Genomic DNA, 57,671 nt, shown 5'->3' on the forward strand with positions numbered 1-57,671 from the left:
CGGTCACTCGCCAGCTTAGATAGAGCACGCCACCTGGGACAAGGATGGCCAGAAGCCTCGCGACCGCTGGCGCAATGGCTTCGGGCTCGAGATGCATGATGACGGTCTCGCAGAGAACGTTGGTGAAGCTTGCCTCCGGAATCCCATCAAGAGCCGGAAGGACTGCCCGTTTGAACTCGATCTGCGGATGGCGGCTTCGCGCTTCGGCCAGAAGTCCTTCAGACGCATCGAAGCCCACGGTCGGATAGCCTCGAGCTCCGAGCCAGGCGGCGTCACGACCGCTGCCGCAACCGACATCCGCAGTAGGACCGGGGATGAAAAACCGATCCACCACGTTGTGCATATCGATCGGTGCCGGCTGGGCGGCCCAATCGTCGGCGAAAGCCTTGGCATCCCGATTATAGGCGCTCAGTGTCGTGTCGTCCATTTTTGGCGGTCTCCTTCGTCGCCGGCCGTCGAACCTCACCTCGACTCGCCACCGGCGTTTGCCGGCACATCAAGCAACCTTCGCAGTAGATCAGTACACAGCAGCAGGTCCTCCTCGCTCCAGGATTCTACCCTCGTCCGGAACGCAGCGCCCTTGGCCTGCGTCGCGAGTTCCATCCGCCGACGGCCATCGGCGGTCAACGACAGGACGATGCTTCTACGATCGGAGGGGGCGGTCAACGTCGCAACCAACCCCAAGCGCACCAACTCGCGAGTGAGGCGGCTTGCCGCGCTGCGGTCCATGCCCATTGCCTCCGCTACGGCACTCGGCTTGGCGGGGCCGTACGACTTGAGCCAGAGCGCGATATGGAACGCGGCCGGTTGCAGCCCGGCGGAAAATGTTTCCGACGCCTGTGCCGTCAGAGCACGGGACTGGCTTACCAGCGCGTTCAGTACGGCACCCAGCCCCCGAATGCGCGCTTCTCGCCTGCCTCCATCTCGCGGAGCTTTGCTCGAATGCGAAATCATGATTCCACGCCTGCCTATGGGTTCTCTGCCAGATTAGTTGACAAATAGCCACTATCTTATATAGTAGATATATATCCACTAAAATAAGGAACGCCCATGTCGCCGCCTCGTCTCACCGCCGTGCTGACCGGCGGAACCAGCGGCATCGGCCAACGCACCGCGGTTGCGCTTGCGCAGAAAGGTGCAGATCTGGTTCTCACTGCCCGCAGCAAAACCAGGGCCGACTCCACAATAGAGATCATCGAACGCGCCGCCCCCGGAACAAAGGTCGATATACACTACGGTGATTTCCGCGATCTGGCCTCGGTTGCCGCACTCGGACGCGAGATCGCCTCACGCCATCCCCGGATCGACGCCCTGATCAACAATGCCGGGATTCATGCGTTCAAATCCCGCGTCACCAAGGACGGCTATCCGGAGATGGTCGCGGTCAATTATCTGGGGCCCTGGCTTTTCACGAATATCCTGCTTGAGACAGTTGTCAGGTCAGCGCCCTCACGCATCGTGACAGTCGCATCGGAAGCCTCCCGGCAAGGCGCCGGCTTTGACCCACTCGCCGCCCTCGTCGACAAACGCCAGTTCTCCGCTCAAGGCTCCTCGGTGATCTACGGTCAGACCAAGTTGTTGAATATCATGTTCTCGATGGAACTGGCGCACAGGCTGACGGGGACCGGAGTGGCGGTAAACTGCCTCTGTCCCGGATTCAACGTGACGGGTCTCGGGCGCGAACTTTGGTTCGCAGCACCCCTCGAGCGTTTATTGACCTGGCTGAAGGTCGGCAATCCCGAACGCGGCGCGGGCATCATCGTCAGCCTCGCCAGCGATCCCGCCTTCGCCGATATGACGGGCGGCTACTTTTCCGTCAGTGACGCGTCACGGCTCGCCCCTGTGGCGCCAGGCGACGATCCCCAAGCGCTGCGAGCACTTTGGCAGGCAACGGCGGAACGAGTTGCAGCGTTCTACCGGGATGAGGTCGTCGAGAGACGATCCCATCCAATGGCAACCAGCGAACCGTCACCGCCCGGTCCGATATCTTCATCTGCGATGTAAAACTTGTGGTTCCTGTAATCGATGACATGTAGTAAATGCCTTCAAATCTATTGCGCGAGTATTGACGCAGTAACTGACTTTCCGGACTCATATGCGCAGGCTTCGGATTCTCTGCCTTCACGGATATCACGGGCATGCCAAAATGCTTCAGTCGCAGATGGCACCCCTTACGAAAGGATTGGAGCTGTTTGCCGAGTTCGTCTGCGTAGACGCGCCGTCCCTCTCGACCGGGGGCTTCGGCTGGTGGCACGCTGTTTCGACCGAGGATCGTAATCGGAAGCACGTCGGCGTTGCCGGGTCGGCGAGGCAATACGAAGGGTGGACCAAAACGAAAGATTGGATGATTTCGCTGTTTGAGCAAAGCGCTCCGTTCGACGGCGTGTTCGGTTTTAGCCAGGGAGCTACGCTCACGTCGCTTCTTGTCGGTTTAAGAAATCACCGTTCGGAAAGCCGGATCTCGTTCGATTTCGCAATCATGGTCGGCGGGTTTGCCAGCAATGACGGCAGTCACGCGGATCTATATCAACGGAAATCGCAATACGATTTGCCCTCGGTTCACATCATCGGCAAATCGGACTTGATAGTCCCCAGCAACCGTTCCGAACATCTTGCGGGCTTCTTCAAGGCCCCCCTTATGCTGAGGCATTCTGGCGGGCATGTTATTCCCAGCGATCCGATAGTGCGAAACGGCGTCACTACCTTCCTGCAAGAAAGAGCGCGCGACTTCGGCCTGGCACATTGAAGCGCAAATCGAAATGTCTGATCAGAAGAACTTGATGACGCTAACATGGAAAGGTCTGAGCACTTACACAAACGACGAACCCCGGACAAACCAGGTTCGAGCCTCCGCGCAGTCTCACTGCGCAATTCGGAAGGCGAGCATCAGAACGCGTAAAGCAGCCCGTTTGCCGACAAGCGTCTGTTCCTTTCTTCCATCGACGCCATCTCTTATGCTCCTTCCTCTCGACGGTTAACTTATCTCGTCGACCCGGTCCGGGTAGAAGGCGACATAATCCTTGATCTGCGCCATCGCTTCAAATGGAGTCTCATAAGTCCACACCGCGTTGCGTGAACGATCACCGCCAGCAGGAATGCTGTAGTAGGAAGCGTCGCCTTTGTAGGGGCAATACGAAGTGTGTTCGCTGCGCATAAGCGCGGCCATATCGACGTCCCGACGGGGGATATACTGAACGGGCGGATACGACGTCTCGCGAAGTGTCAACGCAGCGCTTGTGTCGGCGATGATTATTCCGCCGACCTTGACCACGATGCGAGACGGGTTCGCTTCGATCAAAATCGGGTGGTCCGGCCCCGGAATCTTCACTGGCTTGTCAGTCATGACTCGTCTCCGTGTTGGCAGGTGCAGGTGGTCGCTATCGCGCTCTCCGAAGGTGTGCTCATTGCGCTTGTTCTTTTGGACGGCTGTGAATCATCATGATCTGAGCTCCTATTATTCAGCTCGCATCGCATCGGGCACGAGCGCAAGGGCTGCTTTCGCGCAATCGACGTCGTGCTGCACCGTGGGAGCCCCGCTCACCCCGATTGCCCCGACGACTTCTCCGCCCACCTTGATAGGAAAACCTCCTCCGTACGCCGCCACACGCGCAAGCGTGGGGATCCCAGCCAGAAGCGACGGGTCGCGCTGGATAAAGTCGAAAAAGTCCTGGGTGGAGACGCCGAACAGAGCTGTGTACGCCTTGTTCTGCGCAATCTCGATGGAAAGGATCGGGGCCCCATCCATCCGGCTGAAGGCCTTGAGATTGCCGCCGTCATCGAGAATCGCGATGTTCTCGGCGACCCCCATTTGTCTGGCTTTTGCCACCGCCTGGTCGATCATCTTCTGTGCCAGCTCGGAAGAAATGCTATGCTTCGTCACTACGTTGCCCATCGGGCTCCTCCCACCGTTTGAAATGCGTTGCGCGCCAATCGGGTTTGGTCTCAACAATCGACTGCCATGACCACGCCCGATCGATGAAGCGTGAACGAGAAAACCCTCAGAGTCAGTGGCTCTTGCCGCCATCGACGTGGAGGACATGGCCGGTGATGTAGGAGGCTCCCTCCGACGCGATGAAGACGATCGCGTTGGCGATTTCTTCCGAGAGGCCGAGACGCGCCATCGGAACGGTCGCCGTCAGCGCCGCCTTGTTCTCCGGCGTGCCCGTGAAGCGGGTCAACATGCCGGTGTCGATCGGGCCAGGCGCCACCGCATTGACACGTATCCCTGACTTCGCGAGCTCGAGCGCCACCGACTTGGTGATGCCTTCGACCGCGTGCTTGCTGCCGACATAGATCGGGGCCCCCGCCGCGCCCTCGTGCCCATAGGTCGAGGAGATGTTGATAATGGTCCCGCTGCGCTGTCCCTGCATGACACGCGCTTCGTGCTTCATGCTCAGGAGTACGCCGAGAACATTGGTGTCGAACGTCGCGGAATAGCTTTCCGCGGTCTGCTCCGTGATCGGGCCGGGTTTGCCTTCGGTGCCGGCATTATTGACCGCGATATCAAGACGCCCGAAGCGCTCAACGGTGCGGTCGACGAGACGACGGACATCGTCTTCCTTGCGCACATCGGCCTGGACGAATTCGGCTTCGGCACCGAGCGAACGGAGTTCGCGAACCAGCGCCTCACCGGCATCCGGCTTGCGCCCAGAAACAACAACGCGATTGCCGGCTTTCGCGAACGAGACTGCCGCAGCGCGGCCGATGCCCGTGAGGGCCCCGGTAATGAGAACGACTGATGATGGCATGATTATCTCCTTGATAAGAAAAGGTTTCTGTGGCGGCGGTCTCCGACCGGGTGCTGTGAGAGGGGTCGGTTGGGGCGTTGGCCCCAAGATGAGCGTTCTCGACCAATTGAAAAACAGGCCATAATTCCAAACATATCGGACATGGGTGTCCGATATGGAGGTTCGCGGATGGACAGTTTGGGATCGCTCAATGCGTTCGTTCGGGCCGCCGAAACCCGAAGCTTCACGGTTGCGGGACGGCAGCTTGGCGTGTCGTCATCGGCGATCGGCAAGTCAGTGGCTCGGATGGAGGAACGGCTCGGCGTGCGCCTCTTCCATCGCAGCACGCGCAGCATCACACTCACCGCGGAAGGCGCGCTGTTCCTCGATCGGTGCCGGCGCATCTTTTCTGAAATCGAAGCAGCCGAGCTTGAGCTGTCGCAGACACACGGGGCCCCACGCGGCACGCTGCGTGTCGGTCTGCCATTGGTCGGCATGCTGATGATACCGACGCTCGCGGCGTTCATGCGGACCTATCCCGAGATCATGCTGGATCTCGATTTCAGCGATCGGATCATCGATGTGATCGAGGAGGGTTTCGACGCCGTGGTGCGCTTCGCCGACGCCGGCGACACGCGCTTGATGTCGCGGGCCTTGGGCACCTATCGCCGGCGCCTGGTGGCGGCCCCGGCTTATCTCGCGGCCAAAGGTGTTCCCAAAACCCCTGATGACCTCAAGGCTCATGCCTGTCTGCACCACAGGTTTCCGACCAGCAGAAGGTTCGAGCAATGGCCCTTGCCGCCTGAGCAGGCCGGCGTCGAGATTGAACTGCCGAAAACGGCGGTCGCAAGCACGCTTGAGCCGCTGATCTATATGGCCGAACAAGGCCTGGGCATCGCCTATTTGCCGGACTTCGCTATCGGCCGGCAACTTCGTGAAGGCCTGCTCGTCACCGTGCTCGACGACTACACCGACCGCTCCGGACCGCTTCGGGTGTTGTGGCCGTCGAGCCGGCATCTCGCTCCCAAGCTCAGAGCTTTCGTGGACTTTCTCGCCGCGAACCTTATCCCCGCCGTGGAAGGCGAAGCAGACAGCGGGATAGGTTTCTAGGAGAGGTTGATCTCAATCGGCGCGCCGGATGGGCGAGGAGACGCGCGCAAAAATGCGTGCCAAATCGCATTAGATCGTGATGCCGGCCCAGCCCAAGACAATCGCAGACAAGATAAACGGCGCCCTGATCACGGGGCCCTTGGCAACGTCAGGGCCTTCACGGACCTCGCCGGAGTAAAGGGCGGCAAGATCGCACGCGCAGATGTTGCTCGATTCGTGGTCGATCAACTGACGACCAACACCTGGTTGCGGCGGACACCGGTCATCCTGTGGTGAAGCTTGGTCCCACAGATCCCTTTTTCAAGGCCGTAACGGCGTGAACCGCGACGTTCACACCAATGACGATCGAGATCGAACATGAAGGTTCTTGTTTGGTTGCAACGGGCGGAACCGGACGGCTGATCGTCTGCGACGCCTTGGCGAAAAGCCATTCCGTCGTTGCCCGGGTTCGCTCGAAGGCCCGCGCCCTGGATTTCCGCGGGAGCAGACATGATCGAGGGCGCCCCCGTGACGAGGGTGCCCTCATTCGCGTCCTGAAGGTCTCCTCCGCAACGGGCGGCAGGGCGGCATCGAGATAATCCGAAGGGACGCGAACCAGTTCGTCGAAACCGAAGAACGAAACCCGCTTTCGGTGATGGCATTCAAGTCGCTGCACGACTTCAATCTCGAAACCTTTGGAACTGACGTCCTGCTCACCCTCGCAAGCGTCACTACCGGCTAATCGTTTGGCTATTTCATCTGCGTAAATTTCGCGCGCGTCATATTTCGTCTATCCTGTTTTTACGCCATCGCCGCCGATCGCCGCACGCGCGTTCAACACCCTCTTCCCCAAGACCAAAATCTTCGGTTTTGATGAACTCGCAACTGTCTGAAAACAGCGGTGTGCGAATATGCGAGATACGAAAAACAGTCAGTCGAAAAGCGAGCAACAGAAAATGTAAAGCAGCCTTTGTCAGAATGAGATCATCAAAAAACGAGCCGACCCTCTCGCTAAGTCTTTGAAAAGGCTGGAGCGGGTGAAGGGAATCGAACCCTCGCATTCAGCTTGGAAGTCGGGAAATCTTGTAGTGTCTTCAAAGCTCGTTCTGACATTTCAGACGTTTTTGGCCCATTGAGATCATTACAGAATTTGTTGTTGTCAGAATGGCGGCGCAAACCCGACGATCGCAGTTGCCCCGTTTTGCGCGTCATGGAAATCCGTGAAGTAACGGTGGGAGCGCCTGTATCAGCAACACTGTGCTTCCGCCTAACATGCTGGCACCCACGACGAGCACAGACAAGACCCGTTCCCAAAGCATCTCGTTGCTGGCGGCGTCAGTCGAGTCCATCATGGCCAGCTTGAGCCGATTATGTCCAAGACCAAATAAGCTGACCGAACGTTGTACCATTGCGCACTGAGAGCATCGGCTAGCCTTTGGCTTAGCTTCAAAACTCGGTAGTTACCTGCATCGCGCAGGGAACCGTAGACTAAGAAATGGCTTTCCCTGAAACCTTGTCGAAAAGGTGTGTTCGCTCTAGATCAATGGCGACGTCTATAAAACGGTCCGGCGCCGCAGCGACGCCGACCTGCATCTGCGCCGTGAACGGAAATCCGCCTACGGTTCCAATCACGAGCGTATGCGGCCCGAGCGGCTCCACGTCTTTCACCATCAAGCGGACGGATGAGCCCATCGGTGCATCCTGCCGGAGCACATGGTCGGGCCGTACGCCGAGCACAACGGGCTTGCCGACGCTCCCTGCATAGGCCGCCTCGCGGGACTTCGGCAAATTCAACGTCGTCCCCGACGGCTCGGTAAAGACCAGCGCGCCGTCGCGAGCGACAATCTCACCATGGATAAAATTCATGCTGGGTGCGCCCATGAAACCCGCAACGAAGAGATTGCTGGGCTTCTCGTAGATCGTGATCGGATCAGCCGCCTGCTCGATCCGGCCGCGATTCATCACCACGACGCGATCCGCCATGGTCATCGCCTCGACCTGATCGTGCGTGACATAGACGATCGTCTTGGCGAGACGGCGATGCAGCGCCTTGATCTCGGTCCGCATCTCGATGCGGAGCTTGGCGTCGAGGTTTGACAATGGCTCGTCGAACAGAAACACGTCCGGGCTGCGCACGATGGCACGGCCGATCGCCACGCGCTGACGCTGCCCACCGGAGAGCTGTTTGGGCCTCCGGTCCAAGTATTGCTCAAGCTCGAGAACACGTGCCACGTCTTGGACTGCTTTCGCGATGCTGGCGCGTGAATCGCCCCGCACCTTCATGCCGTAACCGATGTTCTCCCCGACCGTCATATGCGGATAAAGCGCGTAGTTCTGGAACACCATTGCGCAATTGCGCAAGCCCGGGCGCAGCTTCGTCACGTCGCGGTTGCCGATGCGGATGTTTCCGCTGGTGGCGGCCTCCAGCCCTGCAATCATGCGTAACGTCGTGGTCTTGCCGCAGCCGGACGGGCCGACAAGCACGACGAATTCCTCGTCGGCGACGTTCAGATCGAGCCCCTCGATGATCTTGTAGGGCCCATATGCCTTGCTGACGTTTTCGATCTCGACGTGCGCCATGGATTCCCTTTTCCGTCCCTCATATCGACGGCCAACAAAGCCCGGATGATGCTTACGCATCATCCGGGGCAGTCTCCGCAGGAAGCTAGTTCTTGGGCGGAAGACCCATCGCTGCGCGATAGGCCGCCAATTGCTTCGCGCGGCCGAACTCGTCCGTCAGGCGATTCCATTCCTTCGCGACCGCGTCCAGCGCGGCCTGCGGCGTGGTCTGGCCAGCCAGCGCCTTGCCAAGCTCGATCTCCACAACCTCGGTGTAGGAGAAATAGCCGGGCAGACGCATGTCGAGCGCAACGTTCTTGCCGTTGATGGAGTCGGCCTGGGCGCCGAGATATTCCTTGGCTTCCGTCGGCGAGAATATCTTGCTCCACAACTCCAGATTCGTGGTGTGCGACTTGCGGTATGGGTTGACACCCGTGCCACCGGTAATCGCGGCCTGACCAGAGACTTCAGGGCTTGTCAGCGTCTTGACGAAATCCCATGCCGCCTGCTGGTTCTTGCCCACCTTTGGCACGGCAATCTGCCAGCCTCCGAACGCCATGAAGGGTGCCGGCAGCACTGCCGGAAACATGTCCCACTTCTTGGTCTTGGCGTTCCAGATCTCGTCAGAGCCGGGCAGCTGCGGAGCCCACCTTGCCGGAAATCTTCGACTGTTTGGGATCGGCAGCGATCACGCCAGTGTCGCCCCAGCCGATCGATTCCGCCACCTGGCCACCGGCCACGGCGGCATTGACCTCGCCGAACGAGAAGTTCAGCGCATTGGGTGGGCCAAGCTTGGAAGCGCGAATGTATTCTTCCAATCCCTTCACCCAGCCCGGATTGTTGATCTGGGCATCCATCGTTTCGGGATCGAAGAACATCGCGCCCGGATAGTTCGGGTTGTTGGTATAGGCCGCCGCGTGGCTGAAGAAGAACCAGAATTGCTGACCACCGCGACGGAAGGCTTCCGCCGTGCCCCAAAGTCCCTTGTCGGGGCGCTGGAAGAACTCCGCGATGTCGAGATATTGCTTCCAGGTCTTCGGCGGCGCGAGATCGTAACCGTATTTGGCCTTGAAAGCGTCAGGCAAAGCCCCGCCGATGCTCACCCAGGCTTATCCAATTCGTCTGCTTAACGACCGTTCCTGACACAGCCTGCGGCTTCGCTGTGTGCACTTTTGTGCTCGCAAAAGTGGTGCGGCGAAACAGTGTGATCGTTCGCGATACTAGCTGGGTCATTGATAAGGATGGTTGCCAGCCAGGCGCCGTTCGATCCCATGAAACAAAATCGATCTTCCAGCCATACATGTTTGGGAGAGTTCGATGCCAGCCGTGATAGCGCTTATAACTGGGATAATAATTTTTGCCGTTTTTCTCGTCGGCGTCGTTTGGGCTTTGTTTATTTTGGTTCCGTTTTACGCCTACGTAGGGGTGTCGGTGTTCCTGATATGGAGGAGCGCGCAAAAGCAAGCTGAGTTGGTGGCGGCGATACAGCGGGAAGCTCGAATACAACGATCCTTCAAGGATCAGGGAATGCGAGCTTGGACTGCGTCGATTGAAAAACGATAAGCGCAACGCTGATGAGCGGGAATAAAGTTTTTGATGTGCTTCTGGTCTCGCAAAATGCGGCGCGCGTCCCTTAAGGAAGTCCTGCAGCTCCCTGATTAGGTGCTCGGCGTTGTCAGAATTGATGATGACAACGAACGTTGTGTAGGTCGTGGATACCTCAAGGAAACCCATATCCTTTGGCCCGGACATCACGCGGGCGTCCTGGAAGACAACGTTGTTGTAGACATCCCGGTCTTCGTCGGCCTGCTTCTGTCGTTCTAACTTTGAGGGTAGCTTGGCCATGTGTCCCTCCTTGGGGAGTCACCTGAGGCGATCGACAGTCCGACTGCGATCAAGACGGCAGCTAAGGTCAAAACCTTAAGAAGCCGATACCAGAAAGGCGCAGTCATACAGCTGCAACGAGATTGGGTTCGCTTCGTTGCGACCCGCAGCCACCGGGGAGGCTGCTGATCTGACCAAGGGGCCTACAGTTGCCGGAAGACCGGGCGCGCAGGCCGCGTCAAAGAATAAAATGAATCCAAGAGCAAAATGTAATTACGGGCGGCTCGTGCCAGGCGGCATCAAGTCAAAGGGCCCTCAGCGTCGAACCGAGGGCCCTGCAATCGCGAGGGGTACATCCGCCCTCGGTCATATCACTCAGACAATTCGGGAAGCAAAGAGCGGTTCCTATAAGGTATCGGCTCCGAGAGTTGAGGATTGAACTCCGGCCCAGGTCGCCTATGATTGAGGCAGGTTGGCCAGTAGCAACCGACCGCCTGTCTTGTTCGTTCTTATGGGAATGAGGTCACACACGTCGAGGTACTACATGGGCAAAATCCGCTCAAACCAGACGATTTCCCCGTGGAAGTCGAAGACGAAAAGTTGAAAACACAGAAGGGCGAGCCGGTCGCCACCGCCGAAACAGAAGAGATTGCCGATCAGATCGCCGAAAAGCTCAACTAGCAAGCTGACCAAGAAGAACAGGACCGCTGGTCGGCTAAAAATTGTTAGCGATTGGTTGCCTGAAGGCCCGCCAGCGTGAACCGGCCGCCTTTGATTTCATGATCTATCAACTCTCGCGGCCCGGCGCGGCTTTGTCCGGTGAGGCACGCCAGGCCTAACCATTCCCCGCTTCCCCCGTGAGGTTTGGCTAAGCCAGCCTACGCGTTATACGTGATACGTGTCAGCGGAGTGCTCCGTCGCCGCGCGGCAAAAGGCCCATTTTTCGCGCCACACGTTTGACGGACGCGATATACCTTTCAAGCTGGACAGCGATTTCGGCCGCCGTTGAGTCGAGCGTCTGCACCTCGGCTTCGGTCCATTGCTTAGGTTTGTGGTTTCGCACGCGCCCAGCTCCGATTCGCGCGCTTCGATCCCGCCCCGCTGGGGTAAATGGCCAGTCAGTGCAATATTAAACAAAAAAGCCCCGGACGATGCCGGGGCTTTGATGTCTCAGATCGAGATCAGATCAGTACTTCGCGACCAGCGGGGCGCCGCCCCAGTTGAAGCGATAGACCAGCTCGCTGCGCACGCTGTGCTCGCGGAACTTCTGGGTCTCCGTGACGCCAGTCGGCAAGCCAGCGGGAAGCGTGTTGATCGAAACGTTCGACCGGTCGAACTCCGAATAACGATATTCGGTCTTCCAGAACAGGCCGGGGAGGAAGGTCGTCAGGGCATATTCGTCACCGGTCCCGATGAACCAGCCACCCTTGGTCGTTCCAGGCAACGTGGCAACGCCAACGCCCGGGGCAAAGAAGCTGGACAAAGTCGTCGACTTCCAGTGGGCCTGCGTATAGCCGCCCGAGACGTAGGTCAGCAACGCGGGCGTAATCAGGTAACCGACGCGGGCACCCGCGGACCACTGCCAATCCTGCTTCTGCGATCCAACAAGTGACGGGCCAAAGGTGCCGCCGGTCGAAATGTCGCCCCTCACATCCATGTAGTCGTAGTCAGCGAAGCCGCCAATGACCCAGTTCGTACCCGCGAACTGATAATCACAACCGCCTTGGACCGTTGCGAGCCAGCCGTCTGCGCCCGTCGACAGATTGGGGCCGAGGGAAGTGCCGGGAGCAAAACCGGTAAGCGCAAGGCTGTTGGAGATATCGTTGTGATCGTTCTTCGTCATGGCAGCGCCGCCACCGGCACCGACGTAGCAGCCGGTCCAGTTGACGGCCGGAGCCATGGCCACCGGAGCCTTGGTGTAGGGACGGGCGCCCAGGTCAGCGGCCGAAGCCGTGCCGGTCATCGCGGCGACTGCCGTCAGAGCCATCAAAAACTTATTCATTTCAAATCCCCAAGCTGAGTGCGTCGATGTCTCAAGTAATCTAACTGGAAAGGCCAAAAATGCTGTAACCCGAGGGCCACAGTCCCGGGCAATCGATGGGCGATGCTGGCTAGCAACAAGGCAATCCTGGCTGAATTATTCCGCGACAACCCAGCGGCAATAGCTACCTATCTTACTGAAAAAATGAGAAAAAATGACTTCGATTCCGCTCGGATGAGTCTCAGCCTCGTTATTCAGGCTCAAAACGTGCAGATGTTAGCGCGCGACGCCGGTCTAAGGCGGGACACCCTATACAAAACGTTTGGAGGCCGAACCGACCCTCAGCTCAGCCGAGTCCTTAGGCTCTTCGATGCGCTCAACGTACAAGCCTGCGTGGTGCCGGCGGGTTCTTCTGACGTGCAGAGGGGGTCCAGCTGGATCACCCTCGATGCACCCAAAACGTTCGCAAAGCGACTAACTCAGGCCTTCGCCGGCAACGGTTTCGACGAGGCAGTCCTTGCATTGCGAGAAGCCGCGTTGTCTCAAAATGTCTCCGCGCTGGCGCGCGCCTCAGGCATTCCGCGAAGAACAATCTACAGGACATTCGGCGGGACCGTGGATCCTCAGCTGAGTCGAATTTTGAAGCTCCTCGCGGGGATGCAACTTCGGTTCGACGTCGTTGCCCTTCCGCACAGACCGAGGCCAACGCGTCCCAAACTCGGTCGACCGTCAAAATCAAAGCTCTTTGACTAGCCAGTCGCGCAGGGTTGTTGCAAAGGATTCGCAGGGTGCGCGTTCGAATACGAAGTGATAGGCCCGCCAGCGTAAACGACGCTGTTTCTCTTGCAGGAACGCACGACCGCACTGCGTTCTGGCAACTAGAAACACTTAGCAACACATGCGCCAATGCGTAGTTCTGCAACCCGTGCTTCAATAGGTTAGTGGTCCTGCCAGCCCCGGACCGCTGAGGCTTCTTCGGAAGCAAAAACGCCGCCCGCTTAAATGTATCGCGGGCGGCGGCCTTCCAGCCCCGGAGGGGATGATGCAAAACCCCGGCGATCATTAGTCTGAATAGACTAGGCGAAGGTTCAACCGCAGAAGGACCCTCATCAACGGGCCGCCCGCCAGCACGAACCGGCGGGCATCCTGTGATCTGTACAGTACTATACGGTCACCCGTGAAATCCGCTGTCACAGATCGTTGCGGAGGTTGAGCTCACGACCACAAGTTCTCCGAAACAATCTCGGCGCGCGACATGGTCCCGTCGAGATAAGCTGGCGCGTCGAGAGGCAGCGGCGTGCGAATGTCGCCGTATGCCTTTATCGGATTTTCTTTGTTGTAGGCGGCGACGATGCGCTTCGCACAAGCCGGGACGCCGGCACGATCGACGCGGCGCTCGGAAAGTTCGATCCAAAGATCACCTACAATATCTTCGCGGGCGCTTTTAGCGCGGCGTGAGTGTCAATCGGCTTGCAAAATTTTGGACGCCGATCCCCCGGCTTAGGGGGTCAATATTGGGCTCTGACTCACTTTTGATGAAGTTCGAGCGCCGGCTCGCGTTGGTTTCACAAAGGAATCAACATAATGCAGCGAGCCCTACGTCCGTCGGCCCTGGTCCCTCGCGGGTTTGACGTGGAGAGTGCCTTGTGTGACGGCGCCACGACGGTGATCACCGTGCGTCCCACGAGTGGCACGAGCCTCTGTCCCGGATGCGAAGTTAGTTCAAGGCGAATCCATAGCCGATATCAGCGCCGCTTAACCGATCTGCCGCTGGCGGGGCGGCGGGTTCGGCTTATCGTTGTGGCGCGCCGCTTCCGCTGTGACACTGTTCTGTGTGATCGACGTATTTTCACCGAGCGCTTCGATGGCCACGTCCTGGCGCCGTGGGCGCGGCGAACGGCGCGGCTCGATCTGGTCGTCCATCACCTTGGCCTTGCCTTGGGTGGCCGTCCAGCGGCGAGTTTTGCCCGTCGCCTTATGCTGCCCGTGAGTAATGACACGTTGCTCCGGGTCGTTCGAAGACGCGGGTGTCCGCCCTTTGCTGCACCGAGCGTTATCGGTATCGATGACTGGGCTTGGCGGCGCAATCAGCGGTACGGAACAATCATCTGTGACCTTGAGCGGCGACGACCAATCGCTCTGTTACCGGACAGAGAGCCAGCTACTGCGCAGTCGTGGCTCGTGGGGCAACCGCAAATTGCTGTGGTCGCGCGCGACCGCGGCGGCAGTTACGCCCTTGCTGTAGGGCAGGCACTCCCGCACGCCACCCAAGTCGCGGACCGTTGGCATCTGATGGAGAACGCAAGCCACGCCTTCCTCGATGCGGTCCGCAAATCCATGCGCCAGATTCGTACCGCGGTCGGCGCCGCCACCATAAATCCCGCCTTGCTGACCGCCGCCGAGCGCATCCAGTACGAGGGCTATCTACGGCGGGAGGATACCAACGCGGCAATCCTCAAACAGGCTGAGACGGGCGTCTCTATAAAGGAGATCGTACGGCTTACCGGACACAGCCGGGGCCTCGTCCGCAAAGTGCTGCGAGGTCAACGAACCGATGTGTTTAGAGTGCGCGAGAGTTCTCTCGAACATCACCTGTCGTGGCTTGATGTCCAGTGGGCTACTGGTCGTCACAACGGTGCAGATTTGTGGCGTCGCCTCAAGGTGCGGGGCTTTAGGGGGTCGGAGCGCGTTGTTAGAGAATGGGCGACACGCCGTCGGCGCGCCGAGACACCGGATGCTCATAGCCTACAGCGCGTGCCATCCGCCAGAACTATCGCTCGCTTGATGACAAATGGCCGCGATACGCTATCAAAGTCTGAGACCGTCACCATTGCGGCGATCGAGCAAGGCGTACCTCTCCTGGTGGAAGCTCGAAAGGTCATCACCGCTTTCCACACGATGATCCGCAAGAAGGCCTACGCAGATCTAGACCCATGGCTGGAACGAGCATGCACAGGCCTCGTCGCGTCCTTCGCCAACGGCGTCACCAAAGACAAGGCCGCCATCACCGCCGCGATCACAACGTCTTGGTCCAACGGACAGACCGAGGGACAGATCACAAAGCTTAAGCTCGTCAAACGTCAGATGTACGGGCGCGCCAAGCTCGACCTGCTGCAGGCCCGCCTCATCGGTGCTACATGACACGGCTGCACCAAAATTGCGTCAGAGCCAAATTTGCAGGCCGATTGACACGTTCACGGGCATGTGCGTGCATCGCGGCGAAACGGGCGTGCGATATTGGCGGCCTAAGGTCGCCTTTTAGCCTGTAAGCGATAGTTTGTTGTGAGAGGATCTCCTGACCGAGTTCGGCGAACCTTGCGCGCACCGCGATGCTCGATGCCGCCTACGAATCGGGTATCCAGGGCCGCCGCATGCGCCAAGGCTTCCTGTGTGAGGCCGCGCGCCTTGCGGTTGTTCGCCTCAGGCCCGACAATCATTTTTCCGGCCATCTAAAGTGCGGCCCGGGGTGACAGCATTCATCTGAAGCGAGGATTTTGACATAACTTAAAGTCGAATGTACGCACTCTGGTGGAAAATTCACCAAAAATGGATCAGAGTCGATTTTTCTGCCGCATTTTTTTGACGTACATCTTCCCGATCGTTGCGCCATGATAGGCCAATCGTCGTATCGCGATCGTTTCCGATGTGGAGGCCGTTAATGCGTGACCTTCTGCGCTGGGTGCTTGTCGGGCTGGTCATTATGGCTGCGAAAGAAGCAGTTGCTGACCGCTACATAGATGGCGTGCCGATCCCTGACGACGCGGCGCCCGACATGACGTTTGCCGCCGCTGGGGACTCGATAATGATCGATTCCGGTCTGTTCGAGAATGGCCAGCCGATCCGGCTCCAAGTGGTCATCTTCAAGCCGGACGGCGCGGGGCCGTTTCCGTTACTAGTGGTTAATCACGGCTCGACCGGCAAAGGTACCGACCCCGAATTGTTCAAGGTGGTCGTTGTCGACCCTAAGTTCGCAAGGATCTTTGTCGACAAGGGTTATCTCGTCGCTTTTCCGCAACGTCGCGGCCGCGGCAAATCGGACGGCCTCTATGATGAAGGCTTTTATGCTGACCGCACGCTGGGTTACACGTGTGAACCCGCGCGCGCGCTCGCCGGTGCTGATCGAGCGCTTGTCGATATCGAAGCTGCTGTTGGGGCGTTGCGCCGGCGGCCGGACGTCAAAGACGAGCGGGTGCTGATGGCCGGGTCTTCGCGCGGCGGTGCGCTTTCGATTGCTTACGCTGGGGTGCATCCATACGATATCGCAGGAGTTATCAACTTCGTCGGCGGCTGGATCACTGAAGACTGCGGCTTGACTGCAAGGCAAATCAACAGCACGTTGCTGGCGCGCGGCGCGGCATTCCGGCGTTCGACGCTCTGGCTGTACGGGCTTCATGATCGCTTTTACAGTCTTGGGCACAGCGGCGAGAATTTTGCGGCATTCCGGAGTGCGGGGGGGAAGGGCGTATTCCTCCCGTTCGACGTGGGCGGCGACGGTCACGAGGTGATCGCTGCCTCACGGCTGTGGACTCCCGATGTCAACCGCTACCTCGATGAAATCGACTCGTCGGGCGGGAAGTAGCGGGGCAGGACAGCGGAAACCTGTCTCCGTTGATCTCGAGCAAGGCTCGATCCGCACGTTGCTTCCAGTACGGCATCTCGTGGCTGGCGTAACTGACAAGCGCTTGCGCGATGTGTCCGCGCGCCTCTACGACGTAGCCGATCCGCGCCAGCATCTCGCCCCACGACAGGTGACAATGGGCAATCTCCGGCGCCAACTCGAGCTTTTCAGCCAGCTGGGCGGCTTCCGCGAGACATTCCAGGGCGACTTCCGTATCGGCGGCATCCTGCAGGCCAACCGCCGCTCCGAGCAGTCGTAGCGCTCCGGGCTCCAAGGCCTTGAAGCGATACGTGCGGGCCAAGTCGAGTGCCTCCCGGGCAAACTGGATAGCTTCAGCGGAGGACTCATTTGCCAGACAGGCCCATCCGAGATTGATCGTCGACCACGCGTTTGAGAACGCATTGTTATTCCGACGCGCGAGCTGGACCGCCTGGTTCAGGAGCGTTAGAGCTTCAGCAACATTTCCATCCAGCGTGGCAACCTCGCCCATATCGCGATAAAAGAATCCAGCCAGCGAGTTCAATTCATAGTCTCGGCAGATTTGGAATCCGCGCCGCAGCGAGGCGAGCGAAGCAACACAGTCCCCGCGTTTGAGATGGACAAATCCATGGTACCGGTACGCGAAAGCGAGGTCATAGGCTCGCCTGGTTTCCTCGGCGATCTGGCACGCTTGCGTCGTGTGCGCCAGCGCGCTCCCGAACTCTCCCAACTGAGCCTCGCTGGATCCGAACATGCTGAGATAGATGGGCGAAAGCGTTCCGGTGGTCACCGGGGACCATTCATAGCGGAAGTCCCTGGTGAGCGTCTCGACGAACGGGGCAAACAACTCGACGCTCTTTTTGAGATTGCCCAGGGTGAAGTGGGCAAGCGCCATGTTGAATTGAGCGCCGATCATGACCGGCATATCGTGGGTTTTGCTGGCAATCTCGTAGGCCTGCTGGCTCGATCGGAGCACTTGATCCATCGCGCCCTGGTTCACCAGCGCGATGGCTTGCGACAGGTACACGTGGGCGAGCCTGGGGCGGTCGTTCAGCGAATGCGCCAGCTGTTCGGCCGTCTGGAGATTGTCGTGCAATTCGCTCAGATTGCCCGTCACCACCAGCGCCGACCGCAGGCTCAATCTTATGTCAAGAAGTTGCGTCAGCTTGTCTGGCTCGTCCGGCAATTCGCTCGCGACCGCCAAGGCCTTGCGGAAGTGGCGAAGCGCCGTCGCGTGTGCGGACTGATCGAGGGCTTTTTGCCCGGCTCTATGCAGATAGGTGACAGCCTGCTTCCACAACTTTCCCCTGATGGCGTGATGAGCCAGCGCTTCGACAGGCGTGCTCATGGGATCGCGGTTCATTTTCTCCAATTCGACCACGATCTTTGAATGTAGCTTCTCACGTTCCGTCCGCAGCAAGGTCTCGTAGGCAACTTCCTGGATCAGCGCATGCTTGAACGTCAGCGCACCGTCGGCCTGGCCGGGCGCATCGCGCACGAAATCCGAGCCCCTCAATGTATCGATGCGAGCCTGCAACTCCTGCTCGGCCAGTCGCGCAAGGGATGCCAGCAGGTCCAGGGAAAACTCGTTTCCGATGACACTTGCAATCTGCAGCAGCGACTTGTCCGCGCGCGAAAGCCGGTCGATGCGGGACGCGATGACGCCGTTGATCGTGGGAGGGACCTGCTGCGCGTAGTCCTCCACAGTGCCCGAGGAGGCCTCGGTCTCCAGCAGGAAGCGAGCCATTTCTTCCAGAAACAGCGGGGTTCCGGCAGAGCGCCGCACCAGCTCCTTTTTGGCCGTATCGAGTGACGGATCGTTGCCCAGGAGAGCACTGAGTACCGCGTGGGCCGCATTAGTATCGAGCGGCTCCAGCACAATGCGCTGATGTTGAGGCCCGGTACCAGCACCCTCCTCGTTGCGCGTGGTTCCGATGATGCAGATCCTGCCCGTACCGAGGTGGCTTGCCAAATCTTCGAGGATTTCGCGTGACGCGTCGTCAATCCAGTGCAGGTCTTCGATGACAATTGCCAGTGGTCGTGTGGATTCAATGGCCGACACGAAATAGCGGAACGCCTCCACAGCGCGCCGCCGCTTTGTCCTCGGCTCGAGATTGAGCCAATCCTCATCCGCGACGGTCGAGCCCAGAAGATAGGACAAGGCAGCGAATGTGCTGGCGCCATTATGGTTCAGGTCGGGCAGGCGATGGCGCAAGGCCGAAGCGAGGTCCTGATCTCCGCCTTGCGCCATCCACTCGCGCAGCAGCTTGCCGACCGCGAAATATTCCGAGTTTAGTTGGTTCGCCGCCGATCCTGTGCGTAGCGTGGTCCAGGCCGACATATCGCTCGCCTGCAGCAGTTCGTGCAGCAGCCTCGACTTGCCGATGCCTGGCTCGCCGACGACCGTTACAATCTTGCTCGCCCCTGCGTTGGCCGCGTTGACCACTGCTTGCAGCCGGGCTAGCTCTCGCTCGCGTCCGGTAAATGGAGTCAGGTGTCGAGCTACCCGCCCTTCCCACCGGGTCTCTGTGATGACGCTGATGAGTTGATGGACCACAACTGGCGACGGGGCTCCCTTGAAGGTCTGCCGGCCAAGCGGCTCTGTTTTGACGCAGCCTTCCACCTCGCGATAAGTGCTGTCGGAAATGATGGTACTGCCTGGAGGCGCGAATTGCTCCATCCGGGCCGCCATGTGGACTGACATGCCGATTGCGTCATAGTCCAGCGACATGTCAAACCCGACCGATCGTACGAGCACCACACCGGTGTTGATCCCTACGCGAATTTGGACTCGCCCCCGGGAGGCCGCAGCCACGGCGCTATGCATGGCCACGGCGGCGTTGCAGGCCGCCAATGCGTGCTCCTCACGTGCTTTTGGAGCTCCGAACAGGGCCATAACGCCGTCCCCGAGCACGCGCGTGATCGTTCCGTCGAACTGGCGGATCACCTCTACCATCGCCTTGATAGCGGGCTCGAGAAATTGAAGCGCTTGCTCGGGGTCGATCTCCGCGATCATGCTGGTCGAGCTTACAATGTCGGCGAAGAGGACCGTTACCCACTTGCGTTCCGGAAGATAGGAGGCGGGCTCCTCCAGCGCTGAGGGAGCTTCCGTTGGGAGCCGCTCTGCGTGGCTGGGTGCTGGGACAGCGGTGGCGCAGCCACCGCAGAATCGCGCCGTGACCGAATTTACGAAGCCGCACTTCGGGCAGACAAACGTCACGGGCTCACCGCACGCGCGGCAGGAGCGCTCGCCGCTCGAAATCTCGCATCCGCACAATCTGCGTTGTACCGCCTGCATTGCAACCGGGATGGAGATCGCCGCCTTTCGCATCGTGATTCCTGCCACAAGAACGGGGTCCTGTCACCCCCGGCGTGCCAACCACCCTTGGTACGCGAGGTGATTGCCAGAGACACGAGATTGTGTCATGCTTGATATTAAACCGTTGCGGGACCTTGGACATTTGGCTGTCTTGATGGGGTGAGGAACCTTCGATGACGGACGTGGACAAAGACAAGTTAAAGAAGGACTTTGAAGTGCGGGCCTTTGCAGTGGAAAGGAAGATGAGGGGTAAACGCGTATCCCCGTTGGATCTGACTGATGCAGACTTTCTAGCTTGGGCCCGCGTACAAAGAGCCGCCGAGACAATGGGCGCCGGATGCACGTACTGCCCTTGCGAGGATTATTGCGAGGATGATGGGAACGAGCCGACGCCCGGGGGGTGAGAACCTAGGCGACAGAGATTCCTGGTGACCGTCGGCTCGGGACGATCCGCAGATCCCCGCTGGGTGTTTTACTCAATTGCTCCTGACTTGGATTGGGTCGAACTGCGAGACGGCAGCATCCTGTTTCGCGGCGACGGCCTGTCCGTTCGGGTTGACGGTGGTTCGGTGCACGAGTTTGCGGGGTCGATTTTGCCCTTGCTCCGAACGCCGAAAGCCTTGTCCGAACTAACGAGTGCGCTGCCACACTACGAGCCTGCTGGTCTGCTGTCGGCCCTCGATCGCTTCTCACAGCTGGGCGTGCTTCGACGTCACACGCAACCCGATAGCGACGTCACCGCACACAGCTCGGCTCCCTGGTTCGCGTTTCTCGAGCGATCAGGCATCCCGGAATCGACGGCAAGGAAATCACTCGCCGCACTCAGCATCGGAATCGTAGGACTCGAAGCGCACGGCGCGCATCTGGCGCTGCTACTAGGGCATTGCGGGCTCGGTACTCTGCATCTGATCGACCCATATCCGTGCCGGACCGAACACTTCGGCTGGTCGCCCGCATTAGTCCCTGCGGCGCAGCCGTCGAGCCGGGCGGATGCTGTCGCGGCCGCGGTCGCTCGGACCGCTCCATCGACGATGGTCGAGGTTCACGGCACCAGCGAACTGACGAGCCGCGATGTCGAAGCGATTGGTGCGCGCTGCACGATGCTGGTGGCATGCATGGATCGTGGCTTTTCCGCCGCGCACCACTGGGTCAATCAGACCGGCTTGTCGCGCAATATCCCGACCATCTATTCAGATCTCAGCGGGGACGAAGCCGTGATCGGCCCGCTCGTCGTTCCTGGCAGGACGGGTTGCTTCATGTGTTATCGCATGCGGAGGTTGGCGTGCGAACTCGATTACGATGCCGCGATGAGCTTCGACAGGCATCTGGACGCGCTCAAGTCTCCCGCGTTGCATCAACGTGCGCTGCTGCCGATGTTGCCATCGATGGCGGCTAATTTGCTCGGCTTGGAGATTCTCAAATTTTTCCTGCTGCCCGACGTGTCAGATTTGGCGGGCAGGATTATCGAACTCGATGCCCTCGGTCCCAAATTAGAAGGCCATGCATTCATCGAACGATCCGATTGTCCTGCCTGCGGGGGGAGTTTCGAACGCCGGCACCACGGCTATCGCCAGCTGGTCGCAGACTATGGGATCCGCGGCAATCTGCAGAGCATTGCCGGCGAGTTGGTGAGCGCTCGTACGGGGCTGGTCGTCAGCTGCGAGCCGATCATGGAGGAGGACGCCGACCCGGGCTGGCCCCACTTATATGCAGCACGCTTAAGCAATCACCGGTTCGGCCATCAACGCGATCGCAGCGCTACGACGACCGGGAAAGGACTTAGCGCCGCAGACGCTTTTCTGACTGCTTTAGGCGAGATTATCGAACGATACGCCGCGTCGACGTGGAGAGCCGAGGAAATCCGGTACGCGCGCCGCGCCGAGCTGGACTCGCCTTCGCTCGACCCGCGCGACCTTGTTCTTTACAGGGCCGAACAGTACGGACACATTCCGTACGCGCCCTACACGGAAGATGCCGTGCTCGGATGGACTTCCGGCCACTCGCTGGTACGGGACGAGCCAGTCCTTGTGCCGGCCATTGCGACGTTCTTCAACTATCGGCCGCGGCGTCCTGACGAGCATCTGTGCCGAGCGACGTCGAACGGTCTCGCGGCAGGACCTTCGCTCATCGAGGCCATTCTCACTGCCGCCTTTGAGGTGATCGAGCGCGACGCCTATATGATCGCCTGGTTCAACCGGCTTGCTGGTCAAGCTGTCAAGATTCACGACCACCCGGACGATGGGATTGTGCATATGGCGCGACTGCTGCAGCGCCGCGGCGTTGAGCTGAAGTTGTTCCGCCTGCCCACCGACCTCCCGTGCCACGTCTTTCTCGCGCTCGGTCTCGGCAGTGACGCAAATGGTCCTGCCGCCGTGGTCGCCTCGGGCGCGGATCCCGATCCCGCCAAGGCTGCACGCAAGGCCGTCCTCGAGCTGGGGCAGATCCGTCCGGGCTTGTGCCGCCGATTGCGCAACGAGGTAGAACGCCAGCGTCTAGCCCACCTTCTGGCTACCCGGCGCCCGCAACATCTGATGGACCACAATTTGCTCTATGCCAGTCACCAGATGCTCCCGGCCCTGGACTTCCTGCTGAAGCAGAGCCCAACGCCCTTCGACTGGTCGTCGGGGAAGCCGGTTGCACCGGCCGAACGCCTTGCGTCGCTGCTGGGTTGGCTGTCGGAAAACCAGATGGATCTGATTTACGTGAATCTTACGCCGCCCGAGCTGGAGCGCCGTCGCCTGTTTGCCGCGCGCGTGATCATCCCCGGCTGCCAGCCCATCGCTTTCGGTGCAGGCGAGCGGCGCTTTGGTGGAAGCAGGCTCTACGAGCTTCCGGTCAAGCTCAATCTCGCAAAACGTCCCCTGGAGGTCGCCGAACTGAATCCAGACCCGCATCCGATGGCATAAGCTATCCGCCGCCGCGAGCGCGATGAAACTCCCGGGGTTGGCTACGCGCCGTTCTGGCCGACCGTTAGGGCCTGGTAGACGTCCCTTCGGCCCCGTTCAGAATTCTGCGCCGTCGCGGTCACAGATTGCGAGAAGACGTGCGCCGTCTCCGCATCGAGTCCGCGCGAGGACATCACCGTGCCTGCCGCTGCAAGCGCGGTCGTGAAGGCACTGACGAGCCCCTGAGAGGTTATCGGGTCGAACGACATCGCGGCGTCCCCGACAGCGATCCACCGGACACCGGCCGCGGGTGACAGGCGGACTGAAGATGCATTGATGGATCGTCCTGCCGAACGTCGCGATCGATCCTCGCCGCGGCGTATGCTCCATGTCTCGAGGCGCCCGCCGGGGCCGGCAACGCGATAGAACCAATTGGCTCCGAGGCTCTCCACCTCAAGCCAAGTCGGCGCATCATCAGCATTGTTGGCGTGACTGTTTTCGCCGCGTACGGCAACAAGTCGCTCCAGCACGCGGCGCCTGGCACCCAGGTGGCGAGCCAGCACCGCGGGCCGTCCGGTTGCATCGACAGCCACGCTCGCTGCGAGGATCACGTCGCCGGCGCAGGTCCTGATCGCGGCCTGAATCCTTTCGCCCTCGCATTGGGCAGCGACGACCCGGCCGCGCATGACGCGCACGCCGGCTTCACTCGCTGCGGCCCGCAGCCGCACGTCAAATCGCGTTCGGTCCACGACATAGCCGGCGCTCCCGGGGCGACGAAGGAAATCGTCAAACTCTGGCGCCATAGCACCCCAGCGGCGGCGGATGCCAAGGCATGGGCGCGCAACCTGCGGATCATGCAGGATATTGAAGAGATCCAGCGCCTGCAGTGCGAGACAACCGCTCGGCGGCAGAACCTCAAGCCGGTCGATCGCGCAACTGCCGGGATCGACCAGCGTGACCTTGCGGCCATGACAGGCCAGCAGTCTCGCTGCGATTGCTCCCGCCGGCCCAGCGCCAGCGACAAGTACGTCGGTTTCCTTGATGTCGGTCACGATCAGATCTCTCCTTGGCGGTAGCTCCGCTTCGGCGGCTTGCGATCTGAGGCTTGCTGCTTGAGTGGCGACGGCGAGCTGGAAGGCGCATAGAGTCGCTCCACTGCTTCAACCAGCTTCCTTTTCAGATCAGAGCCGGCTGCTTCCGAGGTTCGGCCCTGCTCGAACCGGATGTCTGCAGGAAGATGCGGCGGTGGACACAGGATCGGGAGGACCATCCCGAGGTCAGGCCACTCGTCGACTGAATTTCTAATTCGATTGTAGAAATCAAATCCGCGCAGATCGCGAAGCCAGTCCACTCGCAACATGAAGTGTTTGTGCATTTGCGCGGTCAAATTGACTTTGGCCGGACCGGGTAATTTGGACGGATCGAGTGCCGCTGCACGCTCGAAGTTTGCCTCAGACAGAACCTGGTCGGGGTAGCGGGCCCCCCAAAAAGTCGGCATCGAAAGAAAGGTTGCCGGAAAGTAAATGTCTGAGGAATTGCAGGAGACGCCATCCGTCTGCCAGGGAAGGCCAAGAAAACGGGTCAGCGCCCCGGCCGCAACGCCGTCGAACGGGCCGTTAGCGCCGACGCATACGGCCGGCGTAAGGACCGGACCGTAATTCTGTTTGGCCGCCCCGTTCGTCGGGAGGACCTTCAGCCGATACGGGCCTTGCCACACCGAAGCGAGCCGCATCACCCAGGTCATCTCGATTCCGGGATGGAATGGTCCCCCCATGCAGTCATGCAGCGGCGCGCGCTCCAAATGAAAAACCTGCTCGGCGGATGTGAGGCTCGAGAAGGGGGGCGGCTGCGGCGGTGAGCCGGGCCAGTTGTCCGTGAAGTCTCCCGCGGCCCAACGCTGCAGGTGCGCGAATTGTGTCGGCGTGACAGTAAGATGCGCCGTCGCGTGCGGCGTGTTGCTAAAGAGTGTGTCGACCCCGTCACCATAGATCTGCGGCAGCAAGGGTTCGTTCAGGATTCCGGGCAAATTAGGCTGCCGAAACAGCTCGAAAACGTCTTGCCGCCATGCCGCACCCGCTTGGGTATCGTCGCGCATCCGGTCGATAGCCGTGGGGTCGCGTGCATCGAGCGGCGATCCGTGGCCGTGAACGATGAAGAACCCGTGATTGACCCATTGGTGACCCGTGAGCCGATCGAAGATCGGCCAGATGTCTTCAGTAAAACAGGTCGAGCTTGGTGCCTTGATCCACCCCTCCGCCTGGAAGGTCTCGCGCACGGCGTCGTCCATGGTCACCAGTCCGGTCAGGCCCGGCGCAAAGTTGGGCGGAGCCACCACGACATAGCCCGGCTCGGCTTCCTTGGATGATCCGTCGCTGAAGGTGACGGTCGCTCGCACCGGACCATCGGAGACATCGTCGTGCCACCCCACATTGTTTGCGTGGGTAATGGGCCTTGCTCCAGCCTGAAATGATTTCGACGCGCCGCGCCCGCCGAGGAACAGCAGCCGCCCCTCGGAATCGGTACGCAGTTCTCCGAGATAGATTGGCTTTTCCCAGAAGGTACCGGTGTTGAATTTGACAGCAGCGGCGCTCGGTCCCTCGATCGTTTGCGGTGTGGGGAGGATATCGAGGCTCTGGCGACCGGCGGGTACAAAAAGGTCTCTGTTGCGGCGCTTGGCGGGTTTGCTCAATCCGTCCGGCAGATCCATAGCCTCCTGGAAGTCGTACCAGCCGGCTTTGAGATTCGCGATTGCGACGCACCACGTGACCCTTCCGTTCTTGGCTGTGATTTCCTCGACACTTCCATCTTTCAGGTACGCGTAGACCCGAAAGCGGGCGGCTTGCCGCTTAATGCGGCCATCGTTCGTGCGAAAATCGGCGACATATTGCGCAGGGCTTCCTTCCGGCAGCATCGGTGGGCCGCCGATAACTTCAGGACCTATAATATAGTCATCGTCTCCGACCGCGTTCCCCACACGGGCAATCCCGATTGGAGGATACACCGCGAGTGTCTGTATCGATGCCGGGTCCATCACGCCCTCCCGCTTGTGTCATGCCTCACGCGGTGTGCCGTCTGGGGGCCACCTTTGCTGTGGCCCGAATGTCTAGTGCTCTCCGCGCTACATCAAGTCCTGGATGAAGGACTTCAACGAGCAGCACGGCATCATACCTGAACGGCCTCCAAAGTCCCGCCCAAAGCGAAGTGCTGCATCACCCCAGAAGGCTGCGATCCGGGCCCGGACCAACTGAGCTCATCCTTCTGATACTTAGGGTTCGTAGAACGCTTTGGCTTTTCGGCCGAGCCAACAGCAACGACGCGTTCGATTTTGTTCTGTAAGTCGCGCTGACGAGCTGTGGTGCGGTCGTTGAGAGTCGAGATGACTTCGTCTCTCGGCGCAGCGAGTTCTGCCGGGTCGTACTGCAACGGGCAAAAATTCCTACAACGTTCTTAGATGGCAAAGAAACACACGTTCCCTACCCCTGCCACACGTTTGAATTCAACTGATAAGGAGAGCGACCAAACCTTATCAGTTAGCGAACTGACTCCGTTTGTGTAATTTTCTTATTATTCCGCCACTGACCCCGTTCTGTATGGAGCCTTTATCAGTTGGCGAATTGACTCGTTTGCGCAATTTTCAGTCGACCAACACTCCAATTCTGCAGCTCGGTCGGTCAGCAAACCGGCTTCATTTCGTTTGCCTGCCATCATTTGGCAGAAGGACTCTTTCCTGCGCTGCGCCTCGGAAGTAGAGGCGGCTGAGTTCCTTCGAGGCTAACTGCAGCTCATAAAGTCGGTAAACCATCTCGAAATTGCGGTCTCGATCTCAAGCCATGAAGATTCAAGCCGGCCATGGAGAGGAAGGTTTACTTTATAATATCCGTTTAGCTCGTCTTCGATCTCTCCTAAATCAACGCTAACCACGGCACCGCCCTTTACGATACTACGACCTGCAACGATCACATCGCGGACTACGTTGCTGTTGCCCCGACTGAAGAGCAGGCTAATCGGATTAGTGCTGACGATACCGTCGCGGTCGAGCGCATCGTAATCGAGGATCGTAAAGTCGGCCGGAGCACCCGGCTTGAGCGTTCCATCGCCTGGAGCGCCGATCGCGGCACGTCCGTTTCTCACCGCCAGGCACAAGAATTCAGAGGCTATCCAATTCGGATGGAACCCCTCCCCGCGATGCGCAAGCTGGACCAGCCGCATCTCGCGCAGAATGTCGTCGTCCTCGTCCAGCGCCAAACCGTCGACGCCGACGCAGACAGGACAACCGCAACGATGCGCGCGGCCGATCGGGGCAACGCCAGAGCCAAGGTGGAGATTGGAACTGAAATTGGTGACGATACGCGTGCCGCTCGACGCGATGATCTCCAGTTCTGCTTGGGTCACGTGAACACAATGAGCGACGGTCAGCCGGGGAGACAGCAATCCTATGTCCCTAAGGTACGCGACCATTCCGCCTGGAAACTCCTGATCGGCCCAGCGGCGCTGGTACGGAGTCTCCAGAAGGTGCATATGGATGCGGCGGCCGGAAAGTGCAGATGCCTCGGCGATCGCTTCGAGCAAAGGACGCGAACACCATTGCACGCCGGCGGGGCCAAACTGGACGTCCACCATCGGCCCCTCAATGGCCGAAGCGATGTCTTCCGTCAGTGCAATTGCGTGCTTCGGTGAGGCCGCAGGCCTGACGAAAGTTTCTCGCAGGACTGCGGCGGCACCCGGCGGCAAATTGGCGAGGAGGCTCTCGCTGTCCCCATAGACGAGCGGATTCTGGTCACGCACTGCCAAGGCAAAGCCGATCCGTATCCCGACATCTTCGGCCGCGCGCGCGATCGCCTTGGCCTCGTCGACCAGCGGCATCCCGCCGCTCGGGCGCGTGTAGTGGATCATCATACCGCCACAGCCTGCCTTGGCCGAACGGGCAAGCGCAGATGCGGCTACCAGATATGGATCGGGCGGTGTGGCCAATGCCGAGCGCAAGATCCAGGTTTCCAGAGGCATCCCGATCGCACCAAAGGACGATAGCCGCGGGCGGGCGTGATCGTGGGCGTTGATCAATGCAGGAATTGTGAGACATCGACGGCCCGAAGGCGCCGAGGACGGCTCAATTCGGGCGATCGTGCCGTCTTTTATCGTGATAGACACGTCGTTCAGAACTTGCGCCTGGTCGCCAAAAAGGTGGCTCGTCGAGAATAGATGCATGTCGCGCCGTCAGGGTCTGGACGAAGCTCGCCCCGGAGAAGATGACACAGGAAATCGCGTTCGTCAGGTCCAGTGCTGCTTTATGGCAGGCCACGCAGGGAAGCATGACGATTTATATCCACCGGCAGGCAATAGCTGCTCCGGCAATACACCAGCGGGCTATCGTTTCGATCTTCCCAAAAGTCCATGACTTCCCCGAGCACGATCATATGATCGGCGGCATCGATGATCTGCCGCTTGCGACAACTGAACGAGGCAGCGGCACCCGGAAAGATCGCGTTTCCGAGCTCGTCCTCGGCATAGTCGATCCCGAGCCATTTCTCCCTGCCTGACGAGGCGAAGCGTTCGGAAAGATGCTTCTGGGTGGCACTGAGGACGTTGATCGAGAAGCTCTCGGCCCTTCTGAAGACCTCGTAGGAGGTTCGCGCGCGGCCGACGCAAAACAGCAGCAGTGGCGGCGTCAAGGATACCGACGTGAACGAGTTTGCCGTAAGGCCGCAGAGCTCATCGCCGTCACGCGCGGTAATGACGGTCACGCCCGTGGCGTAGTTGCTGAGAGCCCTTCTAATCCCGTCGACCGTACTCAAGCATCTCTCCTGAATTGTATTCAAGTTACTTGAATTTGCCAGGAACGCCGGACCAGCACAAGTTTACTTTTTGAGCAGCCGCAACGCGGGCCTGCTAACGTTCGCCTCGCCTGAACGGCACCATCAGGGATTGCGGTCCCGACACCCGGCGGGCCACGGCGATGAGCGCGATGATGCTCAATAGGTACGGCAACATGAGGAAAAATTGATAGGGCAAACCTCCAGACCCCTGCTGCAATCGGATCTGCAACGCTTCCAGCGCAGCAAAGAACAGCGATGCAAGGATGGCCCTGATCGGATTCCACGACGAGAACACGACCAGCGCGACGCAGATCCAGCCTCGGCCGTTGACGAGGTTCACGAAAAACGCGTTGAAGGCCGATAATGTCAGGAACGCGCCTCCGATCGCCATGATCGCCGAACCGACGGTGACGGCCGCGATCCGAACGCCTGCGACGCTCACGCCTTGTGCGTCGGCAGCCGTCGCGTTCTCGCCAACCATCCGGAGCGCGAGCCCTAGCGGGGTCCTGTACAAGATGTACGTAACGACGATGGCGAGCGCGAACGCCAGATAAATGAGCGGGGATTGCTCAAACAGGACAGGTCCGATGATGGGAAGATCGGCCAAGAGAGGCACGCGAAAAGCGCTAAAGGGTTTGATGGTCGGCGTCGCCGTCGAAGTAATCAGCAGTCTGAAACTGAAATAGCTCAGCGATGTCCCCAGCAGCGATATTCCGATCCCTGTGACATGCTGGGACAGACCAAGAGACACCGTCAGAAAGCCATGCAGCAGGCCAAAGGCTGCGCCAATAAAGGCCGCGACGCAGACCCCTGTCCAGAGATCAGCCCCGTAGTAGACAGCGAGCCAGCCACTGAGCGCGCCGGCGGTCATGATCCCTTCGATGCCCAGATTGAGCACGCCGGCCCGCTCGCAGATCAGCTCTCCGATTGTGCCGAAGAGCAGCGGCGCGCTGATTCTCAGTGTCGCGGCCCAGAAGCTCGCGGTGAGGACAACGTCGAGCGTGCTACTCATGGCAGATCCGATACCTTGTCAGCATCATCGCAACCAGCATGGTGAGCAGGCTCACCGAGACCATCACGTCCGCAATGTAGTTAGGAACGGCAACCGCCCGGCTCATGGCATCGGCGCCGACAAAGATCGCCGCCACGAAGATCGCTGACGCAACCACGGCCACGGGATGAAGCTGCGCGAGCATCGCAACGACGATGCCGCTGTAGCCGAAGCCCGGCGACATATCGAGCGTCAGGTAGCCCTTCACGCCCGCGATCTCGTTGAACCCGGCAAGTCCCGCGATTCCACCGGACAGGAGCGCGACGCGAAGAAGCACCGAGGTCACGGGCATGCCGGCAAAGCGTGCGCCGCTCCGGCTGTATCCGACAGCGCGCATCTCGTAACCCCAGACGCTGCGGACGTTGAAGAGCCAAAGAAATGCCGCGCTCAGCAATGCAAACAGAAAGCCCGCGTGCAGCCTAGTGGCGCCTCCAAGCAAATGACGAAGACTGACCGCGGAATCGACGGGCGGCGTCTGCGGCCACCCCATGGACATCGGATCCTTGAATGGGCCATCGAGCAGAAAGGAGACGAAGAGCAGCATCACGAAATTCGACAACAACGTCGTGACCACCTCGTCGACACCGAGCTTGACCTTCAAGACGACTGGGCCGAGCAGAAGCGCCGCGCCGGCGACAAATGCTGCAGCAGCAGCAATGACGGGAAGCGCCCAGTGTGGCACCATGGCGGCGACCCGGCCACCGTCCGCGGCGACGAGCACCGTCGCCAGGGCGCCTGCGTATAGCTGGCCCTCCGCTCCGATATTCCAGATCCGCGCACGAAATGCGACGGCGACCGCCAGGCCGGTGAAGATCAGGGGCGTTGCGCGTGTTAGGGTCTCGGAGAGTGCATTCAAGCTGCCGACCGCACCGACGAGCATGGTCCAGTACGCCCAGAGCACGGGAGCGCCGGCCGCCTTGATGAGGGAGGAACAGATCAGCAGGCTTGTCAAGACGGCCAAAACCGGAGCCGTGAGTCTGACGAGCGGCGGGCTGACGTCGCGTTTCTCAAGCCGCATCTATCGCCCCCTGGTGCTGGATTGGCCAGCCATCTTGAGTCCCAATTCCTTCAAGCTGACCTCTTCGGTACGCATGGGATTGCTGAGAGTTCCACGGAACATGACTGCGATGCGATCGGACAGCGAGAACAGCTCATCGAGGTCTTCGCTGATCAGAAGAACGCCGGCACCGCGATCGCGCGCCTCCAGGAGTTTGCGGTGTACATAGGCGACGGCGCCGATGTCCAATCCACGCGTTGGCTGGGTAGCGATAATCATGACCGGATTTTGCAGTAAGCTGCGACCAAGGATCAGCTTCTGCATGTTGCCGCCGGAGAGCTGCCTGGCGGACGTATTCGGAGCCGCGCCGCGCACGTCGAATTGGTCGATCACCAGCTCGGCATACTTCCTTGCCGCGCCGATCCTCTGGAGACCGGCAATCGCGAAATCCCCTGAGCGATAGCGCTCGGCCACCACGTTCTCCCACACCGACATGTCTGGGATTAAACCGGTCGTATGCCGGTCCTCCGGGATGCGCGCCACGCCGCGTTTGACAAATTCAGATGGATTGGATTGAACCGGCTGGCCGGAAAGATGGATCAGCCCCTCGGATGGAACGAGCACGCCGCAGGCAATATCGGCCAGGGCCGCCTGGCCGTTGCCCGAGATCCCGGCGACGCCCAGGATCTCATGCTGCCTGACCTCAAGATTGACGCCATCAAGGATCTTGGGCCGATTGCCGGCCTGCCGAAGGACGATCCCATCAAGCCGAAGCACCGGATCTCCAACGCTCGTCGGCTTTCTATCCGGAAAGACGACCTTTCGGCCAACCATCAGCTCGGCGAGCTCTTCCCGGCTGGTCTCGGAGACGAAGCGCTCCGCCACCACCTTACCTTGCCTCATAACGACGATCTTGTCGGCGACGGACATCACCTCTCGCAGCTTATGGCTGATGAAGATCACCGCAACGCCATTCGTAACGAGGTTGCGCAGGGTCGCAAACAGTCCCTCGGCTTCCTGCGGTGTCAAAACCGCCGTCGGCTCGTCCATGACGAGGATGCGGACGTTTCGATAGAGCGCTTTGACAATCTCCACCCGCTGACGTTCGCCGACCGAAATATCCCTGACCAGCGCGTCGGGATCGACGGCAAGGCCATACCGCTGCGCGATTTCGAGAATCCTGTCTTTCGCCTTCGGCCGATGCCAAGGCAGAAACAACGGCTCTGTGCCGATGATGATATTCTCGGCGACCGTCAGATTGTTGGCGAGCGCAAAATGCTGATGCACCATGCCGATGCCGGCTCGGAGCGCGGCCTGGGGCGATCCCGATGCAAGAGAGGCCCCGTTGACCTCGATGTGGCCGCTGTCGGCCACGTAGTGGCCGAACAGAATATTCATCAGGGTCGTCTTGCCCGCACCATTCTCTCCGAGCAGCGCGACAACCTGCCCCGCGTTGAGCGTGAAGCTCACATCCTCATTCGCAACGAGCGTGCCAAATCGCTTGGTAACGCCTGAAATGCGCAGGGCCGGCCCACGAATTCCGATTGACCCTTCCACCGGGATTGCCTGGTCGTTCACACCGTTGATTTCGGTTCGCTATCGTTCACCTTCACCACGAAGCTTCCACCCCGAATGGCCTTCTCGCGTTCCGCGACCTTGGCCATGATCTCGCCCGGCACCTTGCCTTCAAACGTTCCGAGGGGCGAGAGAGAGGCGCCTCCGGCCTTCATCATGCTGAAGGAGCCGTAGTCCTCGGCCTTGTAAGCTCCGTCCTTGAGCTTCGCGATGACCTTGTCGATGGTCGGCTCCATGTGCCAGAGCGCGGATGCGACAACTGTGTTGGGATATTGCGGCTGGGTGTTGACCAGATTGCCGATCGTCAGCACGCCCTTCTCCTTGGCGGCGTCGGAGACGCCAAAGCGCTCTGCATAGAGCAGGTCCGCGCCCCGCTCGATCTGCGCATAGGCGGCCTCCTTGGCCTTGGGAGGATCAAACCAGCTCCCGATGAAGCTGACGAAGAACTTGGCCTTCGGATTGACTTCACGCACGCCATCCATGAACGCATTCATCAGACGGTTGACCTCGGGGATTGGATAGCCGCCGACCATGCCGATGGTGCCCGACTTCGACATCCCACCCGCGATGATGCCCGTCAAATAGGACGCATCCTGGATGAAATTGTCGAACACGGAGTAGTTCGGATCCGTCGGTCCGAAGCTCGACCCCATCAGGAACGCGGTCTTGGGGTAGTCCGACGCAACCTTTCTTGCGTTACGCTCGATCGCGAAGGCATCCGCGATGACGAGCTGCGATTTCTTCTCGGCCCAATCCCGGATCGTACGTTCCATGTCGGTATTCGCCACGCTCTCCGACCAGCCATATTCGATGTCGCCACGCGCCTCGGCCGCCTTTAAGGCGATATGAAGTCGGCTTGCCCACTGTTGATCGACCGGTACCGAGTACACGCTTGCTACCTTGAGGCGGTCAGCGGCATAAGACGGACGATGTAGCAAGGCCGCGCCCGCGGCGGATCCAATCGTCACGAGAGCACTGCGGCGAGTTACCGAGATCGAAGCTTTATCACCTGCCATGTCTGACTCCGAATGTTGCGCAATCAGGAGCATCGCAAGAACGATGCCACGGCCGACTGCCTTGATGTTTCGATTGAATTTCTTCCGATACCTTGCTTGCACCGGAAGGCAACGCCGATTTTCAAGTCACTTTCTGGTGCAGAAAGTAACTTTATCAGGCAACTTTCTCTTCCGGCTGCTTCACGTTCCGGGCCGCCTGGTTCTTCCCACGCCAATGCGCGCCCGACGTCGTCGGCGCGTATTTGGCCGGATTCCCCGCCGAGGCGCAGGTCGGAAGGCACGCCACTTCCGCGTCGTAGTTCGGCTGATGGAAGAATACCAAGGAGATACGGCGGCTGCCCGTGGCAGCGTCGACCGGTGGATTCATGACCCTGTGCAACGTTGAGATCCAATGATCGTTGGTCCATTGCATCATGAGGTCACCGATGTTGACGACGAAGGTCCCCGGCACATAGCCGATGTCGATCCAATGGCCCGCCCGGTCGCGGACCTGGAGGCCTCCGGGCGAATCCTCGACCTTCAGGATCGTGAGCGCTCCATAATCGGTATGCTCGCCGGCGCGCTTCTGGCCCTCTGCGGGAGGCGTCGGCTGATCGGGATAGTTAATGAACCGAAGGCTGCTAACGTGCTTGTCGATCTTGCCGTCAAAGAAGCTTTCCTCGAGGCCGAGCGACAGCGCGAAGATGCGCATCAATTGCCATGAGACCTTCTCCATCGCGCCGTAATATGCCGCCGCATTCTGATGGAAGTCGGCCGGCTTTTTTGGCCACTGATTCGGCGCAAAATGGATCGCCCCAAACCCTTCGGTGAAATAGGGATCCGGTCCTGCATTCAGCGGCCCGATGTTGAAGCTCTCCTGAAGGTCGGGCGGCGAGAGGATGCCCATGCTGCGGGAGAGACTTTGATCGGCCAGAGAATTGTAGCCGCGGCTGACCTCGGGCCTGTTCCGCTTGACCTCCAGTTTCTCCTCCTTCGGGAGATCGAAAAATGCGCGCGCGGAGCCATATGTTCGCGCAATGAGATCGTCGGTAACGCCATGCCCCTTGATGAGAAAGAAGCCGATGCGCTCGCAGGTCTCGGCGACTTGGCGAACGACCGCATCGCGCTCCGATGCTGTCCCATCCGTAAATCTCGAAATGTCGATCGTCGGTACGGAATCATTCGTGCTCATCATCACTCCTGTCATCTCTGCTGGTGGACATTGGCAAAACCGCTGCGACACAGCTCAAAGCCGGTCGAAAACCCCTGCTTCATCACGAAGGCGTCGGATCCGAAGGCAAGAAGATCAAATCCGTGCGTGACGTAGTGCGCCAGTTCGCCTGCGGACGTCACCATCACGCCGGCTCTCTTGCCGTACCGCCGGCAAGCCGCCGCTACTTGCTCGGCCGCGGCGACGACCGTCTCATGGCCGATCTGTCCCGGGATGCCGGCTGCAATGCTGAAATCGATGTAACCGAACCAGAGGCCATCAATGCCTTCGATTGAAGCAATCTGATCGGCTTCTGCCGCACCAGTCGGGCTTTCGATCATGCACAGGATCATTGTTCGCCGATTTGCCTGCGACACCTTCGCGGCGATGTCGCCTGCCGTATAACCGTCCTGGGCACTCCCAAATGCAGCCCCGCGCTGACCTGCCGGCGGAAACTTTGCCCGTTCGATGGCCCGCCGCGCTTCCTCGGCGGATTGCACGTTCGGGATAACTATTCCCCTGGCTCCGGCATCGAGGCTCTGGGGCAACAGTTCACTCTCGACACTTGGTACCCGAACAAAGGCATCTACTTTCAACATAGTGCTAGCGGCGACGGCATTACGCATGGATACGAGGTCCATGGGCCCATGCTCGCCATCGAAGATCAGGAAATCGGCGCCCGTGCTCGCCGCAATTCGGACGGTCGAGATGCTGGCGTGCTCGACGATGAATGAACCGAATGCCGGCGTTCCGTCGCGAATCGACATCATAAGCTCCGTTGATCACAGAAACCGACAGGCTTCTTCGGCGCTGAGCCGCGGTTTCCGCGGCTCGCGAATGGGTTCAGCTCCGTGCCCGAGACTGACGAGAAGCTTTGCGTCCCATGGCAGCTCCGTGAAGAACGCCGCGTTGACCGCATCGCGATCAAAGCCGGACATCGGCCCGCAGTCGAGCCCCAGCGCGCGGGCAGCCACGATCAGGTAGGCGGCCTGCAACATGGTGTTGCGTTCTCCGTGGACTGCCACAGCATCGGGCGACGTATTGAACCAGCTCCGGGCGTCGTAGCCGACCGGAAAAAGTTCAGGCAGACGATCGAGATAATTCCGATCCTGCGCGACGATTGCGATTGCCGGCGCTGAAGCAGCTTTCTTCAGGTTTCCTCTGGACAAAGCGGGCAACAGCCGCTCTTTCGCGGCCTGGGTGGTGACAAATGCAAGGCGCATTGGCGAGCAGTTGGCGCTGGTCGGCCCGAGCCTGGCGAGCTCGTACAGGTCCGCGAATATCGACATCGGTATCGGCGTCGGGCTCCAGACGGAATGCGTCCTCGCGCGCGTAAAAATCTGCGCGAGCGCCTCATCAGCGATCGGCTGGATGGTCATGGGACAAGCGCCATGGAGTGCTGCTGGGCGGTTCGCTGGTGCTTCAAGAGCGGAAGAACGTTGTCGATTAGGCGCTCGAGATCGCGCTCGTAGTCCGGGAAGATGAAGCAGACGCCAGCGAGCCCGTTTTCGGCAAGCCCGTCCAGATATCGGGCGACCGTCTGGTAAGATCCGGCAATGTAGGGAATCGCCATGAAAGTCTGGACTTCGAGGTCCCGGTAGGTCGCACGCGAAAAGTCCATGCCGGCCACACGGGCCCACTCGGCCATCGCCGCCTTGTCGCTGGTCTTGATGTAGTGATCGCGCTTGGCAAAAGCGGCCTCATCGGTCTCCTCCGCGATCACCGTCAGCAGCACATAGGCCCCGACGTTGCGTCCGAAACTGTCGGCCGAGGCCTGGAGTTTGTCGTTCAGCCGGCCGAGATCCTCTAGCGAGTCGTCCTGACCGCCGAGGAAGCCGAAATCGGCATGTTGCGACGTGAATGCGATCCCACGATCGGATTGCCCGGCGCAGATGATCGGTATCTGGCGCGACGGCTTCGGATATGACTTGCAGTCGTCGAAGTGAAAGAAGTCGCTGTGGTGGGTGACCCGATCTTCAGTCCAGAGCCTCCGGAGCAGGTCCAGATATTCTGCCGCATACTCATAGCGGCGCTTGAAATAGTCGTCGCCCTGCCAGAGCCCCATCTGTGAGTATTCGAGCTTATTCCACCCGCTGACGATGTTGACGCCGAACCTGCCCTTGCTGATATCGTCGATCGTCGAGGCCATCTTGGCGATGACACCGGGATGGATGGTCGGGATCGCCACCGAGGCGTAGAGCTGGATTCTTGAGGTCACGGCGGCGCAGGCCGCCATCAACGTGAAGGACTCGAGCGAGTAGTCCCAATGGTTGGTTTCCCCGCCGAAACCGCGCCACTTCACCATCGACAACAGGAACTCGAAGCCCGCCCGCTCGGCGAGAATCGCGTTCTTCTTATTCAACTCCCACTTTGGAGAGTACTGGGGCGGGGAGCCCGTCGCCATGATCGCTCCCCCTTTGGCGTTGGGAAGAAAAATGCCGAGGTCCAGTGGACGCACCATCGCGATCTCCGTCTGCTGTCATTCAAGTTATATTGCATCATATTCAAGTTACTTTCATGTCGATAAATTGAGCAGCAATGCTGATAAAGCGAGCATTGCTCAACGGCACTTGCTTGGGTAAAGCTGCGGTTGTGGAGAATCGAGAATTGAAGACGAAACGGACAACGACTGCGAAAAAGCAGCCAGCCACTCAGCCCTCTCTGGATGGCCCGCGCATCGGGGCACGGCTCAAGCACGCACGCCTCGCGAACCACATGCGGCTCAAGGATGTGGCCGACAGTGCAAGCTGTTCGGAAAGTATGTTGTCGAAGATCGAGAACGAACGCGCGATTCCGTCACTGACCACGCTGCATCGCCTTTGCAAGGCGCTGAACCTGAGCGTCTCGACGCTGCTTAGCAGCGATGTCGCGGAGCCATGGACCATCATGCGTCCCGAGCAGCGCAGGACGATCGGGCATTCCAAGGCGGCCGGAAGCGAAGGCGTTCTGGCGGAGATCCTGGTGCCCTCGGCGGAAGGTCGACTGCTCGAGGGTTTCCTCGTCGTCATTGAACCCGGTGGCCACACCAACGGCACCCTGCAACACAAGGGTGAAGAGGTCGGCTTCATTGTCGAGGGGCAACTGGAATTGACGATCAACAACGAGAAGCATCTGCTTCGCGCCGGAGATTCCTTCTACTTTCCATCCGAACTTCCCCATGCCTACTGCAATCCGGGGAAGACACAGATGCGGGCGGTTTGGATCAACACGCCGCCAACCTTCTAACCGGAATGGTGCAATTGCATTTTGAGCGTCGCTGTGTCTCTGGCGAACAGGGCGGAATTCGTTGTCGGTGATCTGAGATCTACTGGTCTTGACCTGCACGTTGCCGAGTCTCTTGGCGCTGCTGGCCGTCAATGAGCGGGTCGGACGACAGACCGCCCCGGTGACGCTGGCTGAATTGTATCAGCGCAGAGGTGTGGCGTTGATGCGCTGAACTCGTATGGCTTTAGACGACGCTTTCCCACGCTGTCAAAAGGCAGGGCGGGGCGGCGCAAGAACTGATAAGTTTTCGGCAAAACCTTATCAGTTGGCCAACTGACTCCATTTGCGACCAAGCCTTATCAATAATCCGACTAACTCCATTTTGCCATTTCCTTATCGCTCGGCCAACTTACTCCGTTTGCGACCAGCTTTTATCAGTAAGCTGATTCCTCTCTTGCCATCGGCGTAGCAGTCGTTCGCCTGCCCCGCAGATGACTGAGCGCCTTGGCCTCGAAACTTCTGGCTTGCGGATACTGATCGATCCTTAGTCGCCTTTGCCGATAGTTTTGCCTCTTGATTCAAACACGCTTTGCTCAGCGACAGAAGTCCGCTGGTGGATTTGTAGTCATGAACTATGCGCTGGCCAAGGAACTCGACGATGCTGGATTTCCTTACATTTCACGCATTGGGCGCCCTATGATGGCGATCTCTATATTCCAGCATCCCGATTTGCCGGATATTCCGATCCCAACGCTCGAGGAGCTGTGCGGCACGTTAGGCGACAAGCTTCAAGCCATCGTTAGGCGGCGTTCAGGTTATTGGGTCGCAACGCACACTTCTAGTAGCCTAGAAGGCGACGGTCACGATCCCTACGAAGCCTTGGCTCGTCTGTGGTTGCTGACTAAAGACGAATGACACTGGCAACGAAGGCACGATTTCGCCCACCCAAACCTATCAATTTCTCAACTGACTCCATTTGTAAGATTTACTTATCAGTCGACGAACCGACTCCGTCTCAGACCTCGGGTGGACGAGCCGAACCCTCGTCTGGGCCGCTCGATCGCTTCTGCCGGTAAGCAGACCAAGCGCAAAGGATTGCGCACCCGAGTACAATCGCGCTTCCTGCGACCACTAAGATGGCACCCAGGATAGCCATTGCGGTCTCCCTTTTGGTTTCTATCCTAGCTTCGTCGTCCGAGCGCGCAACAGTGAGCCAACGTCGGTCATGGCACCTAGCTGACTTCACGGTCTTGGCGAATGTCCGCTTTGCGCCGGCAGCCAGAAGCGGGCATTCGAGCCGGTCAGGTTTTGACCCTAAGTGAGCTTCGCCATAGGCCGCCTCGGATGCCGGCGCCGCTCGCATCTCGCGCTGTCGTTCGGAAGGAAGGGAGAAGCAATCGGAGCGCCAAGACTGCACCGGCAGCGTGACGCTCGGTCGATGGTGAATACGACCGCGGCATAGTGCTTGCTGCAGTGAGGAGGCTGAACAGAAGGCCGAATATGCCAGTACTGATACTTTGGGCCGCACCAACCGTGATCGTTGTCGGTGGTGTCGGCTAATATTTGATTCGTACCATTCACTAGATCGATTGCAGGATAAAAGGAAAGCCCGAGCCGCGATGCCGGTCGGGCTTTTTTCTAATCTTCCTGTTCCAGCACGGTCTGGAATATCCCTAGAGAGGACACTGCTCAGTGCTCCGTCGAGCCTCGTCCACATCACTCGGCGCGACTAAGGTCGTGAATGACTGGCCGAAGGTCGCTTGCGGTTAGCTCCAAAGTAGCCAGTGTGATAGGCAGCTTGAAACGCCGTGGCCCGGCGCTTCCAGGATTTAGATAGAGCACATCGTCAATCGTTTCGATCCGCGGACGATGCGAGTGGCCGGAAACCACCACGTCAATTCCGCAAACTGCTGGATCGATCTGCAGTTGCTGAAGGTCATGCAAGACATAGAAAGACCGCTCGCCAAGCCGTACCACCTGAGTGTCCGGATAACGTTTCGCCAAGTCGCCGGTATCGATGTTTCCCCTGATCGCAGTGACAGGCGCAATCCGACGGAGTCTGACGAGAACGTCCGCGCAACCAATATCGCCAGCGTGGATGATATGCGCCACCCCGGCAAGCCCTTGCTCAGCCTCAGGCCGCAGGAGCCCGTGGGTATCCGAGATGATTCCAATCTTCAGCACTACGCAGTATCCCTCGATGCGCGGCCCGGCAAACCACTGCCGAAAGAATTGTAGTAAGGTGAAAAGGTAAAGCCGCCTCACCTCACAAAACGTTCAGGCGCCACTTGCGAAGCCTTAGGCGCTACGCCGTCATCGCTCGGACGCCTCGCGGTGCATCCGAATCGGGCCCGCCGATCCTTCGCGGAGAGATTTCGCGGCAAACGAACTGGGGCCTCGCTCAAGCGCGTCCGTCCGCGGCACTCTTCAGGGCCGTACCTGGAGCAGTTGCTTCAGCCGTGGAAAGTTCGATTATTAGCAGTCGTTGGCGCGCCCGTGTCGCCGCCACGTATCTCTCCAGCCTGCTCGAATGATCGTCCGATTGGTCAATGATCATGGCAACGGCTTTGAATTCCAGGCCCTTAATGCGACGGATCGAACCGAGACGTACGCCAGGTTCGGCCTTGCCGGGATCAACGCGCCGCGCCTCAAGCTCGAGGAAGCCGATCCCTTTGGCGGCCAGTGCCGATTTCACCGCGTCGCGTACCGGCGCGACGCAGATTTCGTGGGATCCCAACTCCTCTTTTTCGATCAGCTCGGACGCCCAGTCGGCGATCAAGCTGGCTGCTTGTTCGATGCTGGTCGCCCTGCGGGCGCTGGGTTCGGGCCCCTTGAAGACCGAGCGGTCGCCCGTCGTGTCGGCCTTGCCACCGTCCAGATCATCGATGTCAATCCCTGCGAGCAGCGACTGCGCCCAGGCCCGTATCTGCGCGCTCGTGCGATAATTGATCTTAAGGCGACGCGACCGACCCACGACGTTGATACCGGCGCGTGACAGCGGGATCGGAATTTTCCGATTGATCCTCTGGTGTCCGTCCCCGACCATGAACAGAGGGTTGTTCGCCGTCTCACCCTGTCGGCTCAACGCCGCAATCAGGCGCAGGCCTTCGAGGCCGAAGTCCTGCAGCTCGTCGACGAGAACGTGCCGGTACTTTGGAAGTCCTGCGTTCTCACCTCGGGCGTTCTCGACAATCATGCGGGCCTGGTGAATTGTCCCCTCGAAGGTTAGAAGCCCCTTCTTCTGAAGTCGGCGATTGAAATCCAGAAAATTCGGCCACAGCTTCCGACGCTGTTGCCGGGACAGTTTTGGGCGTCCGGTCCTGACGACGGTGAGATACTCCTCTTCGGTATCGATCCCCATTGCGTCGACGACGCTCTCGTATTCTTCCTTGACGAACTGCCGGTCGAACTCGTCCGTCTCCGATGCCGGCGGCAGCGTCGCGTCCCAAATTTCGCCGAGTTCCTGGTCGTCCGCAATCCGTCCGCGCCATTCTGACCGCAGGCAGATAGTACGCGCGAGCTGATGCAGATTGGTCACCTCAATGCGCTTGGCGGCCTCCGGCGAAAGCTGCGCAATCAGATGTTCGATCGTTACCGAAAGGTTCGTCGTGAATGTGGTGACGAGAACCTTGTCCTTCGGATCGGTCAGTCGCTTTGCGAGATAGACGGCGCGATGCATGAGTGCGACTGTCTTTCCGGTCCCCGCGGCGCCATTGATCTTGATCGGGCCGGCCGCGTTCCACTCGACGATCTTGCGCTGATACGGATGGAGGAAGACACGCCACATTTCGATGTCTTCAGCAAGGATAGCGCGCAGCTCCTCTTCCCCTTCGATCAACACAAGATTGAAATTGCCGACCTGATCGAGCTTGGAGAAATCGCCCGGGCTCTCGGGACGCGCCGCCCCGGCGTTCAGGGTTCCCAGCGTCTCCCTCAGCGCCTCGTCGAGCGATCGCCCGACTGCCACCCAGAACAAGACCTGCTGCGCTTCCTCAGGAAGATAGGGGGCGACTTCTTCGAAGGCGGCATCCGTGCGAATGGCACGCACCGCAGGGATCAGTGGCCGGGGGACGCCGGCATGAAACAGATCGTCGTCCGTCAATTCATCCAATGGGTAGCGTCGGCTGTCGTCCGCCAAGGCACCATTGCCGTCCCCACTGCGCTCAGCTGCCTGCTCGACTTCCGCAACATCGAAGACCTGAAGCATCCCCAGGGAGCCGTGGGCTTCGAAGCGCTTATTGGCACACCACCGATAAGCCTCGTCGTGGTGATCGACATGCATCAGCAGGAAGGTATCGCCCCGTTCCGGCGCGATGACGATGGCGCGCCAGTCGTCGCCAAGTCGCGCGCTTCGCACCTTGTCGTCGAGCGCCTGTTCGATCTTCTCGAGATGAATGCTGCGCTGGGTACTGTCCTCCTGGAACTTCCGAATCAGTTCGCTGACTTTCTTCTGGACTTTGGCTGGAAGACGACCAAAACCGGTCAGTACATCACGGTGCAACATCAGCGACGCCATCAGACCTTCTCCTCGGCACGAACCAGCAGACCCGCCAACCAGCGCGTGCCTTTTCCATGGACCTCGTCAAGCGCAACGACGCGCCAGCCGCCATCCTCCCATTGCTTCCTGAAGTGCATCTGGTCGCCAACCAGTAAACAGCTGAGATGGCCGGCGAGCGGCCATGCCATTTCGGCGAAGCAATTATCCGGCGCGCCTTCGAGGTAATGCTCGACTTCGGGCACGGCGACGCCATCGATTGCCATTTTTTTTGCCAGGGCGACCAGTGAGGGAAGCAACGCAGCTAAGACTTCTTCCCATTCCGAGGGGACACCATCGGTGGCGGTGAATTCTAGGTCGGGTGCCGAGCCGAGAGCAACCTCGGACGTCGTGAAGGACCGGCCATTGCCGGAAAATTGCAGCAGGTTGCCAAGCCCGAGCCATCGTCGCCACCGCTCCAGATAGAGCGCCGACGCGCGCTCCTCAGCGGTGTCGCCGAGCCGCAGCCGGCCAATGACCTTGTGGGAGCTGCTCGCGAGAACGTCGCCCTGATTGGCCACTACGAGGAAATCGTCTCCTTCGGCCAACACGGTCGTGTGCAGGAGATCGCCGATCCAGCCGTCGTCTGTACCCTTTGGGATGTCCGAACCGGCACGCCAACGGTCGTGTAGATCGAGCAGATCGGAGGGAGTGGCGCCTTTTGCCCCCCTGTTGGCCAGCACCTGCAGCGGGATGAGACCAGCCTCGTTGGCGAGGCGCTGCCATCCGGCCGGATTGGGAGACCGTAAAAAGGCGACAAGCTGAACAAATCCGTTGCCGAGCGCTTCCGCGACGGGCGGATAGGACAGACCCGTCCGTCCAAGAGCCTGCATCTTCCGTTCGAGGGTCGCATGGATTCTTGGATGCAGCAGGTTCAACGCGGCTTGCGGCCCTTCCAGCAGATCCTGCCATGTGATGCTCCACACCCGGTAGGTGCCGCTTTCTAGCACTGACCGACGCTTGACCGCATCGTCGGCCAGACGGCTCGTCGGCTGGCCTGGATGGGCATGAAACTCGAAGCCGTCAGTGAAGACCGCGATGGGGTGAATATCGGCATCATCAGGCGTCAGCATGAAGTCGGGCTGGCATGCTGTCATGACTCCCTGGGCCTGTGCCAATCTGGGCTGCAGCTGGACCTCCCAGAATCGGGAATCCTTTCCGAGGCGGAATCGGAATCCCGTGGTGCCCTTCACCAAGGCCTTGTGCCATTCACCATGACTCTCGGTAACGGCCGCTTCCAGGCGTTCGACGAAACGCTTTTCCAACACACTGCCGAACAGGGAAGTGGCATCGAGATCATCCAGTGCCTCAACCACGACTCGCTTTTTGCCGGCCTCAATCATTGTTGCCAGCAGTTTGATGCCGCGTTCTCGGCTAATCTCTTCGGATTGATGTTGCAAACGGTAGGCCCGAATGCAGCGATAACAGCCGTCGGTGTCGTCCTCATCCGGTCCGATGTGGCGGCAGGAGCATGACTGCAGTGCGTCGAGCGCCAGGCTCAGCACGGTCATGATGCCTTGACCCGAGATTTCACCAGCGTGTTTTGGCTCGAATAGTGATTTCAGAAAGCCCGTCCCTCCCGGCACGGCATCCATGATCACAAGGTAATGGCGCCTGATATCCTGCTTGTGGTCCGGTAAAATCTGCGGTTCGATAAGCAGGTGGCCGGGGTTTCCGCTGAAATGAAGACGCAGGCCGAGAAACAGGCAAGCCCGCAGCGTCTGGATATCTTCCGATTCGACGTCGGGCGGCAGCAGCACACGGATCGCCTCGGATTTGAGTTCGCGGTAGAGATAGACGCGCTGCCATTTATATCCATTCTCGGTCCGCCCTTCGCGAAAGGCCTTGTCGGTGCGCTTTCGACCGGCACAACTGCGTCGATGCTCGACCTTGTCTTTGGTAACATCGCTGTCGGCGGCCACGCCGCAATCCTGACATACCGGGAAGCCGAGCTCCGGCACCTTCTGCTCCACGCCGAAATGAAATCCCTGCGGCGTCTCGGCAAGTCCGGTATTGACCTGGCGCAGGATCATCGAGCTGCGGAATTCCAGTCCGAACGGCTCGTCCTCCGTGCCCACGGCTCCTTTGTAACCACCGGCTGTCTGATCGAAGCTATAGACCAGCCGATAATAGCGCTGATCGCGCTCTTCGGCCCGATCCCCGGACAGACTATCGTAGTATTCCATGTAGGAAATAGCACCGGATCGGGAGAAATCGAGGAACGTCTTACGTTGCGCCCGGTCCAGTTGCGATTGCTGCTGCCTGTCGTAGCCGCATTGCGGGCAGGCCGGCTTGGCCTCGGGCTTCTCCATGTCCTCGACCAGCCGCATATGGCCGCACTTCCCGCAAACTCCCCATTCCTGCGTCAGCGGCTGCGACTGATTGCCAAGCGAGAGCTGCTGGATCTCGAATTGATGCCCGTGTGTATAAAAGATGTTCCGGGGCGCCAGCTCCCGAATGGCGACGGCGGCCGCCCGGGTGATGTCGATGGAGATCGTGGCGTCCTCTTCGCCCTGGTGCTCGTTGTGGACAGCACCCGTCAGTCGTACGCCGCGCTCCGGGAAGGCGTAATTCGGCAGCAATCCTTGCTCGGTGAGCACCTCCAACGCCGAGGTGCGGTTTAGCGCAAGCGTTCGTGCTTTGAGGATGCGCAATTCGCGCTCGATCTCGCGGAGCCCGGCCTGATCATCGGCTCCCACCAACTCCTTCTTCTGATCGGTCAGACGCCGACGCGCCGTGTCGATACTTCTGAGCTGATCACCGAAATCGGATGCGGCACCACGGATTCGCAGGTGGAGCCGCATGGTGTCCGCCTCCGCCCGAAAGCGTAGGCGGGTATCCGGCCTGACTACTTCGGGGCCAAACCGCGCGAGGAATCCATCTTGTAAGGCGGCTTCTTTCATCACCATCCACGCCAGGAGGTCGATGATCGGACCGCTATCCGTCTGAAGCTGCTCGTCGAGCTGTTTTCCGCTGGAAGGAAGTTCGGAGATGACCCGATCCTTGACCGCGCTGTCAAAGCAGTAGGCCAGATACTGGCGAACCAGCATAGCGCTGGCGTCGAGCCAGCACCCCGGCGGCTCGATCTTGCCAGCCAGCATCTCCTCCGGTCGGGCGAAGAAGAACAGGTCATGTGGTCGCTGGTTGACCACAGAAACCACCAGCGCGGTGCCGGTGCTTCGTCCTGCCCGGCCGATGCGTTGAAGATAGCTCGCTGTGGTCGGCGGGACTGAGCACAGCATCGTGGTCGAGAGGTCGCCGATATCGATACCCATTTCCAGGGTCGAGGTAGCTGTGATGACGTTGGGATCGTCCGCATGGACGCCTCCATTGAACCGCCGTTCCAGATCCTCCCGTTCCTCGGTGGTCAGAAGCCCGGTGTGTTCTCGGGCGAACACTCGGCGCAACGCGCCCTTGCGATACCGTCGCCGGTAATAGGTCTGACGATCGGTGAAGGGCGCCTCGGCATAGTGTCCGCGCCGCGAGCCGTAAGCCAAACTGGATGCCCCCATCCATATTTCGGCCTCGCGCATCGGCCGCAACATGAAGTGACCACTGTGGTCACAGACTAGGGGACGGCCATCGGCCTGAAGCCGCGCAGCATTCGGCGAGATCGCAAAGTAGTCCTTATCACCATCGCGATGCAGCAGTTCCAGGAGACCGGCCTCCACCCCCTCCTTCAGAAAAGCACGGGTCAGGTCCGCGATCGCAGCATCAGACACGCCATGCAGCCGCAGGCTGCCCTGGCCGAGGGCACGTCGCGCCCACACAATATTCCAGGGATCCTGCGTGCCGGTGCGGGTGACCGCCAGCATATGGTCGTGTCGGGGGTTGCTGCCGGTAGCGATCAGCCGCGGCGTGTATCGCCCGTGTGGCGGGTAGACCTCTCGCCCTTCGACAATCTTCTTTCTCGATCGCTTGCCCCACAGCCCGGAGCGGACATATGCGTTGACGAAGGTATGAGCAAAGCCTCCCCGGGTGCGCTGCCGATGCAGAATGCCGAGGATCCACAGCCGCAGCTGGTCGCCGTCGACGCCCTCGAATGCGGTGTCGATGCCAGGCAGTCGCGCCACGAGGCGGCCGGCAATAGCATCGATGACGTCGAGGTTCCACGCGACGCACGAACTGCCGTTCAATTCCAGAGTGCGACCGTGGGTGAGCATCAAGCCGAACTCGCTGATCGCCTCCCATGTCAGGCGCTCGGCGATCTCGCTGCGGAGCGGTTCGGGGATGGGCGTTGCCTTGTCGGCATTCTCGCGAAACGCCAGGTAAGGACCATATTCATGTAGGTCCGGCGGCATCAGGGTCGCCAACGCTTCCAGCGGGACGCCCGGCCGTCCGGGCGCTTCCACCGACCAATAGGCAAGCAGACGGTCGCCGACCTCTGTCAGCGGTACACCAGCGGAGCCGGCATCATCGATGATGCGCTGAAGCGCGGTGCGGAACGTGAAGTGATAGGTCCGCGCCGAGAAAAAGCCCGCCCGGTGGCTGGCGTCCTGCACACTATCGGTAAAGGCTAGCAGCTTTGGATCACTGTTGAGAACCGACCCGAACATTTCGTCGATCGCGACGCTGGAAACCGTCGCCGCCCGGCTGCCAATGAACATCAGGGTGCCCCGCATCTCGCAATGTGGGCACCGAACCTGGCCAACAACCTTGCCGTTGTCCTGCCGGCGAGTTTCGCGGCTAACCTTGACCCGAAAGGTTCTCGCTTCGGTCAACGGACAATTGCCGGGCCCCTCGCGAACCACCAGACTGTCCGGCGCCAAATACCAATGGGTTGTCGGCAGCGGCAGCTGATCGGGTCCCGACGAAACCTCGTCATCGGTTTGCCACGGACTCAGCACGACCATGTTCGGCGATTGCGAAGAACCTTCGAATCCCCAGCCCTGATAAATCCGGCTGGCGTCATCGATCAGCTGAAAGCCATTCACGCCCTTTGCGCGGATCTGATTGTCCATGTCGGAATCCGAGAGAGCTACCCAGACCGACTCGCCGCACTCCGAGCAGTGGGCGACGGGCAGGATCGGACTGCCGACCCGCTTCTCGTCGATCCAGCCGAACTTCGGCGCATCCTGGACGTAGCGTCCGAGCCGGCGTAGCTCCCGCACCCAGATCTGAACATGGGTCGGCACCTTCGGCAGCGCTCGCCCGCTGCGCAGATCGCGTGCCTGGGCCACCAGAGCGAAGAAGGCGCCAACAACCTGGCTGCGGGCTTCATGGTCGCCGACCGCCCTCAGAACGTAGAACCGCGCTGACAGCTCCTCGATCAGCGCGTCCCAGGTCAATACCGGCGTGGCCGTAATCTCGAGCAGCGCCTTGAAGAGTTCTTGACGTCGAAGCCAGTCGCCAACGGCAAGCCCCCAGTATTTTTCCGGCGCCGGCCGTTGAATCTTGCAATCGAGCCAGGGATTGCCGACCAAGAGCGGAAATTCGGGGGCGCCCCAAAGTGGCGCGACCCGTTGGGCAAACGCAGCCGCGGTCTCGTCGTCGCGCGGCGTGCAATCTGCTGCCGACGGAAACGTCTCTGGCGCCTCCGGTTCCGGTACGACCATCGCTGCGATGTCGAGACGGTTGTTATCCTCGTTGACGATCATCGCCGGCGTGAAGGATTCCTGGAACAGGATGCCGGCGAAATCAGCCAGCCGTTGGAGGGGATCCATCTCCTCCTCCTCACGCCCGCCGGCGATGGTGGCGCTGGTACCGACGCAGCAGAGCCCACCTTCCGGCACATCCAGCCGCGCCTTGATGCGACGAACCAGGCAGGCGACGTCGGCGCCCTGCGCCCCGTCATAGGTGTGCAGCTCGTCGAGCACCAGGAAGCGTAAACGGCCGGGCTCATTAAAACGCCAGATGCGCTGATCCTTCGGGCGCAGCAGCAGATAATCCAGCATCTTGTAGTTGGTCAGCAGGATGTCCGGCGGATCTTCCTGCATGGCATCGTGGTCGGTGATGTGAAAGTAAGTATCGCCCTCGGCCCGCATCGCCTTGACCGAGGTTGGGTCTTCCCCGCCGCTCTCGCCGGATCTGCTGCGCCCGGTATAGAGCCCGATCCTGACCAGCGCTTTGCGATCGTTTCCGGCACCGATATGCAATTCTGCTCGCGAAAAAACTTCGTTGGCGAATCGTCCGGCCTGATCGGCAGCCAGCGCGTTCATCGGATAGAGGATGATCGCCTTGACGCCCTTCTCGCTCCGCTTGACCGAGCGCAAGCAGTGGTCGAGTAGCGGGAACAGGAAGCACTCGGTCTTGCCCGAGCCGGTGCCGGTCGTAACGATCGTGCTTTCCGGATCGTGTCCCTTGGAGGAAAGGCGCTGCCACGCCTGCCATTGATGGCGAAATGGATGGAAATCAGGCCGGATATCGAAGTGCTCCGCCGGATCGTAGCTTTCGTGCGCCGGCCGGTACGGCCGGCGCAGTTGCACCCACGGCCCTTTGAACAGTCCGTTTTCGGGATCGTTGATGAAGGCGCTGAGCGCGGTTTCCTCGTCGCAGCGGCGGAAATTGAAAGTCGCCTCCAGGTAATGCCGGATCTGGCGCTTGACGTCCTGGGCGAGGGTGGCGGGGAGCATGGGGCCGGCCTCTCTCAGTGGGCGCCGTAGCGGGCGGCGAAACTTGCCCAAGCGCGACGGTAGTCATCCTCTCGGTCCACTTTGGTGAAGGGCGGATGAAAGGTCTTGGTGACGGTGGCAAGGCCGTTGTCGATTTTCCAGGACACGGTGAGCGGGCCGGAGTCGTCATGAGACTTGCGTGCCTCGCGCAACTCCTTGGCGCCCGGGTCCTTGCGCACAGTGTTGGGCAGATGTCGGCCCTTGGCGTCGTACTCGTCCGCGTTTTCGTACTGCCGCATCACCGGGAACTGCACACGATAGATCGTCAGCAGTTCGTCGAGCGTCAGGTGCAGAGCCTGCGCTACCAGCACGTCGATTTCCAACAGCGCTTGGCGGCGGGCGAAGTCGCTCCTAAACGCGCAGCGGCGCTCCCATCGGACAGGCAGCTCAGTCCACGGCAGCTCTTGCTCTTGCACCAACCGGGGGTCATCGCAAGCCCATCTTTCGGTCCGCTTAGCGTCACGAATATTGCGCTCCCACAGACTAGCGTAGTGGTCAGTCACGCACACGAGCCGAAGCGCGCGAGCCGTCAGCGGGTCCTTGTACCGGCCTTCAACGATGGGAAAATGCTTCAAAAGACCTTCATTGACGTGCCCTTTGCCCATGACTCGAACGACGAAATCAAGTGGTATAGAGAAGGTCACGGCAGAAAATGGGATAAGGAGCTCTTCCTGATCCATGGTGATGGAGATCACCGTGTGAATATGAGTCGTTCCTGGTGGGATAATTGTTCCAAAGACAGTTCTGACATTGCCGACGTGCGCCATTTCTCTGTTGCAATATCGAAAATAGGCGGTCAGTGGTTTCGGGAGCCTGCGCGTATCGCGCGGTACGGCCCCTTGCACCAGTCTAACGTTCTCGAACCTACTGATAAACTCTGGGGACCTTGTTCGAGCCTCGGTTTTCTGAAGCCACTCGATGGCGTCAAGAATTGGACCTTCAGCTACGTCAAAGTGAACGAACTGCCGTGCCGTTGACGCTCCGGGCAATGACCGATCGCATCCAAAATAACGAAGTGGCTCACCGCACAGTTCTTCCCAAAGATCACGTTCAGAATCGGGAACGGGCCAATAACCTGGCAGACTTGGTCGAGGCCACTCGTCGATAGATCTCCGAAACTCAGTTAAGTCACCATCGGCGTTACCTGGACGATAGACGGTACGTGGCAAGAAATCATCCGGCAACGCCGTCAAGTCCAACTCGTCGTAGCTTCCTCGCTTGACAGAGGTCGTTCGCGCCGTTTTGGCCCACGGGTGACCGACACCAACAAGAGGCCCCGACACTACCAAGTCCTCAATTGAGGTCGGTTGGTGCGTCGGCCGCTCCGTCCGAGTGATGATCCCGTCTCTCTGGGAGTTGGATTCATTGAGCATTTGTGTTGGGAAGTACGAGCCATCGATCGATCCAAGGCGGGTCTCGGTACGGCTGACCTTCTCCAAAACCGAAAGAATAGATACTCCGTGGATTTGCGGGAGCTTTGCCCGCGCGGGCTCGCTCCCCTCATCCTCAAAGAGTCGGACGAGTCGGCTAAGCCCCTCTTCTGTCACAGGTATAATTCGATCGACGTGTCCGCCTGTCTCCCACTTTCCCTCGTCGGACTTGATCCCCGGCAAGGGAGTGCCAAGGCGCGCTGAGGTGCGGCAACGCTCCAATGTTACTGGGTCATACAAATTGAAGACGGCGTTGAATCGGATCGCCTGAGGGCGACCTCGATACAAATTTATGCTGAAGTTCATGTGGTGATGCACATCTTGGAACAACGCTAGTTCGTTTTTGAATTGATAGTGCGCGACTAGCCGTCGGTAGTAGGCCTCACGGAATACGCCCCCCTTCGGATCATCGAACACTCCCTCTGGATGAAGCAAACCCGCGATTCCGCTCTCGGCTAGGAGATCCCAGCTCCTTTCAAGAAAGTTCTTGTAGAGATTGGTCCTAATTCCAGTGAGGTGTGGATACAGCGTTCGATCGTTGAGGAAGGCTGAAACTCCTTCACCCTGCTCGAATGCGCAACGATAGATCGCGCGTTTATCAGTTGCTTGCATTTGATTTGGAAGCGCACGGTGATATTCGGCGCTTTTAGCTCCGCGAACGCCAAGCGAAGGGTCCAGTTCGTTCAGCAGGGGTGCGCTGCTCCAATCTACCCGGATCCAAGGCGGATTTCCCACGAGCAGGTCGATACCATGCGGAGCTGGCAAAGCCGCTACTGTAGGCCCCAGCAGCTCCGTAAACACCAGTTCCCAATGATGGAAATGCTGCTTGTCCGCGGCCCGCCGCCCTATGAGTAGACCGGGCATGGCCTCACAAAGTTGCTCGACGTCCGGCAATTCGTCCTGCGCGGCGGCAAACAACGCCTCCAATTCGGCTTCTAAGCCTAAGTGGATGGCGAGCATCGCCCTCGCTTCAGGCGTACCAATCTCAGTGCCGGTGAGGATCTTCAACGCGGCGAGCCACGCAAGCCGGTCAGGGAGATCGCCCGACCGCTCGATCGGCCAGAAATAGAACGCGCACCACGTATCCATGATGAGCTTCAACCGCTGGAACGCCCCCGATCTTCTCTCTAGCGTCCGGCGGATCTCCTCCTGCTGCTCCAGCGTCGGTCCCGCTTTGAACGCTTCATCGCTACCAGCCGGCTCTGGCCACACGGTCGCGGTGCAAGCGGTGCGTTCGAGCGCTTGGGCGCGATCACGCGCATAGCGTTCCCACAATTCGTCGATCGTGCGGCTGATCGCCTTGCCGGCGGCGATCTCCGACTCCGACCATTTCTTCCTGACTTGCTTGCTGTTCCAGTCGTTCCCGACTTTGCATTCGTCGGGCCAGAACTGCTTCATCAGCTTGTCCCGACACGCCGGCACCATGTCCTGTCCCCAGACCAGGAAATGGTAGATCTCGTTGTCCTGGCGCGGCTCACCCGGTTTCAGCGTGCGCGGGGCCGCCGCGCTCTTGCCGAGATGCTCGCCGTCACGCAATTGGTCGCTGGTCCACACCGCGCGGCGCGCGCCGATCAGGCTATTGCCGGCGCGCAGCCGCAGGCCGAACCAAGGCACAGCGCCGACACGGTAGCGGTCTGGCTCCGCGCCCTCGCCTTTACGAATCAGCAACCGGTGCATGCTGCCAAGCCACAAGGACAGGCCACCCAGCTCCACCGCAGTCGGATTGAGATCGACGCCGTAGACGTTGCGCGTAGCGATGAAGTGTTTGGTGCGCCGCAGCTCATCCTCGTAACGCCCAGGCTCGATGATTAGACTGGTCTGTGCCTGCTTCAGGCGTAGATATTCACGGGCGAGCTGGTCGCACATCTCGTTGATGAAAGCGGCCGAGCCCATCGCCGGCTCGCAGATCGTCAGCGAAAGGATGCTGTCGGCATCCTCCGGGTCCAAACCCTTCAACCGTTCGTTCAGGACCTCGCGCACCAACGTGCGGGTCAGTACCTCCGGCGTGTAGTAGGAGGCGGAATTGACTCGATCCATGCCGTTCAAGTGTAGGATGAACCCGCCCCTCGGATAGATCCGCGGGCCGCGGGTACGCCGCTCGACCACGATCTCGCCGGGCACGAAGTCAGCCGCTCGGGTCTCGGGCACAAACCAGGTCTGAACATCCGTTGGAACGTCGTCGTCGAAGATGAGCTTGATACCATCGGTAGAACCGTTCGAGGTGTCTGCGGCGTCCTCATCCCCGTCTTCCGCCTCGTCTTCGTCCGAGTCCGGCTCGGCATCGGTTTCGTCAATCTCGGAATCGATCGCCGCGCCCCGCGCACCAGTCTTATCGAGCGAGCGATGGACCTGGATCAGGTTCTCGCGAGCGAAGAAGCCCGAATAGGACAGCAGGCCTTCATAGACCGCGCCGAGCTGGACGATGCCGAGCTCCGCATAGTTGATTCGTCCGATCGACCTGCCTTTCTCATCGGCGCCGAGGCTCAGCGCGCGGATGACCCGCTGCAATCGGAGGTTCGGCAGATCGGCGCGGTCGAGCAGCGGCGTGGCCGAAGGATCGAACAGGGTCGCCGTCAGGGGGCGGATGATGAAGGCGTCAGTCGTCCCCGCCCTGTTTTCGATCACCTTGCGGCCGACCTGATCGAGACGCAGCTGTTGCGGCTTTGCCGGCGCGCCACCAAACAAGGCTAGTTGCTCCGGCTTTACCGGCACCCAAGGTTCGGCCGCGTCGGCGGTCGCGGGCACGCGAATGGGCTCAAAGCCCTTGTGGATCAGCGAAAACAGCCGCTTCAGGTGGGCGTGGTAATAGGTGCCGTTTTCGGCTCCCACCGGCATCTCGCCAGAATCGGCCAGGTCGCGCAGGGCCTCCAGGCTGTAGCCGAGGCGATAGATATCGTCGTTGATCGGAAGAACACCGAGTTCGCCGCCTCGCGCCTCGGCATAGAGGCAAAACAGAATCCGATAGACGAACACCAGCGCCTCGTGCCGCAGGTGCTCGGCAGTGATGTCCCGCTCGCCATTGGGCAAGGCGGGCTCCGCTTCGGCGAGGCGGGTGTAGGAGAGCTTCTTGGCGCGCCGGCTGTCGACCCAGCCATTGCAGACCTCTTCGATTGCGCGCCGGACGGCTCCCTGCAGCTTGGTCGAAACTCCATGGGTGAACTTGTGACTCTGGCTTTCGAGCGTGTCGTGCAGGACCGTCGCATTTTCGCCGTCAGGGCACAAAGTGTCCTTTGAGAGCAGTGCGGCCATCGCATCAAAGGCGGGGGTCTCCTTGCGTCCAAAGGCGTCGTCGAGATCGAAGCTGACCCAACGGCCTTGCGCAAAAGTATTGCGGTCGAACAGATGGATGGTCGAGCCCGAGAGCAGCATCACCCATCGGGGGCTATCCTCTTCCCGCAGCAAGCGGCCGACGGCTTCGCCCCACGATGCTTCAAGGCTTTGCGTGCCGTCGGGAGCGGTGAGAGCGGGCACCGCCTCTTCGAGAGGATCCTCGGTATTCCAGTCCGACGGAAGCGCAGCCTCTGGCAGGCAGAAAGGCGTCTCCATCACTACCAGCCACGGCTTTCCATAGCGCGAAACCTGCGCCAGAATTGGCAGAAGGGCCTTTTCCGCGGCAAGGAGCAGCTGAGCGGGAGCAGCCTCATAGCCTAGCGAGCGCAGCAGCGTATCATGCCAGCCCGCAAGCTCCGGCTCTTCGGCATTCGACCGGTGCGTCGTGATGTCATGATCCAGTGCCTGAGACTTTGCCTTGAAGTAGGTGTCGCCCAAGGCCTGCAGGCGCCTTGGCACCGACCGCGATCCGAGGTCGCGCCAAGCCTTCAGTGGATCGGCGATATCCTTGGCAAACTGGGCTTCAAGATAGTGGGCGGCATAATATTCGCCGATATTGTTGATCGCAGTGTCGAGCGGCATCAGCGGACCCCCTCGATAGCCAGAATGAGCCGGGTCGTCGGCTGGTCTGCAGCCTCAAAATGCGCAAGTCTCCAGTTCAGGTTGCGGTCCCGAACATATTTTTCGGCTTCTTCGAGCGACTGGCGAGCACGGATGGCCTGCTGGCTGGTCGGGCTCAGATCGGCCAGTTGATCATTGATCCGATCACGGCGCCGGACGAACCAGTTCTTCAGTCTCGATTCCTCTTTTTCCAGCAGCGGTCGTAGCTCGGTCTGACGCTCCTGCTTGCGCGTCTGCATTCGATCCAGGCTCTGATTGACCGCAGCTGCAACAAAGCCCTTGAGCAGCGGCTCTGGCATGGTCCCGCGCCGGCCGGTATCGGCAAGATCATCGAAACGCGCCCTTTCCAGGGCCTCCTTCAACGGCAGCAAGTCAATCCGTCCGCCCTTCGCAATGAACACGGCGTGAGCATCCGCGATGAGCGGTGTGCCGGCTCGGGAACTGACCTGACCGATAAAGCAGAAGCACATTTCGCCGTCGGGCAGATAGGGCGAGGCAATCATAGGCGCCTCGCCGCGCGGCATCAGCATCATCAGCCGTTCGGACAGCCAGCGCATGACGGGATGAAGCTCAGTCAGCAGCAACTCGTCGCTCCATTGGCCCCGCAGCGCCCGCGCCGCGCGGATCGCAGTATCGACCCGGTCTGGATCGGTAGTGAGACGAAGACGCCCGTCCTCAGGCCAGGCTTCCTCGGGGATAGCGGTAGCGCCGAACACAATGTCGCGCCCCGCTTCCGGCGCACCCAGGCGGCGCCTCAGGTCGGACGGCGGGGTGAGCAGGAACTGGCGCAGTGTCTTTTCGATTGGGTGAAAGGACCCATCGCCCGACATCTGGCTCAGCAGCGAGAAGGCTTCCTCGAGGAATCGAACGTTGTCGTAGAGGCGGACCCTCGACGTATCCCCGATTTTCTCTGCCGGCTCTCGTATCGAAACTTCGTCATCATCATCGAAGAGATCAGCCAGCTCCGCCATGGCCTGCTCCGATGCCTGCCGCAGCATGTCCTCGACAGCCGACGACTCCGGGCGATCGGCTTCCGGTGGGTCGAGTATATCCTTGTTACCGCCCAGCAGGCCGTTCTCGGCGACAAATTCCTCCTCACGCTCGGCATCATAGAGCTTCAGTACACTCTCGCCACTGCGCGCGGTTCGATTGATTTCCTCGACCTTCTCGACAAGTCGGCCGAAGATGGCCTGATCGCCCTTCAACTCGCCCACCTCCGTCAGCACCATCAGATAGCGGATTTCCGGCACATGGTGCTGGCCGAATCGATCGATCCGGCCATTGCGCTGAATCAGCGTGATGATCGACCACGGCAGATCATAGTGAATAATGTGCCAACACTGGTGATGCAGATTGACGCCTTCGGACGCCACGTCGGTGGCGATCAGCAGGCGTATCGCCGCGTTGCCAGTCCCGAACGCTTCGATGGTCTTGGCGAGCCAGACGTCCGCCATACCGCCGTGGATCGTGGCCATGACCTGGTCCGGCTGATCTTCGTGCTTGGCGGACCAGGGCAGATCGAAGCTCTCGGCCAACGCCTGGGCGAGCGCCGATTGGGTGACCGTGCTCTCCGTAAACAGCAGCACGCGGGGACTCGCTGCGCCGCCGTCCCAGCCAATTTGGCGCAACTGCTCGATCAGCAACTGATACCTTGTCGATTGCTCGATCGAGACGCCGGTCAGCGCATCCTTAAGGCCATCCAAGGCCGCGATATCGGCCTCGTCACCGCGCCTGCGGCGCAAGCCCGCGAGGCTGTTTTCGACGGTCGACAGACAGGCTTCCGGGCTGGAGAGGAAGCGTTTGTAGAGCCCCCAGCGCAGAATCGCGCTCCGATCACTCTCATCCATGCCGTGGCGAAGCGCCGCGAGCCGCTGGTAGATGGCCTCTTCCATTGGGCTCGCCGATTTCGCCGTTTCGCGCAGAGCAACAACCCGGCGATCCCGGAAATCGTCACCGGCTTCATTGCGTATGTCCTCCTTGAAACGCATCAGGAAGAACGGCTTGATATCATCGGCGGAATATTCCTGAAACTTCGGATCCGGGATCGCCGATGGATCGAGCAGGGAGATCAGCCGGCCGAAGGTCTCGCGTTTGCCGTTATGGGGGGTCGCCGTGGTCAGGAGCATGCTGTCGGCCCGGCGCGACAGCAGCCTGGCGAGCCGGTAGCTGTAGTTCCGTTCCGGATTGGTCGCGCCCGCGACGTTGTGCGCCTCATCGATGACGACGACATCCCAACGCGTATTCTCCAGGAAGTGACGGTAACGGCCAACGTCCTTGAGCGTATCCATCGAGATGATGATGCGATGATAGACCTCGAAAGGGTTTTTCGACGCGGGGATCCGCAGGCGCAAGCGAGCGAGGCCCACCGAGTCGAGTCTGACCAGCGGAATGGCAAAGCGATTCCATAATTCGGCCTGGAACTGGGTCAGCATGGACTTCTTCGCAAGCACCAGGATCCTGTCCGCGCGGCCTCGACGCATCAACTCGGCGAGGATCATCCCGACCTCAATGGTCTTGCCCAAGCCAACAGCATCGGCAAGCAACAGGCGTGGCCGCATCTGCTGCAGCGCCTTCTCGACCGCCTTCACCTGGAAGGGCAGCGGCCGAAACGCGCCGATGCCATTGACGTCAGGATGAGCCGCCGTCAGAGGCATCTGCCGTAGCTGGGCCTCAAGGAATAACTTGGCTCGCTGGAAGCCGTGACTGCTGTCCCTGACCAGCCTTGTGTCACGCGGGTCGATGGGCGTGACGTCGTCAAGGTCGGTGACGAAGGCGGCCTCATGGCCACGGACCATCTCATCCGCGCCGGTGCAAAACGCAATCTGGGAGCCGGTGGTGAAATCGACGCTATGTACCCTGGTAACAAGCCATTCCGCATCGCGGCAAAGAACGCGCATACCGGGGGTCAGTGGCGGGGCGGCGGATGACATCGGCTTCGATCAGTTCGAGGCCGGTGGACGCATGTCCAAGTCGGCATTTGGGTGGTTCCGCTTTTGAGGATGACGTTCTCGGATTGTCATGTCCACCTTATCGTCCAAGAACTGGACGGCTTTGCTGAGCGCCGCTGCCTCAAGTATTGCGCCTCACGCCACCTGATAAATGGGTGAAGTGCTGCACGCCCGACAACAGCATCAATTGCACGTCGATTGCAATGTGGAAAGGCGCCCGAAAAGGTTGTGCACATTGCCCGCGGGGGAGCATGATGAGACAGGGCTTTCAATCCCTAAGCTTCGGTTGACGTTTGAGGTAAATGCTCATGGAAACGCAAGTCCGCACCCCCCAAATGGTCTTTATGCAACCCCAGCGATTTGTCGTTCCT

General features: G+C 60.0%; 36 protein-coding genes and 1 pseudogene (1 of these 37 running past the window's edge). 10 read left to right on the forward strand and 27 right to left on the reverse strand.

Annotated elements, in window-relative coordinates:
- The coding region (locus UB31_RS35425) for a class I SAM-dependent methyltransferase (RefSeq protein WP_045010574.1) at positions 1 to 427 on the reverse strand (427 nt) is incomplete at its 3' end.
- A gap of 35 nt (positions 428 to 462) precedes the next feature.
- Positions 463 to 954, reverse strand: coding sequence for a MarR family winged helix-turn-helix transcriptional regulator (locus tag UB31_RS35430; RefSeq protein ID WP_045010573.1), 492 nt, complete (start codon positions 952 to 954; stop codon positions 463 to 465).
- A 120-nt stretch (positions 955 to 1,074) separates the two neighbouring features.
- Here UB31_RS35430 and UB31_RS35435 point away from each other — a divergent pair, with 120 nt between their 5' ends.
- Positions 1,075 to 2,004, forward strand: a complete 930-nt coding sequence (locus UB31_RS35435; protein ID WP_197090888.1) for an SDR family NAD(P)-dependent oxidoreductase — start codon at positions 1,075 to 1,077, stop codon at positions 2,002 to 2,004.
- A 91-nt stretch (positions 2,005 to 2,095) separates the two neighbouring features.
- Entirely contained in the window at positions 2,096 to 2,746 is a 651-nt protein-coding gene (locus UB31_RS35440; RefSeq protein ID WP_082078731.1) for a putative serine hydrolase, read from the forward strand.
- 228 nt (positions 2,747 to 2,974) lie between these two features.
- Here UB31_RS35440 and UB31_RS35445 read toward each other — a convergent pair whose 3' ends face one another.
- The 3 genes from UB31_RS35445 to UB31_RS35455 form a co-directional block, all read right to left on the reverse strand.
- Positions 2,975 to 3,343 (reverse strand): DUF427 domain-containing protein, encoded by a 369-nt coding sequence (locus UB31_RS35445; RefSeq protein WP_045014208.1) that lies wholly within the window; start codon positions 3,341 to 3,343, stop codon positions 2,975 to 2,977.
- A 111-nt stretch (positions 3,344 to 3,454) separates the two neighbouring features.
- Positions 3,455 to 3,892 carry a GlcG/HbpS family heme-binding protein gene (locus tag UB31_RS35450; RefSeq protein ID WP_045014209.1) on the reverse strand — a complete coding sequence of 146 codons (438 nt, stop codon included), beginning with the start codon at positions 3,890 to 3,892 and terminating at the stop codon, positions 3,455 to 3,457.
- Positions 3,893 to 4,004: 112 nt separating this feature from the next.
- Positions 4,005 to 4,748, reverse strand: a complete 744-nt coding sequence (locus tag UB31_RS35455) for an SDR family NAD(P)-dependent oxidoreductase (protein WP_045014210.1) — start codon at positions 4,746 to 4,748, stop codon at positions 4,005 to 4,007.
- A 168-nt stretch (positions 4,749 to 4,916) separates the two neighbouring features.
- Here UB31_RS35455 and UB31_RS35460 point away from each other — a divergent pair, with 168 nt between their 5' ends.
- Positions 4,917 to 5,837, forward strand: coding sequence for a LysR family transcriptional regulator (locus UB31_RS35460; protein WP_045014211.1), 921 nt, complete (start codon positions 4,917 to 4,919; stop codon positions 5,835 to 5,837).
- A 1,467-nt stretch (positions 5,838 to 7,304) separates the two neighbouring features.
- On the opposite strand, the gene UB31_RS35465 is transcribed toward UB31_RS35460, so the two are convergent.
- From UB31_RS35465 to UB31_RS35480, 4 genes and pseudogenes are all read right to left on the reverse strand, one after another.
- The gene (locus UB31_RS35465; RefSeq protein ID WP_045014212.1) at positions 7,305 to 8,396 is read right to left on the reverse strand and encodes an ABC transporter ATP-binding protein; all 1,092 of its coding nucleotides are present in this window, start codon (positions 8,394 to 8,396) and stop codon (positions 7,305 to 7,307) included.
- Positions 8,397 to 8,481: 85 nt separating this feature from the next.
- Positions 8,482 to 9,451 (reverse strand): annotated as a pseudogene (locus UB31_RS35470) (extracellular solute-binding protein); the annotation flags it as partial.
- Position 9,452: 1 nt separating this feature from the next.
- A complete protein-coding gene (locus UB31_RS41845; protein ID WP_156175702.1) occupies positions 9,453 to 10,220 on the reverse strand; it encodes a hypothetical protein in 768 nt (255 codons plus the stop codon).
- 1,165 nt (positions 10,221 to 11,385) lie between these two features.
- Positions 11,386 to 12,201, reverse strand: a complete 816-nt coding sequence (locus UB31_RS35480) for an outer membrane protein (protein WP_045014214.1) — start codon at positions 12,199 to 12,201, stop codon at positions 11,386 to 11,388.
- Positions 12,202 to 12,303: 102 nt separating this feature from the next.
- Between UB31_RS35480 and UB31_RS35485 the strand changes: the two genes are divergently transcribed.
- The 3 genes from UB31_RS35485 (at position 12,304) to UB31_RS35500 (ending at position 16,759) form a co-directional block, all read left to right on the forward strand.
- Positions 12,304 to 12,933, forward strand: coding sequence for a helix-turn-helix domain-containing transcriptional regulator (locus UB31_RS35485; protein WP_045014215.1), 630 nt, complete (start codon positions 12,304 to 12,306; stop codon positions 12,931 to 12,933).
- 831 nt (positions 12,934 to 13,764) lie between these two features.
- Positions 13,765 to 15,321 (forward strand): ISL3 family transposase, encoded by a 1,557-nt coding sequence (locus UB31_RS35495; protein WP_045014217.1) that lies wholly within the window; start codon positions 13,765 to 13,767, stop codon positions 15,319 to 15,321.
- Between the two features lie 517 nt (positions 15,322 to 15,838).
- A complete protein-coding gene (locus UB31_RS35500) occupies positions 15,839 to 16,759 on the forward strand; it encodes a dienelactone hydrolase family protein (protein ID WP_197090889.1) in 921 nt (306 codons plus the stop codon).
- Here the strand turns inward: UB31_RS35500 and UB31_RS35505 are convergent.
- Positions 16,716 to 20,108, reverse strand: coding sequence for an ATP-binding protein (locus tag UB31_RS35505; protein WP_045014218.1), 3,393 nt, complete (start codon positions 20,106 to 20,108; stop codon positions 16,716 to 16,718). The genes UB31_RS35500 and UB31_RS35505 overlap by 44 nt on opposite strands.
- A gap of 416 nt (positions 20,109 to 20,524) precedes the next feature.
- On the opposite strand from UB31_RS35505, the gene UB31_RS35515 reads away from it, so the two are divergent.
- Positions 20,525 to 23,002 (forward strand): TOMM precursor leader peptide-binding protein, encoded by a 2,478-nt coding sequence (locus tag UB31_RS35515; RefSeq protein WP_082078732.1) that lies wholly within the window; start codon positions 20,525 to 20,527, stop codon positions 23,000 to 23,002.
- Positions 23,003 to 23,043: 41 nt separating this feature from the next.
- Here UB31_RS35515 and UB31_RS35520 read toward each other — a convergent pair whose 3' ends face one another.
- The 12 genes from UB31_RS35520 to UB31_RS35580 all read right to left on the reverse strand — a co-directional run bounded on the left by UB31_RS35520 (position 23,044) and on the right by UB31_RS35580 (position 37,083).
- Positions 23,044 to 24,033 (reverse strand): NAD(P)/FAD-dependent oxidoreductase, encoded by a 990-nt coding sequence (locus UB31_RS35520; RefSeq protein ID WP_045014221.1) that lies wholly within the window; start codon positions 24,031 to 24,033, stop codon positions 23,044 to 23,046.
- 2 nt (positions 24,034 to 24,035) lie between these two features.
- Entirely contained in the window at positions 24,036 to 26,012 is a 1,977-nt protein-coding gene (locus UB31_RS35525) for a LodA/GoxA family CTQ-dependent oxidase (protein ID WP_045014222.1), read from the reverse strand.
- Positions 26,013 to 26,752: 740 nt separating this feature from the next.
- Entirely contained in the window at positions 26,753 to 28,186 is a 1,434-nt protein-coding gene (locus tag UB31_RS35535) for an amidohydrolase family protein (protein WP_045014224.1), read from the reverse strand.
- Positions 28,187 to 28,266: 80 nt separating this feature from the next.
- Positions 28,267 to 28,773 (reverse strand): flavin reductase family protein, encoded by a 507-nt coding sequence (locus UB31_RS35540; protein WP_197090890.1) that lies wholly within the window; start codon positions 28,771 to 28,773, stop codon positions 28,267 to 28,269.
- 94 nt (positions 28,774 to 28,867) lie between these two features.
- Complete coding sequence (locus UB31_RS35545; RefSeq protein ID WP_045014226.1) at positions 28,868 to 29,806, reverse strand: ABC transporter permease; 939 nt, start codon at positions 29,804 to 29,806, stop codon at positions 28,868 to 28,870.
- Positions 29,799 to 30,863, reverse strand: a complete 1,065-nt coding sequence (locus UB31_RS35550; RefSeq protein ID WP_045014227.1) for an ABC transporter permease — start codon at positions 30,861 to 30,863, stop codon at positions 29,799 to 29,801. The genes UB31_RS35545 and UB31_RS35550 overlap by 8 nt, the downstream gene beginning before the upstream one ends.
- On the reverse strand, positions 30,864 to 32,381 hold the full coding sequence (locus UB31_RS35555; protein WP_156175717.1) for an ABC transporter ATP-binding protein: 1,518 nt from the start codon (positions 32,379 to 32,381) through the stop codon (positions 30,864 to 30,866).
- 35 nt (positions 32,382 to 32,416) lie between these two features.
- Positions 32,417 to 33,433: a BMP family protein gene (locus UB31_RS35560; protein ID WP_045014289.1), complete on the reverse strand. Its 1,017-nt coding sequence runs from the start codon at positions 33,431 to 33,433 to the stop codon at positions 32,417 to 32,419.
- A gap of 154 nt (positions 33,434 to 33,587) precedes the next feature.
- Complete coding sequence (locus UB31_RS35565; RefSeq protein ID WP_197090891.1) at positions 33,588 to 34,607, reverse strand: isopenicillin N synthase family dioxygenase; 1,020 nt, start codon at positions 34,605 to 34,607, stop codon at positions 33,588 to 33,590.
- A gap of 8 nt (positions 34,608 to 34,615) precedes the next feature.
- Positions 34,616 to 35,389, reverse strand: a complete 774-nt coding sequence (locus tag UB31_RS35570; RefSeq protein WP_197090892.1) for an HpcH/HpaI aldolase family protein — start codon at positions 35,387 to 35,389, stop codon at positions 34,616 to 34,618.
- A 15-nt stretch (positions 35,390 to 35,404) separates the two neighbouring features.
- Positions 35,405 to 36,001, reverse strand: a complete 597-nt coding sequence (locus UB31_RS35575) for a malonic semialdehyde reductase (protein ID WP_045014229.1) — start codon at positions 35,999 to 36,001, stop codon at positions 35,405 to 35,407.
- On the reverse strand, positions 35,998 to 37,083 hold the full coding sequence (locus UB31_RS35580; protein ID WP_082078734.1) for an LLM class flavin-dependent oxidoreductase: 1,086 nt from the start codon (positions 37,081 to 37,083) through the stop codon (positions 35,998 to 36,000). The genes UB31_RS35575 and UB31_RS35580 overlap by 4 nt, the downstream gene beginning before the upstream one ends.
- Before the next feature lie 77 nt (positions 37,084 to 37,160).
- Between UB31_RS35580 and UB31_RS35585 the strand changes: the two genes are divergently transcribed.
- Both UB31_RS35585 and UB31_RS35590 read left to right on the forward strand, forming a co-directional pair.
- Positions 37,161 to 37,847 carry a cupin domain-containing protein gene (locus UB31_RS35585; RefSeq protein WP_082078735.1) on the forward strand — a complete coding sequence of 229 codons (687 nt, stop codon included), beginning with the start codon at positions 37,161 to 37,163 and terminating at the stop codon, positions 37,845 to 37,847.
- Between the two features lie 606 nt (positions 37,848 to 38,453).
- Positions 38,454 to 38,741: a hypothetical protein gene (locus tag UB31_RS35590; protein ID WP_045014231.1), complete on the forward strand. Its 288-nt coding sequence runs from the start codon at positions 38,454 to 38,456 to the stop codon at positions 38,739 to 38,741.
- Between the two features lie 801 nt (positions 38,742 to 39,542).
- Here UB31_RS35590 and UB31_RS35595 read toward each other — a convergent pair.
- The 5 genes from UB31_RS35595 to UB31_RS35615 form a co-directional block, all read right to left on the reverse strand.
- Positions 39,543 to 40,010 (reverse strand): metallophosphoesterase family protein, encoded by a 468-nt coding sequence (locus UB31_RS35595; RefSeq protein ID WP_045014292.1) that lies wholly within the window; start codon positions 40,008 to 40,010, stop codon positions 39,543 to 39,545.
- A 217-nt stretch (positions 40,011 to 40,227) separates the two neighbouring features.
- Positions 40,228 to 42,342 (reverse strand): UvrD-helicase domain-containing protein, encoded by a 2,115-nt coding sequence (locus UB31_RS35600; protein ID WP_045014232.1) that lies wholly within the window; start codon positions 42,340 to 42,342, stop codon positions 40,228 to 40,230.
- The gene (locus UB31_RS35605; RefSeq protein ID WP_045014233.1) at positions 42,342 to 48,932 is read right to left on the reverse strand and encodes a DEAD/DEAH box helicase family protein; all 6,591 of its coding nucleotides are present in this window, start codon (positions 48,930 to 48,932) and stop codon (positions 42,342 to 42,344) included. Before UB31_RS35605 ends, UB31_RS35600 begins: the two co-directional genes overlap by 1 nt.
- Positions 48,933 to 48,946: 14 nt before the next feature.
- On the reverse strand, positions 48,947 to 54,313 hold the full coding sequence (locus UB31_RS35610; protein WP_050044914.1) for a DNA methyltransferase family protein: 5,367 nt from the start codon (positions 54,311 to 54,313) through the stop codon (positions 48,947 to 48,949).
- Complete coding sequence (locus tag UB31_RS35615; RefSeq protein ID WP_197090893.1) at positions 54,313 to 57,282, reverse strand: SNF2-related protein; 2,970 nt, start codon at positions 57,280 to 57,282, stop codon at positions 54,313 to 54,315. Before UB31_RS35615 ends, UB31_RS35610 begins: the two co-directional genes overlap by 1 nt.
- Before the next feature lie 326 nt (positions 57,283 to 57,608).
- Between UB31_RS35615 and UB31_RS35620 the strand changes: the two genes are divergently transcribed.
- Positions 57,609 to 57,671, forward strand: partial view of a DUF262 domain-containing protein gene (locus UB31_RS35620; RefSeq protein ID WP_197090894.1) — the 5' end (the start) only. 399 nt of this gene lie beyond the right edge of the window; the window shows 63 of its 462 coding nt (coding positions 1-63); it begins with the start codon at positions 57,609 to 57,611; its stop codon lies beyond the right edge, outside the window.

Source organism: Bradyrhizobium sp. LTSP849 (assembly GCF_000938255.1).
In the GTDB taxonomy this organism is placed as follows: Bacteria; Pseudomonadota; Alphaproteobacteria; order Rhizobiales; family Xanthobacteraceae; genus Bradyrhizobium.

Excerpts from the sequence above, each read along its gene's own strand:
- UB31_RS35465 (WP_045014212.1), bottom strand. The coding sequence starts at position 8,396 with ATGGCGCACGTCGAGATCGAAAACGTCAGCAAGGCATATGGGCCCTAC.
- UB31_RS35560 (WP_045014289.1), bottom strand. The coding sequence starts at position 33,433 with ATGGCAGGTGATAAAGCTTCGATCTCGGTAACTCGCCGCAGTGCTCTC.
- UB31_RS35585 (WP_082078735.1), top strand. The coding sequence starts at position 37,161 with ATGCTGATAAAGCGAGCATTGCTCAACGGCACTTGCTTGGGTAAAGCT.
- UB31_RS35445 (WP_045014208.1), bottom strand. The coding sequence starts at position 3,343 with ATGACTGACAAGCCAGTGAAGATTCCGGGGCCGGACCACCCGATTTTG.
- UB31_RS35590 (WP_045014231.1), top strand. The coding sequence starts at position 38,454 with ATGAACTATGCGCTGGCCAAGGAACTCGACGATGCTGGATTTCCTTAC.
- UB31_RS35460 (WP_045014211.1), top strand. The coding sequence starts at position 4,917 with ATGGACAGTTTGGGATCGCTCAATGCGTTCGTTCGGGCCGCCGAAACC.
- UB31_RS35575 (WP_045014229.1), bottom strand. The coding sequence starts at position 36,001 with ATGACCATCCAGCCGATCGCTGATGAGGCGCTCGCGCAGATTTTTACG.
- UB31_RS35550 (WP_045014227.1), bottom strand. The coding sequence starts at position 30,863 with ATGCGGCTTGAGAAACGCGACGTCAGCCCGCCGCTCGTCAGACTCACG.
- UB31_RS35615 (WP_197090893.1), bottom strand. The coding sequence starts at position 57,282 with ATGTCATCCGCCGCCCCGCCACTGACCCCCGGTATGCGCGTTCTTTGC.
- UB31_RS35505 (WP_045014218.1), bottom strand. The coding sequence starts at position 20,108 with ATGCGAAAGGCGGCGATCTCCATCCCGGTTGCAATGCAGGCGGTACAA.
- UB31_RS35565 (WP_197090891.1), bottom strand. The coding sequence starts at position 34,607 with ATGATGAGCACGAATGATTCCGTACCGACGATCGACATTTCGAGATTT.
- UB31_RS35495 (WP_045014217.1), top strand. The coding sequence starts at position 13,765 with ATGCAGCGAGCCCTACGTCCGTCGGCCCTGGTCCCTCGCGGGTTTGAC.
- UB31_RS35600 (WP_045014232.1), bottom strand. The coding sequence starts at position 42,342 with ATGGCGTCGCTGATGTTGCACCGTGATGTACTGACCGGTTTTGGTCGT.
- UB31_RS35450 (WP_045014209.1), bottom strand. The coding sequence starts at position 3,892 with ATGGGCAACGTAGTGACGAAGCATAGCATTTCTTCCGAGCTGGCACAG.
- UB31_RS35605 (WP_045014233.1), bottom strand. The coding sequence starts at position 48,932 with ATGCTCCCCGCCACCCTCGCCCAGGACGTCAAGCGCCAGATCCGGCAT.
- UB31_RS35525 (WP_045014222.1), bottom strand. The coding sequence starts at position 26,012 with ATGGACCCGGCATCGATACAGACACTCGCGGTGTATCCTCCAATCGGG.
- UB31_RS35610 (WP_050044914.1), bottom strand. The coding sequence starts at position 54,313 with ATGCCGCTCGACACTGCGATCAACAATATCGGCGAATATTATGCCGCC.
- UB31_RS35545 (WP_045014226.1), bottom strand. The coding sequence starts at position 29,806 with ATGAGTAGCACGCTCGACGTTGTCCTCACCGCGAGCTTCTGGGCCGCG.
- UB31_RS35480 (WP_045014214.1), bottom strand. The coding sequence starts at position 12,201 with ATGAATAAGTTTTTGATGGCTCTGACGGCAGTCGCCGCGATGACCGGC.
- UB31_RS35430 (WP_045010573.1), bottom strand. The coding sequence starts at position 954 with ATGATTTCGCATTCGAGCAAAGCTCCGCGAGATGGAGGCAGGCGAGAA.
- UB31_RS41845 (WP_156175702.1), bottom strand. The coding sequence starts at position 10,220 with ATGGCCAAGCTACCCTCAAAGTTAGAACGACAGAAGCAGGCCGACGAA.
- UB31_RS35570 (WP_197090892.1), bottom strand. The coding sequence starts at position 35,389 with ATGTCGATTCGCGACGGAACGCCGGCATTCGGTTCATTCATCGTCGAG.
- UB31_RS35455 (WP_045014210.1), bottom strand. The coding sequence starts at position 4,748 with ATGCCATCATCAGTCGTTCTCATTACCGGGGCCCTCACGGGCATCGGC.
- UB31_RS35485 (WP_045014215.1), top strand. The coding sequence starts at position 12,304 with ATGCTGGCTAGCAACAAGGCAATCCTGGCTGAATTATTCCGCGACAAC.
- UB31_RS35535 (WP_045014224.1), bottom strand. The coding sequence starts at position 28,186 with ATGCATCTATTCTCGACGAGCCACCTTTTTGGCGACCAGGCGCAAGTT.
- UB31_RS35580 (WP_082078734.1), bottom strand. The coding sequence starts at position 37,083 with ATGGTGCGTCCACTGGACCTCGGCATTTTTCTTCCCAACGCCAAAGGG.
- UB31_RS35500 (WP_197090889.1), top strand. The coding sequence starts at position 15,839 with ATGCGTGACCTTCTGCGCTGGGTGCTTGTCGGGCTGGTCATTATGGCT.
- UB31_RS35440 (WP_082078731.1), top strand. The coding sequence starts at position 2,096 with ATGCGCAGGCTTCGGATTCTCTGCCTTCACGGATATCACGGGCATGCC.